The following is a 56,493-nucleotide window of genomic DNA, read 5'->3' on the forward strand; positions in this document are numbered from 1 at the left end:
CTGCAGGCGCCAGTGTGGAACTTCGTCCTGCCGGTTACGCCGGGGGTGCAGCAGGTGCAGATGGGCTGCCTGATGCCCTCATGTGACCGCGTGGGGCGCGCCTGGCCGCTGCTGGCGCTGCGCACCTTTCCGCTCAGCCAGTGGCATCCGGCACAGCTCGCCATATCCGGCGACTGGTTTCAGGACTTAGGCGCCACGCTCTACCAGGCGGTACGGGTGCAGATCGCCGCCGCGCAGCTGGAGCAGCAGATTCAGGCGTTGCCGCCGCTGCTGGTGCCGGAGAAGCAGCGCTCCGACATTATGGAGGTGATTGGTTTCAGCGATCTGCCCTGTACCCTGAGCTGGCGCGAGGCGGCGGACCGGTTCGATCCGCAGCAGCATATCAGCTACTGGTGGACCAATCGCTGCGATGGCTTCGCCCATGCGACCCACAAGCACAGCGGCAACCTGACGGCGCAACTGTTTTCACTACTTTTTAACCCGGCGGCAGGTACACAGCCGGGACGTAACGGCCTCTATCCGCCAATGTTCGAATAACGGCCTTGCGTTTGCCCATCAGACACGGGATGACTCATGCAATTTACCATTGTGCAGTGCAATACGGATGTTCCGGTAAAAACCGTGGCGTTTCAGCCGCCCGGCGGCACTATTGGCCGTAGCCAGGATAACGATCTGGTATTGCCGGATGAATCGCGCGCCATTTCGCGTTTGCAGGCGCTGGTACACCTTTCCGCCGACGGCGAGTGTCGCCTGACCAGCCAGGGCAGCGTAACCTCGGTGGTGCATAACGGCGTCGTGCTGGATCGGGGCATGCAGGTTCGGCTGCAGCATGGCGATGCGCTGCAAATTGGCGAATACCAGATTGCGGTACAGGACCCGGCGCGCGCCGACGCGGCGAAAGATGACCCGCTGGCGCTGTTTGTCAGTGAGATGCAGCTGGAGGAGGATCCGCTGGGCCTCGACGCAGAGCCGGTGGAAAGCGTTGTCTCTGCGTCCCCTGCCGCATCGCGCCACAGCGACGCGCGGCTGGCGATCGAACCGCAAAAAAGCGAGTCGCCGCGTTTGACCGGTGCCGCTTTGCAGGATCAGGAAAAACTGATCGCCGCGCTGCTGGAGGGCATGGGGCTGAGCAACGGCCACGCCACCCCTATTGATGAAGAGCAGATGCGCGTTACGGGACGTATGCTTAGCCTCTTTTCTCAGGGTACGGTCGCGCTGCTGTCGTCGCGCCAGATCCTGAAGCGCGGCGTTAAGGCGGATATGACAATGATCCTGAATGAGGCGAATAACCCCTTTAAGATCCTGCCTTCCGGGAAAACGGTGCTGATGCAGATGTATCAGAGCCAGATGCCCGGCTTTATGCCGCCGGAGCAGGCGGTGCGCGACGCGCTGGTGGATCTGCAGGCGCATCAGCTTGGCATGATCGCCGGTATTCGCGCGATTATCGCCGCCATGCTGCAGTCGTTTAACCCGCAGCGTCTGGAAGAGCAGGCGCGCAGCGAGGGCGTTCTGCCCAGGCTCCCCTTCTCTGTCGCCCGAAAAGCCGCGCTCTGGGATTACTTTACGCGCAATTATCAGCGCACCGCCGGCGAGATTGAAGATGACTTCCATACCCTGTTCGGCGAGGCCTTTCTGCACGCCTACGACGTGGAAGTCAACCAGTACAAAGATTCGCAGACCCGGACGGATGAAGCATGAAGATTGTTTTTGCCAGTCGCTGCCAGCAGGGGCTGCGCGATGAGAACCAGGACCGCACCGGCGCGGAAATTACCGAGGAGAAAGCCTGCTTTGTGGTATGCGACGGCGTGGCGGGCCTGTCCGGCGGCGATCGCGCCGCGCAGCTGGTGCGCGACACCCTGCTGGCCGAGCTGAATGACCAGCCCCGGCTGACGCCGGAGAATACCCACGCGGCGATTGAGCACTGCCGCGCGGCGCTGCGGCAGGCGCAGGCGCAGCAGCCTGGTTTTTCGCAGATGAGCACTACGCTGGCCGCCCTGTTTATTGACCGCCCGCAGCGGCGCGCCTGGTGGGCGCACGCCGGTGACAGCCGGGTTTATCATTTTCGCCACGGCGCGCTGTTCGACGTCACGCGCGATCACAGTCTGGCGCAGCAGCTAAAGGATGCAGGCTATGAAAATACCGGCATTAACAGTAATTTACTTTATAATGCGCTCGGCGCGGATCCAGCACGTCCGGTTACCTTTTCCGCCGAGCTGGCGCTGGAGGATGGCGACGCCTTTCTGGTCTGCACTGACGGATTCTGGCTTAACCTGACGACCAGGGAGATGGAGCAGGCATTGCGTATGGTAAATGCCTGCGAAGAGTGGCTGGCCCTGATGGAAAAAGCGGTCAGCCGCAGCGTGAAGAAGGATAATCTCAGCGCGCTCTCTGTGTGGATCGGCGAACCTCAGGACGCCACGTTGCTTTATTCTGCGGCGGATTCGGCACGCTTTCTGCCGCCCCGCGACTGATACCAGGGATCATTATGAAATTATGGTTGTCCGGCATTGCGACCTTGCTTATCGCCTTCAGCGCGCAGGCCGAAGATTATCGCGTGGTTTATTCCCCCAGCCTGGCGCTGGAGGTCTTTATTGATGGCGTAAAAAGCAAAGCGCCCGATGACTGGTGCAAAGAGTCGCTGCCGCTGCGCATCGTGTCGGGTAAAAGCACCGACTCTGCTGTGCTGACGACGTTTTTACCGCGTGTCGGCACGCTGCTGGCGAACCAGTGCGGCACGCTGGACGAACTGCCCTGGCAAATGACTAACAAAGAGGGCGGCGTACTGGCCAGCGGCAGCGCCAGCAAACTGCAAAACTGGCGGCCCATTGTGATGGCTGACGCCACCGCCAGCGCCAGCGCCGCTAACGCCGCGCCGCTCGATCTGTCACGTCCGGCCAATACCGCGCCGCTGCAGCATTTCGATCTGCCTGGCGGCTGCCGCTTCCGCACCTCATGGGACGCCGATGGACAGTCGCTGTTTATTCCCGACAGCGCGAAAGCGCAGTGCCCACAGGACGGCTGGCTGGAAGGCAAAAGCGAGATAATCTTAGCGGATAAGGGGAAAAACAGGCCTCTGCCGGTCACCTTTTATCAGGGCTACCCTGTTGCGAATCTGGCGATTTCCGGCAACTCGCTGCAAATCGTGGCCGTCAATAAAGAGCGCATGATCGTCACGCGCGCCGATGCGGCGGACAGCTGGCTGGTGCTGCCTTTCGACGAGGCGAGCCACGTCTGGCGCTTTAACGGCGCGCTACTGGTCAAAATGGATAAGAATACGGCGCAGCAGGACCCTGACGCCGTGAAATCGCGGGTGGAAACGTTGCGCGGTCTTTGGGGACCGCAGTTTATGCCACAGCAAAAAGTGAATGTGTTACTGATCGACACCCTGCACGCCGATCTGGTTGATCCGGCGATAGGTGCGTGGCGTAACATCAATTAATTACAGCGCAGCCTGCCTGCCAGGCGGTGTTCAGAGAGTTCACTATGTCGGCAAATGATAATCAAAAAGCGGTGCCCAACGCGCTCCCTGCGGGATACCGTTTTAACGAGTTTGAAATCAAGGAAGTGATTGGCGGCGGCGGTTTTGGCATCGTTTACCGCGCGTGGGATCATCAGCTCGAACGCACCATCGCTATTAAAGAGTATATGCCGGTATCGCTGGCGGTACGCGCAGAGGATATGTCGCTTGAGCTACGCGGCGAGCGCTATCAGAAGCTTTTTAATGCCGGTCTGACCAGCTTTATTCAGGAGGCGCGTCTGCTGGCGCGCTTTAACCATCCCGGCCTGCTGCACGTGCTGCGCTTCTGGGAACAGAACGGCACCGCCTATATGGGCACGCTCTACTACAGCGGCATGACGCTGAAAGAGTGGCAGCTTACCAGCCCGGATGCGGTGAACGAAGCCTGGATCCGTCGCCTGCTGCCGCCGCTGTTCGGCGCCATCAGCACGATTCATCAGGCGGGCTATCTGCATCGTGATATTTCGCTGGATAATATTCAGATTCAGGAAAACCAGCTGCCGGTTCTGCTCGACTTCGGCTCGGCGCGCAAAGAGATCGGCAATCTGTCAGACGAAACCGAGATTATGCTGAAGCCGGGCTTCGCGCCGATTGAGCAGTACAGCGAAGAGGGTGAAAACGAACAAGGCCCCTGGACAGATATTTACGCGCTCGGCGCGGTGCTGCACAGCCTGATCACCAGCAATCCGCCGCCGGTCAGCGTGGTGCGCTGCATCGAGGATAACTACCAGCCGCTGGTTGAACGTAAGCCAGCGGGCTATTCGCTGCCGCTGCTGCACGCGGTGGACTGCGCGCTGGCGATGAAGCCCGCCGATCGCCCGCAGTCGATTGACGCTTTTGCGGCGCTGATTGACCTGCCCGTCAGCGACGTGGAGGCGGTGGTTAATAGTCTGCAGCCTGCGCCGGAGCCGCTGCCTGCGCCAGCCCCGGCGCCCGTTGTTGAGGAAGAGGAGATCGTTACGCCTGCGCCGGTGGTGATGGCGGTGAATCACGGTTCGGCCAGCGTTGAGCCGGTGACGCCGCGCAACGTGCGTCGTTTGTCGCCGGGTCTGGTGGCGCTGGCGGCGGTCGCGCTGCTGGCGGTGATCGTGGTAACCTGGCTAACTAACAGACGCGACGCGACGCCGGAAAACGCAGCGCCGGCCGTTGCTGCTAACTCGGGCGTCAATAATTCGCCGCCGGCAGCAGCCACGCCCGCCGCGCTGGCGACGGTCTATCTTAAACTGGAACGCGGCGCCAACGTGGTGCTGAACGGTCAGCCAGTTGAGGTGAAAACCGGCAACAACGGTTTCGCCGCGCTTAATCTGGCGGCAGGTCAGTATCGTATTGAAGTGCACTCAGGAACCAGCATGCGCGCGCAGTCGCTGGTGATTGATAAGCCAGGCACCTGGCTGCTGAATCCGGGGAACTGATGCGCTTTCGCGGCGTGGATCGGCACGCCGCGAGCCGCTACCCCTGCGCGCAGTGCATTCCCGCCTGTAGCGCGCGCACCTGATGCGCCAGACGGCTTAAGCTCTCCTCCTCCATGCCGCGCTTCGCCAGTTCCTGCTCCAGCGAAAAGAGATATTGCGCGTTGCTGCCCAGCGGGCCGCTTGCCGCCGCGATCAGCGGCGCGACAGCCTCCGGGCAGGAGTCAGATTCATAGAGTGGATGGCGCGGGTCCATGATAAAGGCCAGCGCGGTCACGCTGCGGCCATCCTCCAGCATCAGCTCACACCAGGTCGGCAGATAGCAGCCGGTGATCATCTCGCGCTTCCACAGCAGCTCCAGCTCTTCATGCAGGCGCGTCTCCGGCAGGCGAAACGCCAGCCCGCTGGTTGATCCGCCCTCTTTCAGCGCCAGCATGCGGCCGGGATGGGACGAGGTGCCGCGTCCGGCAATCAGGCGCAGGCAGAAGGCGCGGTGCCAGCCTTCCAGCGTGCCGGATGCAACCTCGTCCGCTTCAAAAATGGGGTTCCACATCAGCGAGCCATAGCCGAAGATCCAGACCGGGCTCTGGTCGGGACGACAGGCCAGCGTGGCTGCCAGCGATGCGGCGCGCTGCTCGCAGCTCCAGAGCAGGGACTCTTCAATATCGCCGAATGACGTTTTGCAGTCTGCTTTTAATAAAAATTCTCGGGTTAACAATGCGACCTCCTGACTTCTCTTACATCCTGTCGAACATGCTCCCTGGTTAAATCGACATACGGGCGACGCGGTGAGCGGCAACGTTAGCTGACATTATGCATTTTCCGCAACGCTTTCAAGGCCAGGAATAAGCAACAAATTTAAAGTAATTTAAGAAAAAGGCCAGTATCACTGGCCTTTTCGTGGAGGGTTACTTTTTCGGGTGCCACTTATCGTCATCGCCCTTTTCGTACTCCTTTTTCACCGCCGACCAGGCAACTTTGTGAGCGACCTCTTCCTGCGACTCATCGCCGCGGCGCTCATCCTTGTCTTTGTACTGATCCCAGGCGCTGTTAAAAGCCTTCTGATAGATCTCCTGCGCGTGCGGGGGCAGTACATGTTTAACGTTGTCCGGCAGCGCTTCATGGTTCTTATACGGCATTGCATCTCCTCCATTCAGGGCCTTATCTAAGCCTGGCGTATGCGCAAAAAATTTCAACCCTGGCTTTCATTGCGGTACCACGCACAAGTAGAATAAAGCCGCTAAAAATCGTGGTTATCCTGTCAAAAAACCGCAAATAAAGCAGTTGAGCTTGCTTTACTCAAACAGTTAACCAAATGAAATTTAATAGCTAATTTATCTTTACCGCATCTTTTACCGCAGTTGAAGATTATTTTACTGAAAGTAAAAAGTGGTAAATTTTCCACATAGCAAACGGTGAAAAGTTACACTCTCTGACGACATAAAAGTTCTACTCTTTTTGTGAAGCCCCGTTTGGGTTTCGCCGAAGCTTTTCCCTTAAGAGGATGGTGAATGACTACCTATGAAAAAACACGTCACAAAGAGTTCTCGCTGATACTTCCCCTCGCCGCCCTTGGCGTCCTGTTCTTCACCGGCGGAGCAAACGGCCTGCCCGTGGTTATCGGCATCAACCTGCTGGCGCTGGTCGCGATCCTCAGCAGCGCGTTTAGCGTGGTGCGCCATGCCGACGTGCTGGCGCACCGGCTGGGTGAACCTTACGGCTCGCTGATCCTGAGTCTGTCGGTGGTTATCCTTGAGGTCAGCCTGATCTCCGCGCTGATGGCGACCGGCGACGCCGCGCCAGCCCTGATGCGCGACACGCTCTACTCCATCATTATGATCGTCACTGGCGGGCTGGTCGGGTTCTCGCTGCTGCTGGGCGGGCGTAAGTTCGCCACTCAGTATGTGAATCTCGCCGGGGTAAAGCAGTATCTGATCGCCATCTTTCCGCTGGCGATACTGGTGCTGGTATTTCCCAACGCGCTGCCGGGCGGCAACTTCACTACCACCCAGGCGCTGCTGATTGCGGCGATTTCGGCAGCGATGTATGGCGTTTTCCTGCTGATCCAGACGCGCACGCATCAGAGCCTGTTTGTCTACGAGCATGAGGACGACAGCGACGATGGCGACCCCCATCACGGCAAGCCTTCTGCGCACAGCAGCGTCTGGCATACCGTCTGGCTGATCGTGCATCTGATTGCGGTTATCAGCGTCACCAAGATGAACGCCACGACGCTGGAGCAACTGCTGTCGGAGTTTAATGCGCCTGCGCAGTTCACCGGCTTTCTGGTCGCGCTGCTGATCCTGTCGCCGGAAGGACTGGGCGCGCTGAAGGCGGTGCTGATGAATCAGGTACAACGTGCCATGAATCTCTTCTTCGGCTCCGTACTGGCGACCATTTCTCTGACCGTACCGGCGGTAACAATTATCGCCACGCTGACCGGCCAGCAGCTGGTGTTTGGCCTTGAGCCGCCGCAGATGGTCATGATGTCGGCGGTGCTGATCCTGTGCCAGATCTCTTTTTCCACCGGACGCACCAATGTGCTGAACGGCGCCGCGCACCTGGCCTTATTCGCGGGCTATCTCCTTACCATCATGCTTTAGCAACCCGCCGCGCCCAGGCAGCAAAGCGACGAAAAAAAAGAGCGATCTCTCGCTCTTTTTTATTTTGCCCGGTGAAGCGCAGCTTATTTGCTGGTATCCAGCTCCGGGAAGCTCTTCACCAGATCGTCAATCGCCTTCATCTGCACCAGGAACGGCTCAAGCTTATCCAGCGGCAGCGCGGACGGGCCGTCGCATTTTGCGTGATCCGGATCCGGATGCGCTTCGATAAACAGACCGGCAATACCGACCGCCATACCGGCACGCGCCAGCTCGCCCACCTGAGCGCGACGGCCGCCAGAGGCAGCGCCGAACGGATCGCGCGTCTGCAGCGCATGGGTCACGTCAAAAATCACCGGGCTGTTATTGGTGACTTTCTTCATGACGTTAAAGCCAAGCATGTCGACAACCAGATTGTCATAGCCAAAGTTGCTGCCGCGATCGCACAGAATAACTTTATCGTTGCCGCCTTCCGCGAACTTATCCACGATATTGCCCATCTGACCCGGGCTGACGAACTGCGGCTTCTTCACGTTGATGACCGCGCCGGTTTTCGCCATCGCTTCAACCAGGTCGGTCTGACGCGCCAGAAACGCCGGCAGCTGGATCACATCCACCACGTCGGCCACCGGCTGCGCCTGCGCTGGCTCGTGCACGTCGGTAATGATCTTCACGCCAAACGCCTGCTTCAGCTCCTGGAAAATCTTCATGCCCTCTTCGAGGCCTGGACCGCGATAGGATTTGATGGAAGAGCGGTTCGCCTTGTCAAAAGAGGCCTTGAACACGTACGGAATGCCGAGCTTGTCGGTGACCTTAACGTAGTGTTCGCAAATACGCATGGCGAGATCGCGCGATTCCAGCACGTTCATGCCGCCAAACAGCACAAATGGCAGATCGTTAGCGACCTTGATATCACCAATAGTGACGACTTTCTGAGTCATGCCCTTTCCTTAACTGTGTGGTGCGCTTAGTGCAGCGTCACCTGTTTCTGTTCAATTGCGTGAATTTGCACTTTGATCATTTCGCTGACCGGGTCTTCAGGACAGTGCTCAACGAAATAAGTTAAATCGTTTAACGCAATATGCTCGCATTCCAGCTGAGCATAGATCAAACCGCGATCGCGAATCTCATAGGGATCGTCTGGATCGATCTGCAACAGCACCTGGCTCACGCCCAGCGCCAGCTCCATCTGCTTCTCCTCCATCAGCGCCGCTTTCATGGTGTCGAGCATCTTGCGCATCACGCTAATGGTCTTCGCCTCTTCCAGATCGTCGTCGTAGAGCTTCGCCGTGGGGCTGATATTGCCTTTCAGCCAGACTTCCAGCGTATGGGTATCCAGCGTCTCGCCGTTGAAGGGATTGATCAGCCACATATCGCCGTCAATCCAGTCTGCGCGCAAAATAAGCTGAGTGGGGAAAATAACCGGCATCAGCGGAATCTCCAGCGCCTGCGCGATATGCAGCAGGATCACACCCAGCGAGACCGCCGTTCCCTGGCGCGTCTTCAGCACTTTATCCAGCCACAGCGCGTCGGAAAGGTTATAGATGCCGCTGGCGCCGCCGAAGCCCCACTGTCGATAGAAAAGCTCCAGCAGCTTCTCCAGCTGCATATCGGCGTCCTGCTCGCTGCTTACATAGCGGCGGGCTTCCGCCACCAGCGCGGCCAGCTGCTCCTGTACGGAGGAGGCAGGAAAATCGGCGCGAATCGCTCGGGTCGCGCCAATCACCGCTTCACACAGCGGCGTCTGGCTAAAATCTAATTGTTCTGCGGAGGTCATACTATCCCCAATAATGGCATTTTGGTCACCGCCAGCTTAATCACTGTCACCAGCGCGACCAGCGCGACCAGGAAAGCGATCCAGCGCGTGCGGCTGGTGCGCGGGCGACGGCTTAATGCCACGGAACCTAAGGCGATGTAGATAATAACGCCTAAAAGCTTCTCCGTCAGCCAGCTTCCTTGCGGCGAGAAGGGGTAAAAGTGTGTAATGACCACCAGCAGCACGCCGGTAAGCAGTAAAAAGGTATCGTTAACGTGTGGCGTAATGCGCACCCAGCGGCGCTGTAGCAGCGCCGAACCGCTGCGCAGCCAGTAAAAACGCACGATAAAAAGCGCAATGCTGATAAATACTGTCAGCAGATGCAGTTGTTTAATCAGAGGATAGTAAGCGGCCATGGTACGTCCTTTTTAAGATGGAATATGACCGAGCGTGACGCGCGGATTGCCGCCGTAGTCATTCACGGTCTCGACCTGAAGAAAACCTTGCTGCTGCATCAGCGCGCGCACCGCCGCATCCTGCTGCCAGCCATGCTCCAGCAGCAGCCAGCCGCCAGGCGCAAGCCACTGCGGCGCCTGCGCGATCAGCAGGCGCAGATCCGCCAGCCCGGCTTCATCGGCCACCAGCGCGCTGCGCGGTTCAAAACGCACGTCGCCCTGCGAGAGATGACGATCGCACGCGTCGATATAGGGAGGATTGCTGACGATAAGGTCAAACCGCGCGGCGGACAGCGCGTCGAACCAGTGGCTCAGCATGAATTCAGCGTTGGCTATCGCCAGCCGCTCGGCGTTGCTTTGCGCCAGCGTTACGGCCGCCTCAATGCGATCGACGCCCAGCACCTGACAGTCAGGACGTTCGCTCGCCAGCGCCAGCGCGATTGCGCCAGTGCCGGTGCCGAGGTCGAGGATGCGCGACGGCGCGGCAGGCAGACGCGCCAGCGCCTGTTCTACCAGCACCTCGGTATCGGGACGCGGGATTAGGGTTGCGTCGGAGACGCGCAGCGGCAGCGACCAGAACTCGCGCTCGCCGACCAGATGCGCCACCGGCTCGCCCCGCACGCGCCGCGCCAGCAGCGCGTCGAGGCGCGCCAGCTGCTCTGGCAGCAGCGCGGTCTCATCAAACGCCACCAGCCAGCTGCGCGACTTACCAGTGACGAAACCGAGCAGGATCTCCGCGTCGCGCTTCGGGCTGTCGCCGCCCTGCAGAGCGGCGACAGCCTGTTTCATCCAGCTTTTAAAATCCATTACTCCTGACCAGCCAGCGCGGCCAGCTGATCGGCCTGATGCTCCTGCACGATCGGCTCAATCAGGTTATCCAGCTTGCCTTCCATGGTCTCGTCGAGGCGGTAAATGGTCAGGTTGATACGGTGATCGGTGACGCGCCCCTGCGGGAAATTGTAGGTGCGGATACGATCGGAACGGTCGCCGCTGCCCAGCAGGTTGCGGCGCGTGCTCGCCTCCGCCTCGTGGCGCTTCGCCATCTCCGCGGCGTGAATGCGCGCGCCCAGCACCGCCAGCGCTTTGGCTTTGTTTTTGTGCTGGGAACGCTCATCCTGACACTCCACCACGATGCCGGTCGGCAAGTGGGTGATACGGATAGCGGAGTCGGTGGTGTTAACGTGCTGACCGCCCGCGCCCGATGAGCGGAAGGTATCGATTTTCAGATCGGACGGATTGATATCCGGCAGCTCCGCTTCCGGCACTTCCGGCATCACCGCAACGGTGCAGGCGGAAGTATGGATACGTCCCTGAGATTCGGTTTCCGGCACGCGCTGCACGCGGTGACCGCCCGATTCGAACTTCAGACGGCCATAGGCACCTTCGCCAGTCACGCGCGCGATTACCTCTTTATAACCGCCGTGTTCGCCCTCGTTGGCGCTGACGATCTCCACGCGCCAGCGGCGGGCTTCGGCGTAGCGGCTGTACATGCGGAATAGATCGCCGGCGAAGATCGCCGCCTCGTCGCCGCCGGTGCCGGCGCGCACTTCGATAAAGCAGGCGCGTTCGTCATCAGGGTCTTTCGGCAGCAGCAGGACCTGCAGCTGCTGCTCCAGCCGCTCGCTCTCTTCGCGCGCCTGCTGCAGCTCTTCCTGCGCCATATCGCGCATTTCCGCATCATCCAGCATCATCTGGGCGGTTTCGATATCTTCCTGCGTCTGCTGCCACGCGCGGAAACATTGGGTAACGTCGGTTAGCTGGGCATATTCACGCGAAAGCGCGCGGAAGCGGTCTTGATCGGCGATTACGCTGGCATCGCCCAGCATCGCTTCCACTTCTTCGTGGCGCTCCTGCAGCGCTTCCAGTTTGGCAACAATAGAGGTTTTCATGTCGTGATGGGATTCTCGTCACAGAGGGCAACAGCCCGGGAGTCTACTCGAGACCGAGGCTGTCGCGAAGCAATTGCAGGCGTTCAGTGTCGCCGTCGCGGGCGGCCTGCTGCAGAGATTTGGTTGGTGCGTGAATTAAACGGTTGGTCAGCTTATGCGCCAGCTCCTGCAACACTTTTTGCGGATCTGCGCCCTGTTGCAGCGCGGCCAGCGCGCGAGATTCAAGATCGGCGCGCACGCTTTCCGCCTGAGAGCGGTATTCGCGAATTGTCTCTACCGCGCTCTGCGCGCGCAGCCAGGACATAAATTCGCCGCTCTCCTGCACCACGATGCTTTCGGCCTGGACGGCGGCGGCTTTGCGCTGCGCCATATTTTGCTCGATGATCGCCTGCAGATCGTCAACGCTGTAGAGATAGGCGTTAGGCAGCTTGCCTACTTCCGGCTCGACGTCGCGCGGCACAGCGATATCCACCAGCAGCATCGGTTTGTTGCGGCGCGCTTTCAGCGCACGCTCCATCATCCCTTTGCCGATAATCGGCAGCGGGCTGGCGGTGGAGGAGATAACGATATCGGCATCGACCAGGCGCGCATCGATCTCAGCCAGGTCGATGACTTCTGCGCCTACCTCTTCCGCCAGGCGCTCGGCGCGCTCGCGCGTGCGGTTGGCGATAATCAGCTTCTGCACTTTATGCTCGCGCAGATGGCGCGCCACCAGCTCGATGGTTTCACCTGCGCCAACCAGTAGCACATTCACCGTCGATAGAGATTCAAAGATCTGGCGCGCCAGGGTACAGGCGGCGAACGCAACCGACACCGCGCTGGCGCCGATTTCCGTCTCGGTGCGCACCCGTTTGGCGACCGAGAAGGTTTTCTGAAACATGCGTTCCAGTTCGCTGCTCAGCGCATGGCCGCGCTGCGAATCGGCGAAGGCTTTTTTCACCTGGCCGAGGATTTGCGGTTCGCCCAGCACCAGCGAGTCAAGGCCGCTCGCTACGCGCATTAGATGGCTTACCGCCGCATTGTCCTGATGCCAGTAAAGACTTTGACGCACGTCCTCTTCATTGAGATGGTGATAATCACACAGCCAGCGCACCAGGCGCTCCTGCAGATCCGCCTGCTGTTCTACGCTAAGGTAGAGTTCAGTGCGGTTACAGGTAGAGAGAACGACGCCGCTCTGCACCATTGGCTGGGAAAGCAGGCTGTCGAGCGCCTGTTCCAGCACGTCCGGCCCGAACGCGACGCGTTCGCGCAGCGCGACAGGTGCAGTTTTATGATTGATTCCGAGAGCGAGCAGCGTCATGGCGATAAAAGTTGGGTTGTCCCAATAATGTCAGGGTTTTGTGAGGCGCATTCTACAAGATGCGGCAGATCATGAAAAGCCATACAAAGGCTATGACTGTAATAAGATTAAACTGATCGTGCGCAATTTTCCTCTAATCGGCATTGACGGTTTATAAGCGGATCGCTAGCGTTATCTGTTACGAATTAAAAACGTGTCCGAGGAGATGACCACGTGATGACCTTTTCACCACGCACTATGTTGCGCCTTTTGCCGCTGGCGAGCGCCCTGCTCACCGCCTGTGCCGTTCATCAACCGCAGGGGCCAGGTCCGAGCACCACCGCGCCGCAGTGGCAGCAACATCAGCAGGACGTGGCGAAAGTCACGCACTATCAGACGCGCGGCGCCTTCGCCTATCTTTCTGACAAGCAGAAAGTCTACGCGCGCTTTAACTGGCAGCAGACCGCTCCGGACCGCTATCGCCTGCTGCTGACCAATCCGCTCGGCAGCACCGAGCTGCAGCTTGACGCCCAGGGCGACACCGTGCAGCTGGTGGACAACAAAGGCAAGCGCTATGTCAGCAACGACGCGGAGAAGATGATCGCCCAGCTCACCGGCATGGATATTCCGCTCGCCAACCTGCGCCAGTGGATGATGGGCCTGCCCGGCGACGCCAGCGACTATCAGCTAAACAGCAGCTACCAGCTGAAGAGCCTGAACTACAGCAGCAACGGCCAGAAGTGGCAGGTCACTATTCAGGATTACGACAGCAAAACGACCCCGGCGCTGCCGGCGAACCTGGAGCTGCGCGAAGGCGACCAGCGCATCAAGCTGCGTATGGATAGCTGGACCTTGCAATGATCACCTCCTGGCCCGCTCCGGCAAAGCTTAACCTGTTTCTCTATATCACAGGCCGTCGCGCGGACGGCTACCACAATCTGCAAACCCTGTTTCAGTTTCTCGACTACGGCGATACGCTGCATATCACGCCCGACAGCAGCGGCCGCGTGACGCTGACCACGCCGGTTGACGGCGTTGCCCATGATGACAACCTCATCATTCGTGCCGCAGCGGCGCTGCGCCAGGCGGCGCAGGCCGGGAACAGACTGCCTGCCGACGCCGGCGCGCAGATAGCCATTGAAAAACGCCTGCCGATGGGCGGCGGACTGGGCGGCGGCTCGTCAAATGCCGCGACGGTGCTGGTGGCGCTTAATTATCTGTGGGATACCGGCCTCTCTTTTGAGGCGCTGGCGGAGCTTGGCGTTCAGCTTGGCGCGGACGTGCCGGTGTTTGTCAGAGGTTTCGCCGCCTTTGCGCAGGGCGTCGGCGAACAGCTTCAGCCTGCCGATCCGGCGGAGAAATGGTATCTGGTGGCGCATCCGGGCGTGAGCATTCCAACCCCATTAGTGTTTAACGATCCGCAGCTTACGCGAGACTCGCCAGTGCGTTCGCTGGCGGCGCTTTTATCTACACCCTTCCACAATGATTGTGAGGCAGTAGTAAGAAAACGTTTTCGCGAGGTTGATGAGCTTGTTTCCTGGCTGCTAGAATACGCGCCGTCGCGCCTGACTGGCACTGGCGCCTGCGTGTTTGCCGAATTTGACACGGAGTCCGCCGCTCGTCAGGTGCTGGAACTCGCCCCGAAATGGGTATGCGGATTTGTTGCGCGAGGCGTTAACGTCTCGCCTCTGCATCGCACCCTTTCCGGGCTGTAAGCGCATGTGTGACAGTGTCACCCTGTTCCAGACGCTGCACTCTGTGCATTAACACACCCGTATGAACATGCGCTGCGGTATGCGCCGGTTACCGTAACGCCGTTCATTCTCTGGACGCAAAGCCTGAGGTTCTTCTCGTGCCTGATATGAAGCTATTTGCTGGTAACGCCACCCCGGAACTAGCACAACGTATTGCCAACCGCCTTTACACTAGCCTCGGAGACGCCGCAGTGGGCCGTTTCAGCGATGGCGAAGTGAGTGTACAAATTAATGAAAATGTACGCGGTGGTGATATTTTCATCATCCAGTCCACCTGTGCTCCCACCAATGATAATCTGATGGAACTGGTTGTGATGGTCGACGCGCTGCGTCGAGCTTCTGCTGGTCGTATTACCGCGGTTATTCCTTACTTCGGCTATGCCCGTCAGGACCGCCGCGTGCGTTCCGCGCGCGTGCCAATCACCGCTAAAGTGGTCGCGGATTTCCTTTCCAGCGTTGGCGTCGATCGCGTTCTGACGGTCGATCTTCACGCCGAGCAAATCCAGGGCTTCTTTGACGTCCCGGTTGATAACGTTTTCGGCAGCCCTATTCTGCTGGAAGACATGCTGCAAATTGGTCTGGAAAACCCGATTGTGGTTTCTCCGGACATCGGTGGCGTCGTACGTGCTCGTGCGATCGCTAAACTCCTCAACGATACCGATATGGCTATCATCGATAAACGTCGTCCGCGCGCTAACGTTTCTCAGGTAATGCACATCATCGGCGACGTGGCAGGCCGCGACTGCGTGCTGGTCGACGATATGATCGACACCGGCGGCACGCTGTGCAAAGCGGCGGAAGCGCTGAAAGAGCGCGGCGCGAAACGCGTTTTCGCTTACGCAACGCACCCCATCTTCTCCGGCAACGCGGTTGAGAATCTGCGTAAATCGGTCATCGACCAGGTTATCGTCTGCGACACCATCCCTCTTTCTGAAGAGATGAAGTCGCTGCCGAACGTGCGTACCCTGACCCTTTCCGGCATGCTGGCTGAAGCGATCCGTCGTATCAGCAACGAAGAGTCTATCTCGGCGATGTTCGAGCATTAATTCTTTGCTAAATAAAAAACCGGGCCACGCGCCCGGTTTTTTTATGTGCGGTGCCAACCGTTAATGATGCGGCGTGCGGCGACAGCGCTCGTCATAGTGGCGGTGCCAGAAATAGCGGTCTTCGATCTTTTCTCGCCCGCTGACGCGCGCACCTGCCAGCCATAACAGCGCGCCAATAAAGATGCCCAGAATAGCGGCCTGCGCCAGCAGAGCGGGCATCTGGATGCTCGGCAGCTGGTTAAGCACTGAGAAAAAGATGCTGGAAACCATCACGATCAGCCCCACAATCATCATGGCGTTTCCTGCTTTTCGACAATGTTGATGTTTCATAACTCACCTCTGTCCATATGAACAAGCAATTAAAACCGCACGTAATGTTAACCTGCCATAAGTTTAGGCAATGACTGGCCCTGAATTTGCGTCCAGGATCACACAACGCTCACAAACATTGACGAAGCTTTACGCGCAGCAGCTTGATTTCAAAATAAATTAGTTAATCACGCTGCGTAACCAACTATCCCGACGAAGTTTGTTCTCTTTCCTGCCGCGAAGTACACTAACGCCTTTTCCATACCTGAGCAGGATAATCATCGTGAGCAGCATTAAACTGATTGTGGGCCTGGCCAATCCCGGCGCAGAGTACGCCGCGACGCGGCATAACGCGGGCGCCTGGTATCTCGATTTACTGGCGGAGCGCCATAATCAGTCGTTAAAGGAAGAGGCGAAATTTTTCGGCTATACCGCACGCATTAGCCTGGCGGGTGAAGATGTGCGTCTGCTGGTGCCGACAACCTTTATGAACCTCAGCGGCAAAGCCGTGGCGGCAATGGCGACCTTTTTCCGCATCACGCCGGAAGAGATTCTGGTGGCGCACGATGAGCTGGATCTGCCGCCTGGCGTGGCGAAATTCAAGCAGGGCGGCGGGCATGGCGGCCATAATGGCCTGAAAGACATCATCAGCAAACTCGGCAACAACAATAATTTTCATCGCCTGCGTATCGGCATCGGCCATCCAGGCGATCGCAATAAGGTGACCGGCTTTGTGCTGGGCAGGCCACCCGCCAGCGAGCAGAAGCTGATCGACGATGCTATTGATGAAGCGGCGCGCTGCACTGAAGTGTGGCTGAAAGAGGATCGTCTGAAGGCGATGAACCGGCTGCACGCGTTCAAGGCGAGCTAAACGCCCTGCCCGCGCGATTTCTGTGTATAATGCGCCAACTTTTTTTCGTTTCCGGCAATGCCTGCAAGCAGGCGTTGCACCTCAAGTTAGAAGGGTAATCAACCATGGGATTCAAATGCGGTATCGTGGGCCTGCCGAACGTCGGTAAATCCACCCTGTTCAACGCGCTGACTAAAGCGGGCATCGAAGCGGCTAACTTCCCCTTCTGCACCATTGAGCCCAACACCGGCGTAGTACCGATGCCGGATCCGCGCCTTGATCAGCTGGCGGAGATCGTCAAACCGCAGCGCCTGGTGCCGACCACCATGGAGTTCGTTGATATCGCGGGCCTGGTAAAAGGCGCGTCGAAAGGCGAAGGCCTGGGCAACCAGTTCCTGACCAATATCCGCGAAACCGAAGCGATCGGCCACGTGGTGCGCTGCTTCGAAAATGAAAACATCATTCACGTCGCGGGCAAAGTGAACCCGGCGGAAGATATCGACGTCATCAATACCGAACTGGCGCTCTCTGACCTTGAGACCTGCGAGCGCGCCATTCAGCGCGTGCAGAAGAAAGCCAAAGGCGGCGATAAAGATGCGAAAGTCGAGCTGGCTGCGCTGGAGAAGTGTCTGCCGCACCTGGAAAACGCCGGGATGCTGCGCGCGCTGAAGCTTGATGCCGACGAGAAAGCGGCAATCCGTTATCTCAGCTTCCTGACGCTGAAGCCGACCATGTATATCGCTAACGTCAACGAAGATGGTTTTGAGAACAACCCTTACCTGGATCAGGTACGCGCGATCGCCGAAGCGGAAGGCTCAGTAGTGGTACCGGTTTGCGCGGCGGTGGAATCAGATATCGCCGAGCTGGACGATGAAGAGCGCGACGAGTTTATGGCCGAGCTGGGCCTGGAAGAGCCGGGCCTGAACCGCGTTATCCGCGCCGGTTATGCGCTGCTGAACCTGCAGACCTACTTTACGGCCGGTGTGAAAGAAGTACGCGCCTGGACGATTCCGGTCGGTGCTACCGCGCCGCAGGCGGCGGGCAAGATCCATACCGATTTCGAAAAGGGCTTTATCCGCGCGCAGACCATCGCGTTTGAAGACTTTATCGCTTATAAAGGCGAACAGGGCGCGAAAGAAGCGGGCAAGATGCGTTCAGAAGGGAAAGAGTACATCGTGAAAGATGGTGATGTGATGAACTTCCTGTTCAACGTCTAAGCCTTTTTAATTTACTGCGGTTATCGCCTCTCCTGCGGCGCGATAACGCCTTAAAATCCACGCCAGCGCGCGTGGATTTTTTTATCTGAAATAAAGATTACTGTTTCGCTCTGGCCGAAGCGGCTACGCGAGCCAGGTTCCCTGCCTTTGCCGACCAGCATGTTTACGACGTGATGGGATCGGCGCGCTGGAATATGCAAGGACAGCCCTGAGCGACCATCCGCAGTTCCTCCCTGCCAGACGATACTTGCTCCGGTGCTATGTCGGGGTAATAAAGCCTCTTTAGTATGCTGTAACTAAGATAGCAGGCTGCGCCAGGTTAAAAACCTGTGGCAAACCAGCCTGCGCTCCCTGCCCGGCCGCTTTACGCGCAGAATAAAAGCCTTTGCAAAGCCGCAGAGAAAGGGATAATACCCCACCGCTTTCCGACAAAGGACCGACGATGCGCGACACACCGCAGGGCAACCTGACCCGCAAAAAACATATGAAGCTGAGCACGCTCGTCACGCTGATGATCGGTGCGGTGGTGACCTTCGTACTGCTGAGCGTGCATCTGCTCTACTTCTTTCAAATCGGCAACGCCACGCAAAAGCAGCTGGAAGACAAGGCATTGGCCGTTGCGCGTACGCTGGCGGACGTACCGGCGATTCAGCAGGCGCTTCTTGGGTCGCCGAACGCCGACATTATCCAGCCCATCGCCCGCGCGGCGCAGCAGCACAATAATCTGCTGTTCGTGGTGGTGACCAATATGCAGGGCATTCGCTACTCCCATCTTAATCCGGCGCTGATCGGCCAGCATTTTATCGGCGACGATATTAACCCTGCGCTGCAGGGCAAAGAGAACGTCTCAGTTAACCGCGGCTCACTGGCGGAGGCGCTGCGCGTCTTTACGCCGGTCTATGACGCGCAGCAGCGGCAGATTGGCGTGGTCTCGATAGGCATCTCTCTGGAGGCGGTCAGCGTTCAGATCAACCAGAGCCGCTGGAGCATTATCTGGACCATTCTGATTGGCGCGCTGGCGGGCACGCTGGGCACACTGGCGCTGGTAAAAACCCTGAAGCGCATACTCTTTGGTCTGGAACCCTGGGAGATCTCGTCGCTGTTTGAACAGCGTCAGGCGATTCTGCACTCGGTCAAAGAGGGGGTTATCGCGGTAGACGCGCATGCGGAGGTATCGCTAATCAACGAGGCGGCGCAGAAGCTGCTGACGGATAACAGCGCCGGCAGCATGGATGACGCCAGTGTTATCCATGCTCAGCTGCAGGAGACGCTGCGCACCGGCCGCGCACGACGCGACGAGGAGCTGAATCTCAACGGCCATGTGCTGTTGAGCAATACCGTACCGGTCTACAGCCAGCAGCGGCTGATCGGCGCGGTCTGTACCTTCAGGGATAAAACCGAAATCACACAGCTTCTGCAGCGCCTGAGCGGCATGGTAAACTACGTTGACGCGCTGCGTGAGCGCTCGCATGAATTTATGAATAAGCTGCACGTCATTCTTGGCCTGCTGCACATGAAAAACTATGCGCAGGTCGAAGCCTATATTTTAAAGACGGCGAACAACTACCAGACCGAGATCGGTTCGCTGCTCGACAAAATTAAGTCGCCGGTGATCGCCGGTTTCCTGCTGAGTAAAATCAACCGCGCGTCGGACAGCGGCCATCGTCTGACGCTGAGCGACGCCAGCTTTTTGCCGGATATCGGCAACGAGCAGCAGATCGCCGTGTTGATTACCGTACTTGGCAACCTTATCGAGAACGCGCTCGACGCGCTCGGCGAGGAAAACAACGGTGATATTCACGTGATGCTGCACTATCAGAACGGCTGGCTGGCCTGTGAAGTCAGCGATGACGGGCCGGGCATCGCGACCGATCAGCTGGATGCTATCTTTGACAAAGGCTTCTCGACGAAAGGCGAAGATCGCGGCGTCGGGCTTTATCTGCTGAAGCAGCAGACGGAAAGCCTTGGCGGCAGCGTCAGCGTTGAGTCGGAACCCGGCGTGTTCACCCAATTTTTTGTACAACTTCCCTGGGATGGAGGCAACAAAACCGCATGATCAATGTGTTAGTGGTCGATGATGATGCTATGGTCGCTGAGCTGAATCGCGTTTACGTCGGGCAGGTGCCGGGCTTTCACTGCGTCGGAACGGCGTCGACGCTGCAGCAGGCGAAAGAGATGATCCTTCACAGCGAGCCCGCCGTGGATCTGGTGCTGCTCGATATCTATCTGCAGCATGAGAACGGCCTGGATCTGCTGCCGGAGCTGCGTGAGGCGAAACAGCCTGTCGAGGTGATCATTATTTCATCCGCCGCTGACGCCGCCACCATCAAAACCTCGCTGCACTACGGCGTGGTGGATTACCTGATTAAGCCGTTCCAGTTCCCGCGTTTTGAAGAAGCCCTGACCAACTGGCGGCAAAAGAAATCGCTGATGGATAACCACCTTTACTACCAGCAGGCGGAAGTCGATCAGCTGATCCACGGCAATCCCCCCACCAGCAACGACAGCAAACGGCTGCCGAAAGGGCTGACGCCGCAGACGCTGCGCACCCTGTGTCAGTGGATCGACGCCCATCCCGGCAGCGAATTCTCGACCGACGAACTGGCGGCGGAGGTCAATATCTCACGCGTCTCCTGCCGCAAATACCTTATCTGGCTGGCGCAGATCAATATTCTCTTTACCAGCATCCACTACGGCGCGACCGGCCGTCCGGTCTATCGCTACCGCCTGCAGCCGGAATATCACTCGCTGCTCAGGCAGTACTGTCAGTAACCAGCCGGTAGCTGTGGTCGTGCAGGCGAAACCTGAACTGGCGCGACGAGGAGCAGATCACCTCATGGTCGCGGGTAAGGAATATCGCCTCGATATGGGGCGTATCGCGCAGCGCCAGCAGGCTCTTCTCCACGCCCAGCCCATAGAGCAGCGTGGTATAGATATCGCCGTCAAGCGAGCGGTCGGAGATCACCGTAACGCTCAGCAGCTCGTTGTCGAGCGGATAGCCGCTGCGCGCATCAAGAATATGGTGATAGCAGCGCCCGTCTTGCTCGAAGTAGCGCTCGTAGATCCCGGAAGTCACCACTGACTTACCCGCCACTTCAATAACGCCAGTCAGCTCCCCGGCGTTGCCAAATGGCGTTTTCAGCCCCACAGACCAGCCGCGGGTCTGCGGCGGCGCGCCGAGCGTCTGCACGTTGCCACCCAGATTGATAAGGGCCCTTTCCACCCCCTGCTGGCGCAGAAAGCTGCGCACCCGATCGGCGATATAGCCTTTGGCGATAGCGCCCAGATCGATCTCCATGCCTGGCTGACGCAGGAACACGCTGAGCCGGCTGGGATCCAGCTCGACCTGGCGCGGATCGGTTAACGCCATCCGCTGTTCCAGCTCAGCGCGTGGCGGCACGCTGTTGCCCTGAAAGCCGATCTTCCAGCGCTTGACCAGCGGGCCGATAGTGAAATTAAACAGGCTTTCCGGCAGCAGGCTGACCTGATGCGCGCACTGGATCAGCTCAAACACCTCGCGGCTGACGCTTATCGCCTCTTTGCCTGCCGCATGGTTGACCGCCATCACCTCTGACTGGGCGCGGTTGACCGTGAGAATATTTTCATAATGGCGGATCAGGCGGAAAACCTGGGCGGCGAGGCTGGCATTATCGTCAAAGAGTTTAAGCAGAATGGGCGAGCCCATTAGCACTGCGGAATAGGCGTAAACGCCTTCGTCGGCTGACATACTCGCCTCGGTTGTCAAAGTGAACCTGCGGCTGGCGAGGCCGCAGCGAGCAATCCTTCCACGCCCGCTGCGCCACGCCGGGTACGGCTACCAGCAGCAGACTAGCTGCGCGCCAGGGCCGCCGCGTTACGTCCGGCAAGGATACCAAAGATAATGATATCCGCCACGGCATTGCCGCCGATGCGGTTGGCACCGTGGATGCCGCCGACCACTTCGCCCGCCGCCCAGGCGCCGCGGATCGGCTGTTTATTGCTGTCGAGCACCGCGGTATCGGTATTAATGGTCACGCCGCCCATGGTGTGATGCACCCCTGGCGCCACGCGAATAGCGTAGAAAGGCCCCTGATTGAGAGGATGACGCAGCGCCGTGGTGCGGCCGAAATCCTCATCTTTCTGGTCCACGACAAACTGGTTGTAGCGCGCCAGCGTCTCTTCCAGCGTGGTGTGCTCCATATTGAGTTTCACCGCCAGCTCGCCCACGGTGGGCGCGCTGATAACAAAGCCCTTGGCGATATACTCATCCGCCGCTTTGTTGTTCGCCCGCACCTGCTCGTCGAAAACCACCCAGGCGCTCTTCTCAGGCAGCGCAATAATCTGCGCGGAAACTTTGTCGCGCGTCTCCATCTCGTTAAAGAAGCGTTTGCCCTCCTGCGACACCAGGATCGCGCCGCCGCCGCGAATCGACTCGGAGATAAGATAAGAGGTAGTCTGCTCGACGGTAGGATGGATCTGGATTTCGCCCATATCCACGGTATCCGCGCCCAGCTTCTGCAGCATAGCGATACCGCTGCCGGTCGCGCCTTTATGGTTAGTCGTGACGAAACCATCCAGCTCTGGGCGGTATTTCACGACCATCTCGCGGTTGGCGCTAAAGCCGCCGGTGGCGACGATAACGCTTTTCGCATAGAGGATGCGGCTGTCGTAATACTCATCCACCACCTTCACGCCGGTGACCGCGCCGTTCTCAGTGAGAATTTCCGCGACCGAGGTATCGAGCAGCACTTCAATGTTGCGCTTGTTGATGTTTTTTACCAGGCCGCTGATCAGGTAGCCGCCAACCGCCGAGCGATCCGCAGGACGGTGCGTACGGTCGATGCTCATCCCGCCGGTGATGGTGATATCGTTCAGCTCGATGCCGTGGTCGGCCAGCCAGTCGATCGCCTCCGGCGCCAGCTCGACGAACTCGCGCAGCAGCACCGGATTGTTTTTGTTCTGGCCGCCTTTCAGCGTCTCCTGATAAAAAAGCTCTTTGCTGTCCTTGATGCCTTTCATCGCCTGGAAACGGGTTTCCGCCGCGTTCATGCCCACCGAGGCTTTGATGGTGTTGCCGCCGATGGTCGGCATTTTCTCGATAATCACCACGCGTGCGCCTTCGTCATGCGCCTGGATGGCCGCCGCCAGGCCTGCGCCGCCGCTACCGATGACCACAACGTCGTAGTTTTGCGGCGCGGCGGGGTTGCCGCCCTCTTCAATCACATACTCTTTGCTAGAGGTAGAGAGCGCGCGCGATACCGCTTTTTTCAGCGCCTCGCTCTGGGTAGTCGCGCCGGTAATGGCATCGACGTGCGGGCTGTTGGCAACCAGAATCCGGTTACGCAGGCTTTCAAAGGTTTCGGTGAAATCGACGTCCAGCGTATCGTCCGGCACCATTGAGATGTCGGTGATACGGTCGGTATCCAGCGTGACGTTGATTTTCAGCTTCAGCGCTTCCGCCTCCACTTTTTCCTGATAAACGCCCGCCTTATATTTGCGGCCCGGCGCGCTGACTTCGCGGATCAACGCGTCCACCAGCGAGAAGCGCCACAGCGGTTCCGGGATCATCAGGGCTTCGCGCTGGGTGCTGTCGATATAGAGGTCAAGGTGCTCATTATTCAGGATGCGATCCGCCCAGTCCGGGTAGGCAATACAGGCTTTACCGATCGCCACCAGGTCGTAGCCATGCTCCAGCGCCTTCTCCGCATCCGCTTTATTCACCACGCCGCCCACGCCAATCACCGGCACCTTCGCCAGCCGCTCAGAGCGCTGCGCAATAAATTTATCGATCAGCGGCGTGGGATCCTGGGTGTCGACGATGGAGGGACGCAGCAGCTGACCAACCGAGAAGTGCACATAGTCAAGCCCGCGCTCCGCCAGTTTCTCCAGCAGATAGAGCGTATCGGCGAAGCGGATGCCGGGCACTTCGATCTCTTCCGGCGAGAAGCGATAGCCGATAATAAAGGTGTTGTGTGCGATGCGCTCCGCCATCTTATGGGCGATATCCAGCACCGCCAGCGGGAAACGGGCGCGATTTTCGCGGCTGCCGCCCCACTTGTCGTCGCGCTGGTTGGAGTTCGGGGAATAGAACTGCTGAATCAGGTAGGTGTTGGCACCGTGGAGTTCGACGCCATCGAAGCCTGCTTTGATGGCGCGGTTCACCGCGTCACCGAATTTCGTGATCATTACCTCGACTTCATCAGCGTTCAGCGCCTGCGGCGTGGTTGCGCCTTCGCGCGGCGCGGCGATAGCGCTGGGGCCGACCGGCGTTTTGCCGCCGATCAGCTCAGGTTCGACCATACGGCCGCCGTGGTAGATCTGTAAGATGGCCGTTGAGCCCTGGGATTTGATCGCGTCGGCGATGCGGGCGAGGCCAGCGATTTTATTGTCGTTGTCGATGGCGATCGCGCCAGGAAAGGCGGGGCCTTTCGCGTCGATAAAGCAGCACTCGACGATAACCGTACCAAGCGTACCGGCGCGCGCGCGATAGTACTCCACCAGCTCGCTGGTTACGGTGCCGTCGTAAAAACCTGTACAGGTGGTCATCGGCGCCATGACCAGACGATTTTTTAATACCGCGCCGTTGGGCAAAGTCAGCGGATTTAAAAGCGGGGTGCGAGTATTCATTTAGATTAACTCCGGAAATTAAAAGCTGAAAATTCTTGCGGACGAGGCTTGCTGGCAATTATTAAAAGGTCCGACTTCATGCCCCTAATATACCAGTTACTTTAGATACAAAAGAAATGAATATAGTTATAAAACTTTTAAAGCAGCGGAGTTATTTATTTTGCAAACCTTAATATTTTAGTTATAGTAATGTTAGCGAAAGCGCTGGAAAAATCAAATTATTGTTAAGACTAAAAAACAATACAGTTTTTTCAATAACATATTGAAGGCATAATTTACAGAAAAAGGCGCTGTTATCGCTTCTTTTTGATAATAATTTTTCTTAAAAGGGCAATATGCGTTTTAAAGAAAGCGAGCCCATAAAAAGCCAAACTCACTCTTTGATCCAGATCAAAATTTACTATTTCGGCAGGCGCATCATATAGTCATAGCGCAAAGGTTTATTTAATAAAGTTGTCATCTGAAGACGTTATTCAATAAGGTTTTGCTGCAAGCGTTCTGCGCGCGTTAATTATCAAAAGCGCATCAGCAAAGCCGAGATTCTCTTTTTTATAACTTGCAGACCCTTACTATGAACATGAAAAAACCGCTGAACGAAGCCGCGCAACCTGCGCCCGTCCCGCCGCCGGGACAACATAAACGCTGGCTTATGCTGGCTCTTCCCATCGTGGTCGCCGTACTGCTGCTGCTGGTGCCGACGCCAGCGGGCCTTGAGCCTTACGCCTGGCACTTTTTCGCCATCTTTGTCGGCGTGATTGTCGGCCTGATCTTCGAGCCGCTGCCAGGCGCGGTAATCGGTCTGACCGGCGTGGTGATTATCGCCCTCTTCAGCCAGTATGTGCTGTTTAGTCCTGCCGAGCTGGCGAAGCCCGGCTTTAAGGTTGCCACAGAGTCCTTTAAATGGGGCGTCAGCGGTTTCGGCAACTCCACCGTCTGGCTGATTTTTGGCGCCTTTATGTTCGCCGCCGGCTACGATAAAACCCAGTTCGGACGCCGGCTGGCGCTGATCCTGGTGAAGTATCTCGGCCGCCGCAGCCTGACGCTCGGTTACGCCATTACCTTCGCCGATCTGCTGCTGGCGCCCTTTACGCCCTCAAACACCGCGCGCAGCGGCGGTACCATCTACCCGATTATCGCCAACCTGCCGCCGCTCTACGGTTCTAAACCCAACGACCCGAGCGCGCGCCGCATCGGCTCCTATCTGATGTGGGTCGCCATCACCGCCGCCTGTATCACCAGCTCGATGTTCCTGTCGGCGCTGGCGCCGAACCTGCTGGCGCTGGCGCTGGTGAAAAGCGTCATTGGCTTCGATATCTCCTGGGGCATGTGGTTTATCGCTTTCCTGCCGCTCGGCGTACTGCTGATCCTGACGATGCCGCTGCTCGCCTACTGGCTCTACCCGCCGGAAGTGAAAGTTAACGATGAAGTGCCGCGCTGGGCCACCGCCGAGCTGCAAAAGCTGGGCAAGCTGTCGCGCAATGAGATTCTGCTGCTGATCTTTGTGGTGTGCGCGCTGCTGATGTGGATTTTCGCCACCGCCTGGATTGAGCCGGCAATGGCTGCCCTGCTGGTTATCGTGCTGATGCTCTGGACCGGCGTGCTGAACTGGAGCGATATCACCAGCAACAAAGCGGCGTGGAACACCTTCGCCTGGTTCGCCACTCTGGTGGCGCTGGCGGATGGTCTGGCGCGTGTCGGCTTTATCGCCTGGCTGGGCAAAGAGGGCGGCATGCTGCTGCAGGGTTACGATCCGCAGGTCTCCGCCGTGGTGCTGCTGATCGCCTTTTATCTGCTGCACTACCTGTTCGCCAGCACCACCGCGCATACCACCGCGCTGCTGCCTGCGATGCTGACTATCGCCGCGGCGATTCCGGGCATCAACATGCCGGTGTTCTGCCTGATGCTCTGTACCTCGCTCGGCGTAATGGGAATTATCACCCCTTACGGCACCGGCCCCAGCCCGATTTACTACGGCAGCGGCTATCTGCCCACGAAAGACTACTGGCGTCTGGGCACCATTTTCGGCCTGCTGTTCCTGGTGCTGCTGATGCTGATCGCCTATCCGTGGATGGTCATGATGTTCTAAAGCAGGCGACGAGACAGGTTAATAAAGTGTAAAATCTTTTTCCTTCTGCTTACGTCAGCCGCGTCCCGCGCGGCTGACGAAATAACAACCAACAATAGTTGCGGCTGTTCGCCTCGCGCTGCGCGAGCCGACAAGTCCGTGTTAAGTGAGCCGAGATGTCGAATAAACCTTTCTACTATCAAGAACCCTTTCCGCTGTCCCATGATGACACCCAGTACTATCTGCTGACCCGCGAGCACGTTTCCGTCGCCAGCTTCGAAGGCGAAGAGGTGTTGAAGGTCGATCCGAAAGCGCTGACCCTGCTGGCACAGCAGGCGTTTCATGATGCCTCCTTTATGCTGCGTCCGGCGCACCAGCAGCAGGTCGCCTCTATTCTGGCGGACAGTGAAGCGAGCGAGAACGATAAATATGTTGCCCTGCAGTTTCTGCGCAACTCGGAAATCGCCGCTAAAGGCGTGCTGCCGACCTGCCAGGATACCGGCACCGCGATCATTATGGGTAAAAAAGGCCAGCGCGTCTGGACCGGCGGCGGCGATGAAGCCGCGCTGTCGCAGGGCGTCTATAACACCTTTATCGAAGATAACCTGCGCTACTCGCAGAACGCCGCGCTCGATATGTACAACGAGGTGAATACCGGCACCAACCTGCCAGCGCAGATCGACCTCTACAGCACCGACGGCGATGAGTATAAATTCCTCTGCATCGCCAAGGGCGGCGGCTCCGCCAATAAAACCTATCTCTATCAGGAGACTAAGGCGCTGCTCAGTCCCGGCAAGCTGAAGAACTATCTGGTAGACAAGATGATGTCGCTCGGCACCGCTGCCTGCCCGCCCTACCATATCGCGTTTGTGATTGGCGGCACCTCGGCGGAGAGCACGCTGAAAACCGTGAAGCTCGCCTCGACGCACTATTACGATAGCCTGCCGACCAGCGGCAACGAGCATGGCCAGGCGTTTCGCGATCTGGCGCTGGAGCAGGAATTGCTGGAAGCGGCGCAGCAGCTTGGCCTGGGCGCGCAGTTTGGCGGCAAATATTTCGCGCACGATATTCGGGTGATCCGCCTTCCACGCCACGGCGCCTCTTGTCCGGTGGGGATGGGCGTCTCCTGCTCGGCGGACCGCAATATCAAAGCGAAGATTAACCGCGACGGCATCTGGATTGAGAAGCTGGAAGATAACCCGGCGCAGTATATTCCTGAAGCGCTGCGCCAGCAGGGCGAAGGCGGCGTGGTCAGCGTCGATCTTAACCGTCCGATGAAAGAGATCCTGGCGCAGCTGTCGGCCTATCCGGTTTCTACGCGTCTGTCGCTGAGCGGCACCATTATCGTGGCGCGCGATATCGCGCACGCGAAGCTGAAAGAGCGCATCGACAGCGGCGAAGGGCTGCCGCAGTACGTGAAAGATCACCCGATCTACTACGCCGGTCCGGCGAAGACGCCAGCGGGCTACGCCTCTGGCTCGCTTGGCCCGACCACGGCTGGCCGCATGGATTCCTATGTCGATCTGCTACAGTCACACGGCGGCAGCATGATTATGCTGGCGAAAGGCAACCGCAGCCAGCAGGTGACCGATGCCTGCCATAAACACGGCGGTTTCTATCTCGGCAGTATCGGTGGCCCGGCTGCCGTACTGGCGCAGCAGAGCATCAAGAAGCTGGAGTGCGTGGAGTATGCCGAACTGGGCATGGAGGCGATCTGGAAAATAGAGGTCGAGAACTTCCCGGCGTTTATCCTGGTAGATGATAAAGGCAACGACTTCTTTAAGCAGATTCAGGACAGCACCTGCGCGCGCTGCGTGAAATAAAAAACCAATGCCCTGTAGAGGGCATTATTTGTTGCTCACGCGACTGGCAGGGGGCAATGGCAAAAGAGGCTTTACGCATCCCTGCTCGCCCGGCCCGCGACATCTCTGTCGCGGCCGCTTTACTTCCCAAATCCTGCCAGCCGCCTGTTAAGCTTTCGCGCCGCCTGCAAAAACCGGCTTCAGGCGCATGATGTTCATATAACGCGGCGGCTGGTTACCAGAAACGCGGCACTTCAGACGTCTCGCCCGCCAGTCGCCGATCGGCGTTGTCGCCATCGCGCATACCAGCCGCCTGACGGTCCGGCAGGTTAACGGCAATAATGCTGTACTCCAGCCCGTCCAGCACTTCGTCATGTTCATTCAGCACGTTATAGATCTCGTTCATCAACATTCCTTATTCGGTTCGGCCTCAGGCCTGTCAGGAAGCACTCTCCTGACCTTGCCACAGCAATCTTACGCGGTTATGACAGTTAACAATGGGTCGAAAAAACGCTAAATGCACTGAGATAAATATGAAATAAAAACGGCGCGTTGCCCAGAGAGCAACGCGCCGCAGACGGTAAATCAGAAGAAACCGAGCGGCTGTACGCTGTAGCTCACCAGCAGGTTTTTGGTCTGCTGATAGTGATCCAGCATCATCTTGTGAGTTTCGCGCCCGATACCCGATTTTTTATAGCCGCCAAAGGCGGCGTGTGCCGGATAGAGGTGGTAACAGTTGGTCCAGACGCGTCCCGCCTTAATAGCGCGGCCGACGCGATAAGCGCGGTTGATATCGCGCGTCCAGACGCCCGCGCCCAGCCCGTAAATCGAGTCGTTGGCGATGGCGATCGCTTCCGCCTCATCCTTAAAGGTCGTGATGCCCACCACCGGCCCGAAGATCTCCTCCTGGAAAACGCGCATACTGTTGTTGCCCTTCAGCAGCGTAGGCTGAATGTAATAGCCGCTGGCGAGATGCCCTTCCAGCTTCTCGACGCCGCCGCCGGTCAGCACTTCTGCGCCCTCCTGACGGGCAATTTCCAGATAAGAGAGGATCTTGTCGAACTGCTGCTGCGACGCCTGCGCGCCGACCATGGTTTCGCTGTCCATCGGATCGCCGCGCTTAATGGTTTTGATGCGTTTCATCACCGCCGCCATAAAGGGCTCATAGATCGACTCCTGCACCAGCGCGCGCGATGGACAGGTACAGACTTCGCCCTGGTTGAGGAAGCCGAGCACCACGCCTTCGGCAGCCTTCTCTATAAAGCTCTCCTCCGCCTGCATGATGTCTTCAAAGAAAATATTCGGCGACTTGCCGCCCAGCTCGACGGTAGAGGGGATCAAATTTTTCGCCGCCAGTTCGAGAATATGGCCGCCGGTTGCCGTAGAGCCGGTAAAGGCAACTTTGGCGATGTCGGGATGAGAGGCCAGCGCCTCGCCCGCCTCTTTGCCGTAGCCATGCACCACGTTCAGCACGCCGGGCGGCAGCAGGTCCTTAATCAGTTCAACAAACAGCGTAATGCTCAGCGGCGTCTGCTCGGCTGGCTTCAGCACCACGCAGTTGCCCGCGCCCAGCGCTGGCGCCAGCTTCCATGCCGCCATCAGCAGCGGGAAGTTCCAAGGGATAATCTGCGCCACCACGCCCAGCGGCTCATGGAAATGATAGGCGGCGGTAAACTCGTCAATCTCAGCGGCCGTCCCCTCCTGCGCCCGCACGCAGCCGGCAAAATAGCGGAAATGATCCACCGCCAGCGGCATATCGGCAGCCAGCGTTTCACGCACCGGCTTACCGTTATCCCAGGTCTCATTCACCGCCATATATTCGAGGTTTTGTTCCAGCCGGTCAGCGATCCTGAGCAGCGCCAGCGAACGCTGCTGCGGCGACGTTTTACCCCAGGCTTCGGCTGCGGCCTGCGCCGCGGCGACGGCATTATCCACGTCTGCCTTGTCCGAGCGCGGGAATTCCCCTGCCACCGAACCGTTGACCGGCGACGTATTGGTGAAGTAGTTGCCGTTCACCGGCGGCACGAATTCGCCGTTGATAAAGTTGCCGTAGGTTTTCTGGAGGTGAATCAGAGAACCCTGTTCTCCGGGAGAGGCGTAACGCATGGTGAATCTCCTTACAGGTCAGGAATTGAAACAACAATGAAACTTGCCGTTAACAATGAATGAACAAACCTAGCCTGTCAGATGTTGCTGTCGGAAACTGTGACCGCCGCAAAGGAAAAGCGCACCGCTCAGGCGCACAGATAATTCTGAGAACAGGTCAGAGCGCGGAAAAAAAGCGAAACTTCGGGCCGTATCAGGGTCAACAAAGGAGATTAATAACAGGAGAGTGACATGCTGGCTTCGGCTTTTACCCTTATGCGCGCAAAAGCAGACTTTATTCATCAGTTTATTCGCCACCCGCGCAAGATGGGCAGCATTACGCCCTCATCGGCAGCGCTCTGCCGCGCCATGAGCGACAGCGTCTGCTGGGACAGCGCCCTGCGCGTCGCTGAACTCGGCGCAGGCGACGGCGTGCTGACGCGTCACCTGCTGGCGCGCATGCAGCCGCAGGCGGAACTGGAGGTGTTTGAGATTAGCGCGCCGCTGGCGGATAAGCTGCGCGCGCTGGAGGATAGCCGTATGCAGGTTCGCCACTGTTCAGCGGAGTATCTGAGCGGGGAGTATGATGCGATCTTTTCCGGCCTGCCGCTGCTGTCGCTTCCGCCCGCGCTGCGCGACAACATTTTACGGGCGGTGTGTAATGCGCTCGGACCGGGCGGCCTCTTCATACAGTTTCAGTATACCTCGATGACTCAGCCCGATCTGTCACGCTACTTTACCTGGCAGCGCCAGCGGGTGCTGAAAAACGTGCCGCCCGCCTGGGTTTACCGCTGCAGACGCGGTTACGCTCCCTTCGCCTGACCCGCCTGCGGACGCGTCTGTTGCCAGAACGCCACCAGCAGCTGTCGCGCCCAGTCAGTGCCCTCAATATCCGCGCCGCTGTCGCTGGCCTCCTGCGGCAGACAGGCGCGCATTATGCGGCGCGAAAATTCAGGGTGAAACTGCACCGACAGCGCCTGCGGCGAATAGCGCAGGATCTGACAGCCATCTTTGTCCGATTTCGCCAGCACCTGCGCCTGCGGCGGCGGCGCAATTACCGTCTGGCGGTGCGACAGCCAGGCGCTGAACCGGCCCGGAAACGCCGCAAGCAGTGCGTCGCGCTGCGCCGCCGCTTCACAGGTCAGCGGCAGCAGACCGCGCTCCCAGCCGTTGGGGTTATCCGCCACCTTGCCGCCCAGCGCGTAGGCCATCAGCTGATGGCCGTAGCAGACGCCCAGCAGCGGCAGCTCAGCCTCTATCGCCGCCCGCACCCACGCCGCGCTGCGCTCGCTCCAGTCGGCGTGATCGGTGACCATCGCCCAGGAGCCGCTGAGGATCGCGCCGCTGATCTGATCGAACTGCGGCAGGGACTCCCCCAGATGAGGACGCACAATCACATAATCGTCGGGCAGCAGGCCAAGCGCCTCGATAAACCAGCGCGGCTGTTCGCCGATACGCGCCGCAACCTCGGCAGGGGGAACTTCTAACTGAATCAGGGCAAGGGGCAAAGCAGAAGTGGATGTCATACCGAACCGGATCCTTTACAGATAAACGTCTCGGTGAACCAGTCTGACAGCAAAGCGGCAGCTTGTCTTATGATTTTCCCGCACCTGTCATAACATAAAAATATTTACTGGCACCTGTCAGCGCCTCTCCGCTTCGTGCCATCATTAAGAGGTGGCGAAAAAATAACAGCGAAGGACAGGATTGTGGCATTGCGGCATTTTTTTCTGGTGTTGATGGTGGTTTCCATCTGGGCATTCAACAATGTGGCGGTAAAGTGGGGGCTGCTGGAGCTGCCGCCGCTGTTCCTTACCTGGATGCGCTTTGTGGTGGTGGCGATTGTGCTTATCCCCTTCTGTCGCATCACGCGACAGCAGCTGCCCTGGCTGCTCGCGCTCGCCTTTACCTTCGGCTTTATGCACTTTTCGCTGCTGTTTGTCGGCATGCGCTATACCGACGCCGGTACCGGCGCGATTGTGGTGCAGCTCGGCACGCCTATCGCCATGCTGCTGGCGATGGTGGTGCTGAAGGAGCGGCTGAAAGCAATCCAGCTGATCGGCATCGCCATCTCCCTGAGCGGCGTCGCGGTGCTCTCCGGCAGCCCGACCATACCCGCCTGGTGGGTGCTGGTTATTCTGCTTTGCAGCGCTACCGGCTGGGCGGTCAGCAATCTTATCGTCAAAAAATCGCCGCCGATTAAGCCCCTTACCATGACCGGCTGGATCGCTTTTCTGGCGGTGCCCATCGTTGGGCTGTCGAGTTTTGTTATGGAGTCGCATCAGTTCTACGCGCTGAGTCAGGCGGGATGGCGCGGCTGGTTCGGCATTCTCTACAGCGCCATCGCCTCTTCGATAGTCGCCTATACCCTGTGGTATGGCCTGCTGAAGAAGTACAACGTCAATCTGATTATGCCCTACTCGCTGCTGACCCCGGTGCTGTCGGTACTGATGGGCATTGTGGTGCTGGGCGACAGCCTTAACAGCTTTAAAATCATCGGCGCCTCGCTGGTGGTCTGCGGTACGGCGATAGCGGTCATTAACGTGCGCAGCCTGCGGATGCATGCGCGCTTCCCGCGCCTGCGCCGCCGCTGAAAAAGCGGTGCTATGCTCTGAATACCGTCTGTTTCTGGAGAACCATTATGGATTATCAGCTCGCCGCGTCACTGTGGCAGCAGCTGCGGCAAGGATTGCGTGGCTCTGATGACGTAACCGCCGCACCCACTTTTCTCGATACTGCCACCTTCTCATCCGCCTTCGCCGTCAGTGAACTGGCCGCCGCCAGTATCGGACTGGCGACGCAGGCGACGGCGGATTTTATCGGCAGTGACCAGCCGGTCAGCGTGAACGTGCGCCTCGCCTCGCGCTGGTTTCAGAGCAGCTTTGTTCCCCGCAACCGCCCTGCGCCCGCCCTCTAGGACGCTTTTGCCGGTGATTATCGCAGCGCCGACGGCTGGATCCGCCTGCATACCAATGCGCCACATCACCGCGCGGCGATGACGCGCGTGCTGGGAGAGCAGTCCGGCCGCGACGCGCTGGCGCACCAGGTGGCGCGCTGGCAGGCTGGCACGCTGGAGCAGGCGATTGTCGATGCGGGCGGCTGCGCCGCGCAGATGCGCAGCGAACAGCAGTGGCAACAGCATCCACAAGGTCAGGCGGTGGGCGAAGAGCCGCTGATCGACTGGCAACGCGCCGTCGCCGCCCCGGCGCGTCGCTGGCCAGTGCCTGCCGCCCGACCGCTGCTCGGCGTGCGCGTTTTAGATCTGACGCGCGTTATCGCCGGGCCGGTCGCGACGCGTTTTCTTGCCAGCCTGGGCGCGGAGGTACTGCGTATCGATCCGCCCGGCTGGCACGAGCCGACGCTGGATGAAGAGATTACCTGCGGCAAACGGCGCGCCGTGGTCGATTTTAAAACGGCGTCGGGCCGCGAGACGCTGCGCGAGCTGCTGGAACAGGCCGATCTGCTGGTGCATGGCTATCGCGCCGACGCGCTGGAGCAGCTGGGGTTTGACGCTGAAACGCGCGCGAAGCTGTCGCCAGGCCTGGTCGATATCGGCCTTAATGCCTGGGGCTGGCGCGGGCCATGGCGCAACCGCCGCGGCTTCGACAGTCTGGTGCAGATGGCGTGCGGCATCGCCGATAGCGGCATGCGCTGGTCAGGACGGGAGACGCCAACGCCGCTGCCGGTTCAGGCGCTGGATCACGCAACGGGCTATCTGATGGCCGCCGCGGCGCTGGAGGGTTTGCGCCAGCGGCGCGCAAGCGGCTATGGCGTTCAGGCGCGACTGTCGCTGGCGCGCACCGCCCTGCTGTTACAGCAGCATCCCAGCCGGGAAGAGAGTCCCTCAGCGGGCATCCTTGCGCATCAGCACGATACGCTGCCGATGGTGGAGCTTACGCCATGGGGAGTGGGTGAACGTCTGCGCGCCGCCGCGCGTCTGCCCGGCACGCCGCAGCTCTGCGCGACGCCGGGCTGTGCGCCGGGCAGGCATCCGGCGCGCTGGTAAAACCGGACTGAGTTATTCCTGTTCTTCGCCGTCGTCTCCGGCGGCTTCATTAAGCTCATCCCACATCGCCTGAATAGCCTCGCGGCTCAGCGCCGCCAGCGTGCGGTAGAAAGGCGTGGTGGCGTGCGCCTCGACCTTGCCGAGAAACGCGCCGCACCAGGGCAGCAGATAGCTATCGAACAGGGCAAACTGCGCCTCGCTCTCATCTTCAGCGGACTGATCTTCCAGCCAGGAGGCCGCCAGCATCAGCACGCCGAAATGGTCAGCTGGCGCGTCGCTGAGCGGCATACCGCGCGAGGCGAGAAAAGCGCGCACTTCTGGCTCTGGCTTGCCCTCCGGCCACTGAGAGGCGTAAGGCGGGACGCTACAGTCGGGGCCGACAAACAGCGCATTGTAATCCGCCGCCAGCGCCTGGGGATCGCTGTTTTGCTGCAGACGCTGCAGCAGCTCATCCTGCTCCAGCGGCCATTGCGCGCCAAGTTTGCCCTCGCGCAGCAGCGTAAACAGCGGAACCAGCAGCGGATCCTGCGGCTGACGGTTAAACAGAGAGCCGATTACGCGGCAGAGAATGGAAAACTCGTTCATGCACTATTCCAGAGGTAAAAGGGTTAGAAATCCGCCAGTTCGGCAATCTGCTTGCCGGTGCGCTGCTCAAGGAAATCGAGCAGGCGGCGCGGCGTGACATTTAACACGCGATCTTCAGGAAAATCCACTTCGCGCGTGATGCGCAGACAGTGCTCAAAATTCCCCAGCGTAAAGGCGGTATGGGAATCGGAACCAAAGGCGAGCTTGCCGCCCGCGTCGCGCACCGCTTCGGCGATGGCGCGGCAGTTTGGCTCGCTGCCGGGGCGCGAGGTGGTAAACGAGGAGTTATTGATCTCCAGCGCCACGTTGTAGTGCGCCGCCGCCTCGGCGATGGCGCGGATATCCACCGGAAATTTCGGGTTGCCGAAAGTAATTTGTGAACACATAATACTTACCTATTAAACCCTATGTCAATCAAGTAATTAAAGCACATGCAGGTTAGTAATTAACCATAAGGCATAATGCAGATCTTTACCAACTTCATAGTATGTACACCTTCAAACCGCGTAAGAAAATTACATTAGATAATTAGAAAAATGATCTTGCAATGATTAGGCATTGATCATACTATCTAATCATCCCAAGCGGGATATGTTCTTTAAAATTTGGGGGCATAATGGTTGAAGTAGTTTGGTCTAAGCGTGCATTGAAGCACTTGACTAAGATCGATAGCCGCTACCGGAAAGCCATTAACGAGAAGACTCAGCAGTTAGTAACCTTCCCTCTTGTGACTTTAGACATAAAGAAGTTACAGGATACAGATAACCAGTACAGGTTACGTGTTGGTGACTACAGGATAATCTTTGAGTTGATAGATGGTGAACCGGTAGTACTAAGGATCGAAGAAGTGACACGCAGAACATCGAAGACTTACTGATACAAGGCGGGGCAACCCGCCGATTATGCTCCATGACATTAACCGCGACTCCAAGACACCCGGATAAACTATGTCAAAACAGTACATTTATGATGAAGCAGGTAAGCCACAATTTGTGGTACTTCCTGTAGCAGAGTACGAAAAACTTCTCTCAGACGCTGAAGGCGAATGGGAGAGTATACCTATTGAAGCAGGCCCAGATGATGACGAAACTGTACCTGGTGAAGTCGTGAACATCATGGTTGAACAGGACGTAAGCTTACAAGCCGCCTGGCGTATCCATCGTGGTTTGAGTCAGTACGATGTAGCGGAAAAATTAGGTACTACTCAGAGTGCTATCTCTCAGTTAGAACGTGCAGAGAGTAAGCCACAGAAGAAGACTCGTGAACGTCTGGCAAAGCTCTATGATTGCCGTCCAGAACAGTTAGTACTCTAAAGCAAAAGGCCACCTGAATTGGTGGCCTTTTGTTTATTTGAGATCATATGTTGAGCTATCGCCTGAACCATCACTATAAACTTCTTTAAGATTAAGTTTTTTACCGTTGATACTATAGGTAATAACTTCATCGGCTGGATCGTTACGCCATCTGCCTGTGCTTTCAGGATTATCAGATGCCCACATTACTCGATCTCCTTCAAGTCGGCACTTGATAGCCCAGCGTGTGTCATCTGACGGTCGGTTGTAATGAACATAAGCGATACCGTCAGCATCAACTTTATCCAGCTTCATGATTTTATAATCACGTCCAAAAGTCATTGCAGCGGTAGCTTTACAAATTTGCCCTAATTGCGGATTAGCATTAACTTTCGCAGCCTGTGCTTCTGGGATAGGGCCGCTTTTGCCGGACAACTGAACATAAGCAGTAAGACCAGCAATCGCGATAAACAGTACATGACGTGTTTTCACAAGGAATCCTTTTCTGAAAAATAGACAGAAGTTATATCGGCATTACTTGTGTTTTCTTTAGTTATAAGAGTGTTTGTACTCTATTGAGAGGAACACTTTTAAAGAGATAACCTTGCACTCCCCAAATGCCGCTTTCACGGAGTATGGGCAATTCCTCAATGAACTCTACCCCTTCGACTACTACACGATCACAGTACTTCTTGATGTTATCAATGAGGGTACAGAAGGTAGGTTTTTCTATCTCTTGCCTATAAAATTTTCTGTCCAATTTTACGACTTCATAAACCTGCGTAGTGACAGCTTGCATGTTTGCACGCCCTGCCCCTAAATCATCAAGCCAAAGTATATTGAGATTTTCTACAAGGCTTCTGATTACAGAATTATTCATTCCATCATTTAACCCTTCAAAATCTTCAGAGATTTCTAATCGCACAAATGGCAGTTGCATAACAATGTTCTTCAGCCACGGATCATTCAGTAAGAGGTCAGCAAGATCAAAATCAATGTTCACGGTGCAGTACTGGTTGTTATGCCTAAACCAGTGTGAATACTCTTCAATCGTGAGTAATTGATCAATCAGTAGCTGCCTTTTTGCCTCCACTGACAAACTCTTAATGTAGTACTTAGGGTTAATGACTTGGTACAGGCCAGGCTGTTCAAACTTTGTCAGTACTTCAACCCCTAAAAGTTTTCCATCTGTTGTGTGAATAGGCTGTGCCCAAAAACTATGTTCCATTTTCGTTCCTTCGCTTTTGAATGTTGTGCGAAGAATTATTGATCGTTTTTACCTATTGGTACAGATCATTTTGAAATGTTTTAGATATCATAAAAGCACCTATTAATTCATAGGTTATTGATAGATATCACATTGCACTTTCTACTTGTCGAATGTAGTTAATCCAGCAATACTACTGTATGCACATACAGTAATAAAATTTTAGGGGGGCATAATGGCTATTATTGAAATGGCGGGAAAAACGATCGTTTACTGTCAGAAAGGAGATATGTTCACGTACTATAAACCTGCGTTACACAGTAGTTATGGTTTGTTTGAAAGCTACACTACTCCTGGCTTCTACTGGATCGTGTTCATCTATCCATATCATGTTGAATTTATAATAAACACGCCGATGTACATAGATGATGCGTTCAGAATCGCACAGGAACACGGTACAACTAACTATTCAGTTCGTGAAACGCGTAGTATTATGTTTGAAGATTTCGACAACTTGCCTTTATAAAGGAAGAGTAGATGGCATGGTATGAAGTAACCGGAACAGTATCAGATATGGTTATGGCGGCGGCTGCTGTTTATGCAGCATCTAAAGCAGATGATTTTTTCCGAGCGAAAAAAAATGAAGCTGCACTGAAAGCTGCAATTACTTTGTATGATGATGTAATGCCAAAACTTTATGAAAAAAATAGAAAACTAATTTTTAAATTCAGTAAACTTGAATGGTATGCAACATATATAAAAAATAAAACCAAGCCCTCTCAAGATTTAAATGAAAACAATAGTGAAATCTTTTCATCCATTGCTGAAATACAGAATTACTGTGATCTTATGTTTGATTGCCACAGAAACATAGTAAGCTCAAGAATAGGTTTTAAGCTCAAAGAAAGAAAAGATTTCACTTTAATAGTCGGGAGAACAAGTTTGCTTTTAGCAAAACTCACATCGCTAAAACACATTCATGATGACATAAATACTTTTGACAAATACGCAGAAGAAGAAGTGCCTTACATTAGGAACACTTCAAGAGAAGAGTTAATCAATGATTTTTTTGAGAAAATCTACCAAGTAAAAGAATCACATGACCATTTACATGAAGTAATCAAAGTATATGGAAGCCCTTCAATGACAGCGGATGAACACTTTAGAAAGAAAAGATTTTTCGAAAAGTAGTAAGGGTTGTCGCCCATAGAGGTTTGCAGAACACTCTTCCATTTAGGTTAGGGCGACAATGAATGATATGGCAAATTGACTATTTTTTAAAGCTCAATACAAGACGGGAGCCTTATGTTTAGTGAATCCTTTCAACAGTTCTTAATCGAAGCATCCTTAGCAAGTTCATCGATTCGTGGGGGATTAACAGCCCTCAACAGATGCACCATTACAGATAAAGGTACTTTCTATAGTGCATTCTTTCCATTGTCTGTTGGGCTTGAAAGATTTTTTAAGATTATCTACATTTTGCAGTATATGGTAAACAACAACCTCAATAAGCCAGAATTTAAAGAAATTAGAGCGTTAGGTCACGACATAAGATCGTTGCATAAAGCTGCCGCTGATATTGGTAAAAATCATACAGAAAACACATCACTATTTGATCTTAATGATTTGCAGTCCGATATAATTAACATGCTGTCTGATTTTGGTGATCAGTCAAGATATTATGTTTTAAATACAATTACAAAAGCAAAAAAGAAGACCAACGATCCATTACAAATGTGGAACGACATAATTGACTCTGGTTTTTGGCTTCATTTTTCTGAAAGTAAAAGAAAGAAAGTAGTCGATAATGCAATAAGCATCGTAGATAGGTCAGGAGAGTTTACCTATTCTCAGTATTTCAGCTTAGATGGTTTTATCATGTCAGAAATTGATTTTATCGTTTTGGACTGGAAAATAAAAAATGTTTCGCCTTGTATAGTTGCTGAAATCATTGCCCTTTTACAACCCTATTACACCTTGTTATGTAAACTCAGAGAGAGCATTTTCATTATTGATCAATCCAAGGGAAGCCGGGAACAACCAGTGCCTTACTTTGAAGAATTATTCCCATACCTCTTAGAATCCCCGACAAGAGCAAAAAAACGCAAAAATTGGCTCCAATGAAAAAGGGATACCGTATGGTATCCCCTCTTTTACTTCCCAAATTTGTGTATATAGCTTTGAATCTCTTCTTTATCCGTCATAGTACCGGCAAGTAGTTCACTTTCCATTAAACGCCTTGTGTACAGCCCGTAGCATAGCTTGTTAGGCTTACCATGAAGGTACTGAGAGCAATCATAATAGTACTTACTATTTCTGTGTTCCCAACGTCCTTTATAGTAATCTGGCTTCTTCTGAGAGACGTAACGCCATTGCAGTACAGCCTTACTTGCCTGTGCATAGTTTCCTTCTGCAAGTTTCTTTTTCACTGTACTGTTATTCGCTGCGTTTATACCTGCGTTATAGGCGAAATCCAAAAAACCTACAGTTGTTGAAACTGGCATTACTGGCAGATTGTTCAGTACTATTGTGTACTTATAAAGCGTCTTATCAAGCAGTACATCACACTCTTTTTTTGTATACTCTTTCTGTATGGCTTCTGTCATTTGTGGAACATAGCCATAACAAAGAGTCGTAATACCAACAGGATCTTTATACGGTGAGTAACTACCGTTAGGATTCATCGATGGTAATCCTTCAAAGGTTACTACGCTTGTTCCAAACAGAAGTATTACCCCTGCACTTATTCCCTTAATTGTGCTTTTTATATCCATCCATAGACTCCGTTTTTAATATCTTGAAGTCAGTTATATCAGTACAATCATGAATCTTTCCATCCACTACTACACATTGAATATAACTAATTCCTTTCGGCTCTGTTTGTTTACTATTGTGTACAAAGAACAGGACAGAACCGATAACGATAATAAGTGCGATAACAATCTTTTTCATATAAACCTCTCATAAAATTAAAAATCAGGAAGGGAAGTTATTTTCCTTTCCTGATATTATTTAATGAATTAGTGCAAAAAAGAGGTTCAAATGAAATGAGTTCATTGTTCTTTTTTATCTTTATAGTACTTTTTGATCTTCTTATACCAGCCATATGAGAACTGTATGAACTTAACTAAATTCATCACGAACAAAAGTACTGCACCAATAGCGAGAATGATTGTCACCCATCCACCTAATGTAACTCCCATGAAAGCTAAGTTAGAAATTTGAGTACTTGTTATTGCTGCTGCAATACCCTGATGTGTTAGTTGATCAGTAATACATGAACCGTATACTGTTATTGCTGTAATTACTTCTTTATCTGGTAGCATCCCTGCCCCCTGGTTAAAGGGGTAATAATTACCCCTGTAGTTTGTTATTATTATCCACTGAATCAAGATATGCGTTAACCCCGTCACTTAGCTTTGAACTATATGCCGCGTCGTCTAATCCCCTCCATCTTTGGACAAGTTTGTTATAATCGCCGCCATTTTCTGAATCTAAAATTTCAATGATCTTTTTGGCAATTGAGTTATATGTTTTTCTGAACTGTGGAGTACTACCCATAACGCCTTTCTTACCGTACCCAAAAGTAGGATCATCAGGACGTGCAGCCATAACCTTAGCTTGATCGATAAAGTTATTAGCGTACTCAAGTTCTTCACTGGTGAAGTACTGCGGGTAACGGGAAACCATATCCTGCATCAAACTACCGGTAATCTGAGCTGGGCCATAGGCAGTACTTGTACCACCTACAGTACTATCCGGTTGGCCTGTACGTATCCACGGATCTTTAAGCCCGCCAGTTTCAGCATGAACAATACCGTTATACAACGCCTCGTTACGTAGACTGATTTCAGTTTGAGTACTTTTCTGTGTTTCCGCTTGAGGTACTTCTACAGGCTGAGGTACTTGAACAGGTTCAGATACTGATTGAGGCTGGCTTACAGGTTTTTTAGACTGAGTATCAATTGTACTTGCCCCACGTCCTAATGCCTCCGTTGCGGTCATACTGTTGTCTATCACCTTCTGAATCATAGGTACGTTTTTACGTGCAAGAGCCTCCATATCCTTTTGAGATAAAGAGTTCCAGTACTGTACAGCTTGGTTGTATGTATCAATATCAGCCTGGCTTGCATTACTACCTGGTGCTGTAGTTTGAGATACACGTTGTGCCTGTAGCCGTTGCATCTCTTTCTCAGCAAGTACATCAGTCATGTTCTTGCCCTTACTACTTTTCAGATAGCTTTTGAGTGCTAACGATTCTTGTACTTTTGCAGCGTTATCAGGCTTAGTTAACCAGTCAATGTACTGGCTCGCCTTGCGGTTAGTACCGCGTAAGCCATCAACTACACCGTCAGTAATCGCTTTTCTGGCTCCTACTCCTACCAGGTGTCCAGCAACATATCCGACAGGGCCATGTAGGACTCCGCCGAGTACGCCTGACGCCCAACCGATACCGCCGCCTAAATTCCCATACCAGAATGGGCTACCAGGATCTTTAGGTTTAGCTCGGAGCTTTGTAATATCAGCAGCATCAATTAATGCACTGTTAATAGATTGCTGAACAGGAGCATAAGGAATTTTACTACCAGCACTAATCAGTTCATCTGAAGCAGCACTTTGTACATCGGAGTTACGTAGAAGTTTGGCAAGAGTACCAAAGTTCATTTCGCCTGATTTTTCAGCTTCCTCTAATGCACGGTTACGAACTGCGGTACTCAAGCCCTGCCCTAATTTAACTGCGTTATTGCTTACTGCTGGACTGTCTTTAGTGGCAATACGTCCAAGTACTGAATCCTTGACATTATTAGTGTTGAACTCACCAGATGTTCGATTGAACAGTTTGTTTTCAGCAGCCTGTTCATTAGGATCATTGGCAATTTTACTTAGTACTGATTTCTTACCAATAGCATTTACGCCATCACCATAAAACTCATCAGCTTCACGATATAGGCTACCGGCAGTAGGGTTAATACTACTGATCGTTGCATCCGCTTCCTGTTTCAATCCAGATAGTACTTCACGGATAGCATCTCTGCTTGTGTACTCGCCCTGACGAAATGCAACTTCTGCTTTATTAGTTAGAGTTCGCTTCCACTTATCCAAATCTTGAATATTATGTAGATCGGCTTTGTTGAAGTTCTCAAGCGTTCTACGTACTTCAGGAGTAAGGTTCACATCCCCCATTCTTTCATTTTCATCCAAATGGTACTGAGCTACTTTCTTAGTAGTAGGCATCTTCAGTTGACTAACCTGAGCTTGATCCAGTAATTGCTGTGCTTCATTCGCCCGTGCTGTGTAGAGCTTTGACGCCTCTTTATGAAAATCATTACCTAACGCAACGCCTGCATTTTGAAGCGTATCTGGTGAAACATTCACATCATCAATAGCACCTTTAATGGCATCACCACTATCTGTAGCTGCATTACGTTGTGACCAGATTGAATCATCCTTGTTGAGTGCCCTACGTTCAGCATTGATGTAACGACTACCTGTATCGTTGAACACCTGAGAAGGTACAAGTAATGAGTTACCTGCATCATCAGTAGTTGCAGCAGTAAACGCTTTCTGTGCTTCAGCACGTGCAGTAGGATCGGTAATGTTGCTCTGAGTGATGTTCTGTACTGTATCTGGATTAGTTTTATCGCCGTATCTGCGTAACATGGCTGCGTCTTTAGTGATACCAAGTGCAGGTATATCTAACCCTAAATCAGCCAGTTTATTACCGATACCAGAACCTAATGCAGTTACGCCTTTCACAAGATAAGGTGCTGCTGCACCACCTGCTGCCCCAAATCCAGCACTTGTAGCCAGTTCACGGCCATTAAAAGCATCGCCAACAGTTTTATCACTTGCCGCTGCATCTGCTGCCTGACCAGCTAAAGTACCTCCAGCGGTTAATGCAGCCCCGATCCCCAAACGTGCCAGCAGCGATGTACCACCGGTTACTGGTAATGTTGCCGCCAGCGTTGAGTACTCTGCGAGATCTTTTGCATCTTTCCCCATTGCCAAACTACCCGCCAGATCAACTTCATCCATTGGGTACTGTTCAGGGTTTTGAGCCTTCAGTGCCTGAGCTTGTGGTAAGTACTCTTCAATTTGTTTTTTACGCTCCTGGAAAAGTTCTTCTTCATCTGGATTACGATTTTTACTTTTTAAATCTTTGTACTGCCCTGCGTAATCGAATGATGTAGCTCCATCCCAAATAGCACCGTTTCTGTCTGTGAATTTTTGTAGTACAGAACGATTATCAGCACCTGTTGGTGAACCTAATGAACCATCTTCTGCGGCCTGATGTAGTGCATTTTGAGCATTAGTTAACTGAGCATCGATAGTACTGGCAATATCAGAGGTAGGTAATGCATTTGCAGTAAAATCATTATAGACAGTACTTACATCATCACCATTCTGTTCAACCTGTGGACGAATTACTTTATTAAAATAATCTTCAGCAATTGCACGTTGTGTTTCAGGTGTCTCGTTTAGAAAATCCTGACTGTTTTTTATTTCTGACCATGACTTAGCCATATATTCACCTTATTATTAAAATTATTTTTAGGCGGCTATTAACCGCCTTTTCAGGATGATTAATAGCCGTACTTGGAACCGAAATTAGTACTTGAAGAACTGGATTTAGCAGGTGCAGTACTCACAGGTTGACCACGCTTAGTTGCGTTAAACTGTGTTGTATATGCCTGAATCTTTTCCAGTGAGTTCTGTAGTGCTTGAGGAGAGGTTTTATCAAGTCGAGGCATTGCAGAAAAGTACATTCGTGCCTCTCTTTCAGTATTGATTCCCGAGGCTCCTAATGCTTTAGCATTAGCAACACCACCAGTTAACATATTACCGTCAATACGTTGTGCTGCTTTGTATGCTTCACGTTCTGCATCAGAGCCACGTAATGAACTGTTCCAGTCGGCTAAAGTATCCGAACGCCCTGCTACCTGACCGGTAAATGTATCAACGTTACCTGCTTTGATAGCATCCTGAAGTTCTCTAATGTCACCGCTCATCTGTGTTTCTGATGCACTTGGTAAACCGCTTACTTCTTTAGCATCCAGTTGCTTCTGCATTTCTGGGCCTGCTGGCTTGTAACCTGTGAACTGCCCTTTGCTATTGAAGTTTGGTACTTGCCATACACCGGTACTGTCTTTCTTAGGTGCGTATTCAGTACTGTCAGGCGTAACATTACCTTGTGCCAGACGTTGTAAACGTGCGGCGGTTTGTTCTGTTACTCGTTGATCAGCTATAGAACGCTGGTTATCGATACGCTGAGTACCTAACTGTACCTGTGCCTGCTGCCACGGGGTTAGTTCTTGTTGTTTGAGTACTGAGGCATCACCAGTACTTTGATACTGCTGTACGCTGTCTGGTGTGTACTGGCGATACAATGAATCACGGTATGCAGCTTTATCATTCCATGCCTGTTCTGCTTGTCTGTCTTCAAGCTGCTGCTGCCTTGCCAGCTTCTGCTGCTGGGTTCTGCTGATCTCTTGTCTACGCTCATCCATCGTCTGAGCGTAGGCATTCATGCCACGTTCAAAACCACCCTGATCACCTGCCAGTGAAGAACCAAATGCTGAGGCAGATTGTAGGAACGCTGGATTGCTGAATAGGTTTGCAAGGTTATCGAGAAAACCGCCAGAGCTATTAGTACTTTGAGGCTGTTCATCTGTTGAAGTACTTTGAGGTAAAACACTTGGTGCATTTAAATCGTAATCATTATTAACTGAGTTACCAATATTATTGAAAACGCTTAGTGCTTGCTGTTGATCCTCTGGAGTACTTTCAGGATTTTGACGTAGCCAATTATCAAATAATGAAGCCATATTTTATTATCTCCGAAATGGGTTTGTACTGAACTGATTTGTTCCCAAGGCTTGGTTTAATAATTGCTGTGCCTGAGAATATGCAGTACTGGAAGGTGGCTGATAATTAAAACTGCCACTCTTTGTATGTAATGTTATTTGTGGTGCTTGTTGTTGCTGGTTCTGGTTTTGGCTTTGCTGAAGCCTGCTTATACCTTGCTGGATAAGCTGCGGATCAATACCAGAACTACCAGATGAACCAAGGCCAGCACTAAAATCTGGTGCAATACCTGATCCTGCCCCTCCAAGTACAGTACTTTGGGTAGGTGCGTAGCTAAGTGCTGAAGTTCCTGCACCGCTGGCTATACCCTGTGAACCTGTACCTGCCAGTACTGAGCTGGAAGAAGGTGCATAAGCAAGGGAACTGCCAGCAGCAGAAAACGGAGTTGCAGATACTGAACCTGCACCGATACCACTCGCTCCCGCTGCACCTGAGAATGGCGTAGCAGATACGCCAGCACCAAAACCTGTCATACCTGATCCTGCTGAACCTAATCCAGCAGCACTACCAGTACCGGCTCCCGTTGATACAGCACCACCTGCCGCCGTTCCAGCAGCCCCACCATAAGCACCGGCTGCCGCCCATCCGCCAAATATAGAAGCCACTACAGCCGCTGCTGTTTCTTGGGGGTGATCACCTACCCAACCTTTTATCCCAAAGCCTTTTTGAAATAGATCCTGATCTTTATGCTCATTATGAGTATACAAATCAGTAAGTTCGTCCCAACCCTTAGACGGATCGGTAACTAAGTCCTTACTGATTTTTACTGGATGAGATACAAGATCCCCTACCCGTTTACCAATTTCCCCTAAGAAGTTTCCCATGTGTAGTGTCCCTCTTAAAGTTTGCTGTAATCGACGATTAGGAATCCAGTGTTAGGATCTGTACTAACAGCTTCAGGTTTCTTCTTAAGTACTTCCTGTGCAATAACACCTCGTGCTGGCTGATTACCGGCAAGTTCTTTCCCGCGTTTAGTCCATTCCCATTCATAGACGTTGTGACCTGCTTCAGTACCTACTTTCCTGATATTTTTCTTCAGGCGTTTATCAGAGAAACCCTGATAAATTTGTGAAGCAGCCGCACCGCCTGATAGCAATGAGTTGAACAGTGAAGAACCGCCAGGTTGAGTACTGGAACCTGATGTAGTACCGCCTAAGCCAGCAATAGAACCAGATACAGGTAGGTAGTACTGAGAAATGAGGTTAGCCAGATAGTCACGATTACCCGTAGCATCAGTCTGTTGTTGCTGTTGAATGAGTGCAGATAGCTGAGAACTTTGTAACTGTGGAGACAGGCCATTTAGTACTGAAGTAGCGTAATTACTACCCTGTGAGTACAACTGATTACCAGTACTGGCAGTACCTGCAAGCCCTGCTAACTGCATGTTAGAATTATTGCTTAGGGTATTAGCTGCGGTATTGATAGCGTTGTTGTATGCGTTGCCGGTTATGGTATTCGCGTTATCAGCTTTCATCTGTGCAGCATCACGTGCAGCGATAGCCTGAGCTACCCCAGCACGAGAAGAACCCGCGTTACCGCCTGCAACCGCATTACGATCAATGCCGGTAAAGGTTTGTTCATTGAGTGTGTTATCAATCTGACGGTTAGCAGCATCAATCTGGTTTTGAACTAAGCCATTGTTATAGAGACTTGATGCAGCATTAGCTATATCTCCAGTACTGTAACCGAGTCCACCATTTGCGGCATTCTGATAGCCAGATAGTGCAGACTGTGCAGCACTGTTACCCTGTCCAAGCAGACTGTTAGTAGTGTTGGTTGCATCAGAACTTACGCCGTTCAAACCTTGCATGTACTGAGAATAAATTGAAGACAGATCACCAGTAGGTGAAATGTATCCTGTTTTCTGAGCCTGGTTATACCAATCACTAACATCACCTAAAATATCTTTGAGGTTACTTTGTGCTGGTTTCCAGGGTTCAGATGATGATTTTTGTGTTGTAGTTTGAGAACCAGATTTGAATAATCCCATCTTTATTCCTCCTTGAATTATTTTTTAAGGTACAGATAAGTCATCCCTATATCTTTACCATCTTTTTTATATTGTGTAAGACTCCAGTTTATTTCTTTAAAACCCATTCGCTTGAGTACTTTCACAACATACTTTGTATGATCAGGTACTGACGTAACAATTGTATCAAATGAAGAGATCTCAAAGATAAACGTAGCAAAGGCTTTAAGAAATTGAGTACTGTACCGACGCATATAGGGGATTATGAATGCATGTACTTCACATGTTTTAATACCACAAATAGTACCTAAATCATCTACTGTAAAAATACCACCAAACTCACCACCAATACTGATTTGAAATAATCCTTTATGTTCATTAAGGTGAACCATGATATCTTCCTCAGTACAATCATCATGTACTAAGTTATCGAATATTCCTGTCTGGTAAAAAAGTTGAGAAACATCCCTAAAACTATCAACATTAAGTACTTCAATTAGCCCTTTCATATCCGCTGAGGATGTTGGCTTGTTATTATTATTTTTCCCCATAAACATTCCTTGTTTTATGTTAGTGTGAATTTCCTCCAGACCCCATCTACAAATATATAGAGTCCTGCACCTAAACCACGGGGATTCCATGTAACCCCGTCTGCATATCGAATCTGTAATTCAACATCTTTAGTTGGTGCATCATATGTTTTTTCTGTAGCTATATGCTCGCCTACGCTTGTGAAGCCTTCCTGAATACGGCGTAGTTCTCGTTCAACATCGAACAGAGAACCAATAGTAGGTGCTGGTACGTACACGCTTTTCTTATTTGCCATTACCTTTTCCCTCGTGGCGTTACATCTATTCCATAGCTGGTTAGTGTCCAGTACTCTTTACTGAATGCTTCAAAGCGGATAGAGATATACCTTCCTGATACCCTGAAATCTGCCTTTCTATCTACGCCTACCTCAAACTCTACTGATTCACTCCAGGCTGGAGCATCATAAGGGTTCTCTGCAACGCCTACTGAAATGAAGACAGTACCAGTACCGGAGATCTGCGGATAAATGCCCTTCACCATTTTGTGGCTTGTTGCTTCTAAGCCGTAATCGTCAAAATCGATGTTTTGTTTGATAGCGATGGAAGGTAAGTTAACCGAGCCGCTTGAACCTTCGTCTACAGCCCACCAATCCAGTTCTTTAGTATTCACAAACAATGAACCTCTTACGAAGTCCTGCCCAACGCCATTGAATGTTGTTGGATCATCGTCCATTAACATTGCCTGTAAATCGATTAGACGATCATTGTCAGTAGGAAGGATGCCGTAACTGATAGTGGTTACGTTAGGAAGTTCACGGTATGTCCATGTATTGCTGTTAAGTGAGTAGATAGCGGCACGATCCAGTGCTGCCCCTTTTGATGATGGGTACAGTACCCATACCTCTTGCTTCGCTGGATATGCTTGTACTTTAACGTTCGCCGTTTCCCCTGCTGACATTGTTTCGAACAGATCGCGTTTAATCTTGTTCTCAATGATGGACTCCCATGTACTGCCGTTGTGGATCACTATATCGGACGTTGTAACTAAGAAGTGACCGCCTTTCACCTGAGCAACACATTCTGGAGCCAGTATTGAAAGATTATCGAAGATCTTACGGAACGTGAAAATGTCATTGCCGCCCACGTAAGTTACAAGGAAGACTTCTTGTGAGGTGTACAGGATGAAGTACTCACCCATTGGTAAACCGTCGATAAGCTTACCTCGTGCTTCTGAGAGGTCATTGAACCCTGCTGAGCCTGTAGTACTGGTAGCGTCCCATGATGGCGGTGCTTCGTTTGGTAGTGCTATATCTGACCAACGGATACGCTGTGTGTAATCAACACCATCTTCTAACATGCCGATTGCAATTAAGAAGTTCTTAAAAGCACGTAACTTACTGGTACGCCAGTTAACAGTACTGCCATTTTCAACGCCCCATGCTGTGAGATCTTCGAACCGGTTAGATGTAGGTTTGAACATTTGCGGTACGTTAGAATCGTTTGTAAAAATAATCACGTTGGATAGTTCAGTACAAAACCATTCATCGGCAGTCAAATATGCGTCTGTGTTACGTGAAACATCAATATTCGCAACACCTGTTGCTCGATAAATTTTATCGTGAGTACTGTAAAAAATGTTGCCGTTCTTTGGGTATATTTTATTAACCTGATCAGTTGAAGGAATCATTACTGATTCACGTGTTCCTGACTTACTTAATCCGCCATTTTCAAAAGAACAATTACGTACTTCTGTCCACGCGTTTGCTGGAGTTTCAAATGGGGGTACATCCGTTATCACCCCATATTGTGATAGTCCTTTTATGACTACTTGTGTCATTTATTATTCTCCTAATAGAAACGGGGATGGTGTATCCCCGTTCTTCTCCATAAGTGGGCGATTTTAATTAACCTGTACGTACCCAAATGTATACTGCTACGAAAGGCTGCATAATATTGTGTGCGGCATTACCACCACGCCAGTCTGTGTATCTGGTGTTGTAGTTAATTTCGTTAGAACCCTGGCCTACGTGGTTAGAACCGCCGCCTGTATTACCACCATATGCAGCAATACCGCCTGTGGCATGTTGGTGACTTGGCATCTCTGCTTCAGTCAGTACGTGCTGGTACTCACCGCCTGCTGAACCTGCCCCATAGTTACGAACTTCACCGCGTGAGTCTGATGTTTGTCCTACACCGATCAGTACTCGACCTTGTGAGTATGCAGCCCATGTACCTTCACCAAAAAAATCACGAGGATTGTTACCACGCGAGTAGTTCATGTAGATCGAACCTACCGGATACATCATGTTTGTGACGTTGGTACGCATCTGTGCCCAACCGCCAGCCCCAGCATCCAGCCCTGACATTAAGTTCTGTAGTGCTACGTTCCTGTTCCCTATGTCACCGAGGTTATTAACTTTGAGTAAGTACCGGCCATCGTTGTAAGAACGCGGCTGTACAGCAGTACTGTTTTCAGAAGCCTGTACATTAATGAGCGGGCTATTCTGCATATCCCATGCAGTACCATTACGCTTCAAATATGTTTTGAGATTATTAAGCTCATCTGAGGTAATGGTTGTTTGTTTATTGATGTTGGGAAATGATTGCTTCATAGTCTTTTTTATTTCACGCAAGAAATCATCGACCATTGAAACAGTATCTACGGAACCTACAGGGTTGTTAGTATTCATCTCCGAGATATAGTTACTATTATCTAAAGGCATCTTTTAATGCTCCTTGTTATTATTTTTGAGATCCGTCTCTTGAAAGTACTGGCATTAACTTGCCAGTACTTACATTTTTATTTTCTTATTGTTTTGTACATATCCTGCTTCGGTTTCATCTGCTTATAGAGTAAATACATACCCAAACCTCTCAGGATTTCACCACTCCAGAAGCCAAAGAACATCCCATTGTTCTCTACACCATTACCGGTATCAAGGCGTACAGCAGGACTCCATGAGCCATTCATGATATGCCCAGGTATTCCCGTATTGATGAATTTACGCTCCAGCTCCCCTACCACGTCTTCGATGAACTCAGGCAGTACTGATAGCGTCGATCCTGCAAGTACTGCAAAGCATGAACCAGCTAACCATAAACCTGACATATGCCCTGTGAAGTCCGTGGTGTCGAATACGCTGCTACCGTCAGTGTTCCAGTCCGTAGGCGTACATCCATGCTCTTTAAACTTCTGAGCTAACCATGTAGCCCAATTCTCTACGTACTGCTGCAATTTAGCCGGTACTGGTTTGTTCTGGATCACCAGCTCGTACCATGCACGTGCAGCACTACAATAAGCCCTGGGCTGATAGCCCGCCCACGCATGACCATCCCCCCAATGGAAGAATGTCCAGGTATCAGGTTTACCGTACTTCAAGTTGTCCCAACGATTCCAGATGTACGCACTCATACCAGGCCCTAACTCCCCAAAGTTGTTGTAATAACTTTGTTGAGATGACCATAAAAAATCGATCATATTATTCAGGTGAGTAGTCCATTCATTGGGTACTCGATCATGGGTATAGATGAACGGATGCATGTACCCCGGATATGGACTACCCCGCCATCCATCGAACTGAATATTGTCTGGAACAGAAATATTGCTGAACGGTATAACACCAGGCGTGAATGCTAAATTATTAGACTTGTAGTCGAGAATAGTACAATCACCCAATTTGGCAGTATGTGCAGTATCACCAGAAATCGTCACGCTGTACTTCATGGTGTAGCCATCATCCAGTGAGAACGTTGGCGGTACATCATTCAGGCAATACCAGTAGAAGTGAGTTTCAGCATTCTCTACTGGTGTAACAGAGAATTCTTCCAGTACTGAATATACCGGCGTGGACGGCCTGACTTCAGTATCAGCATGGTTAGGCTGATAGTCTCTTAGTACTAACTGGCTTGAGAAGAGGTTTTGAGTAACGTAAGTACTGGTAGGCTGTAATGTCCACTTCCAACGCCAACCATTATCATCTTGAATCCCGATCTCTACCTGTCTGGTAGCTTTGTACGTAATGCTGTTCAGTACTGATGTACCTGCATCCAGTAACCAGAAACCGATACCCATACCTGCACTGTCTGATGTGAATACCGTATGGTTCACTGTACCCTGACGTGATCCAAGAATGTTGTAGTCCGTCATCATCGAAGTACTTACATCTGGCTCACCATACGTATAGACGCTACGCATATCAGCCATGAAATATTCTTTGCCGTTAAGGTCAGTTACTGGTGTGAGAGAGCTAAGAGGAACATCATACGTCTGTACAGCAGTACTGGTACTCTGTGGTAAGTCGTACTGGTACTCACGTGCTGATGGATCTTTGTCTGTCTTCTGCTGTGAGAGTATCAACCTGATACGGGCACGTAACGGATTACCAGCACTGTCTACCCCACCATATTGAGTACGTACTTTGGAGTCCTTCGAAATCCTGAACCATACTGCCTGTTGTTCTAAAGTACTTTGTGCCTCTGCACTTTGATCGATAACTATGTACCCTTCTGAATCACGGCTGTAAGTAGCTTCTTGATCGCTTGGATAGAAGTAGTCATACGATATACCATCAGTAAAAGGCGATTTGTCGTTAGTACTTTTACGGAAGAAGCGATCATACAAATCGATTTCTGAATATGATTTACAGGTTTCTAAAGAACATTGCCATGCACGGTAATACACATCCTCGCCAGTAATTTTCCATAACAAATATGCTGCATCCGCAAACCATTGTTCTGCATCGGCTGCGTTTCCGAAATTACCTTTAGTTACTGCCACGTTGACCGGTCTATTATGCCAAGCAGAGTTAGTAGGCATTAAATAACCACCAAACTCTACAGGTACTTTACCTGTGAAGTTGGTCTTATAATCACCAGTGATAGAAGTATCTTTCAACTGCATAGTACCCTTCTCATCTTCTGAGTGTCCGGTACTTAAAACATTGCCATCCCAATCAATTTTTTTACCTTCCCAATTGATGATCCAGTCAATGTCATACTGCTGACCGTCATTACTCCAGTCAGTACTACCATCTGCTTTCAATGCCTGTACTGAAGCGTTGATAGCATCCCATGCAAGTTCACCGACAAAGGCAAAAGTAGCTTTATCAAGGTACTCACCGAAGTAAGGTGAACCATGAGGTACTTTGGTTAGACCGTTTGTATATGGAAGTACTACACGTTTGAATCCAGAGTGTGTTGGTGATTCCCAATCGATAGGGTAATTTGCAAGTGTTGGTTCCTTACCGTTGATGATCCAGTTACAGATATACATTCGTGGAACGTCTGGTACTGGTTCCTGATAGAAGTGGTCTATATATGCCTGAAAAGTCTTCTTAGCCATATCAAGCTGCCATTCATCCCGAGTAGCCATGTATGCATAGCAATGACCAATAATCTGTAATGACTGTCCCTCTGTGGTGGCGTCTCCGTTTGGCATTGCTTCTTGCATACTTGCTGCAATAAAATGACGGTTATTACTTAAGACCATTTGTTCATTGAAAACATAATGCTGCTTTGTTGGATCAATGGTTTCGCCCGTATTTCTTTCAAGAAAGTACCTGTGCCCTCTTAAAAGTTGCAGTACATTACCAGAGGAATCTTTATCATTATCCCATATGCTATGTATCATATAACCCTCTTTATTAATTCATGTTAAACCATCCACCATTAAAGAATCCTAACCATGTATTACCACCGTCATAGCTGGCGAGTGTAAGTACATCCATTATGTTTGCATCTAATGATAGTTGTGGTTTTCTGTCTTGTGACCATTTCACATTTGAAGGCCAATTAATGGCACGATCACCAAAAACATCTTGCAGTACTAACAATGTAATCTGACGAAATGCAGACTCACCGCCATAAGGTGCAAAGGTGAGATTAGTACTGGCACGGTCTAACGTAATGTGGAAAACAGATGCAGTACTTGCGTCAATTTTGATCGAGTCTGCACCGGCCAACGTTTGTAATTTGTAGTTCGAAGCAATTGGAAATGGGTTTGCTTCGGTATAGTAGCGGTACTTAATACCAGTACTGGTTTTAGCGAAGATTACGCCATCCTCCTGTAGTCCTAATATAGCCTTAGAGTTACCGTGCATGATCTCTAAATCTGTTGTGAGATTGTTCATACGTAACTCAGAACCATTACCCCCAAATGCCAACCCAACACCCTCGTTAGGTGTGGCGGCGTTGAAAGAGAACAGTCCTGTGATGGTCTGTGCCGTATTCTTTACTGCTACGTCTGGTTTACTGGTAATGTCATTCCAGCCTGGCGACCATGTTACAGAACGGGCACCAACCATATCTGCCGTGTAGTCACCCTTCTGTGGGTACACAGCCCCATGACGCTCATTGAATAGAGCCACGCCAGATACAGCACCTGCTGCCAGTTCCATGTAATGCTTAGCCTGATCTGCATCGGCTGCGGCTGATGACTGTGAGTTAGTAGCACTGGTGGCTGCCAGTTCTGCACGTTTGGCGTTTTCCTCACTGCTACTGATCCATTGCGGATCGTCAGTAGCGAGAGAATCAAATATCCCTGCCATATAATTTCTCCTTGTTAGTAGTACCGCGTGATGTTGTCTGAGTTAGCCCACGTCACTAAAGTACTACCCTGATACGATTCCCTTAGTAGTTGCTCCTGTAGTCCAGCTAACGAGGTTTCAGCCATGTTCCGCCAGTACTGAGCCTGGTCTGGCTGACCGTCAAAGATGTATGCTTGCTCCAGTGCTACCCATAGTAGAAAGTCTGGTACGGCAATCAGATACAGGTTGCTGGAATTACTTACATCAAGCTTTTCTGGTGCGATGTAATACACCACTTCAAAAGCAGTATCAGTACTGACAGCTTTATCCAGCTTGTACATGTTGGATACTGAGGCAAAGGCTATTGGCTGGTTTGAATAGTTCTGTACGTCATAGATCTTTTCATAAGATTGACGATACAGAATCTGATTGTTAGAACGGTTACGGATTGACTTTAATTCCAGTAAGTTTTTAGGTGCGGTCAAATAGTCATAGCCTGCACTCACTGTGAACACATCCACCTTTTCAGCAGCAGGATGACGTAAACGGCGATCTAATTCAGTTTCGGCAAAGTACACCCACGCTGGAATTTTACTAATGAAATACGCTTCCTTAGTATCAACGTATTTTTGTACATCCGTGTACAGGTCAGATACGTTTTGGTATTGAGCCATTTTATATCCTTATAAAATAAAAAAGGTAAGGCACAGACAAAATTTGTCATTATGCCCTACCCTTGAGGATTGGTTAATTAAGTACTAAGTACTCAATTCAATTAGATTTTAACGTTAGTGATTAGGCCACTTGATTTGAATGATTTATTCTTTAAGCCTACTTCGGTAACAAGTTGACGTGCTTCATAGTCACCAGTTTTAGCGAGTTCACTTAGGCTATATGGGCGTAGGGATTCTACAGACCACATAGAAGAATCGAATACCATAATGTCACCAACACCAGTAGTTGCATCGTACTTAGCCCAACGGTTGTTGATAATCTTCACACTACCAACTGAAGAGGTGTAATCCTTAATGTCGTTCACGAGTTCAGTACCGTTAGCAATGTCACGGATACGACCTTCTTTAGCAGAAAGAATCGCAACAATTGCAGCACGAATACGTGGGTGACACATGATGTAGTCAGGAGTACCGCCAGCTTCGAAGATACGTACAAGTACTTCATTCAGGTCATCTTCAGTTACAGCTACTCCAGCTTTATCGATGATGTTTGCTGAATCAACTTGTGCCTGGAAACCTGCGGTCATACGGCCTACAGTACTGGTTTCACCAGTTTTAACCTGACCAGTACCAACGAATGCGAATTCCATATCGCGTTTTAGTTCTTTGGCACGTAGCTCAACTTGGTTAGCAAGCTTTTGTTTGTTGCCAGCGATGGAGTTAACCATTGAAGTACCAGATAGGCGTACTGTCTTGGTAAAGATCTGAGTGTAGTTATTACGCTCGATTAGTAGGTTGTCTACGTGGTCTTTAGCGTCTGCACCTTCTTTAGCTGCATTAGCACCAACTTTTGCTAATTCTTCTTCAGCCCAATAGAAAAGTACATTATCTACAGTACCTTTACCGATCAGGGTCATGAATGGGGTATCTTCTGGAGAGATGTTACTTACTACGTCTGAAAGACTCTTATGTTGTGCAGTCATTGCACTTGTATTTTGAAATGCCATTTAATTTATGCTCCCTGCATTAATTATTATTATAGAATTTTCATCAAGAGATCCTGAGTAATGGCAGACTGTGATTTACCTTTTGCTTTCTTCTGTTCTTTAAGACCTTTCTCGATTTGACGAGACTTACTTTCTTTTTGGTTTGTCTTTTTAACAGGGGCACTCAAATGTGATTTAGACTCAATCTCTTTTTT

At 52.6% G+C, this 56,493-nt stretch carries 54 protein-coding genes and 3 pseudogenes (2 of these 57 cut by a window edge); 24 read left to right on the top strand and 33 right to left on the bottom strand.

The window, feature by feature from the left end; translation table 11 throughout:
* The 5 genes in view from tagF to MHZ89_RS01645 are tightly spaced (at most 44 nt apart) and all read left to right on the top strand, a layout consistent with a single transcriptional unit that may run on beyond the window.
* Positions 1–537: the 3' portion of a type VI secretion system-associated protein TagF gene (gene tagF, locus MHZ89_RS01625; protein ID WP_311781589.1), read on the top strand. 162 nt of this gene lie to the left of the window's left edge; the window shows 537 of its 699 coding nt (coding positions 163–699); its start codon lies beyond the left edge, outside the window; its stop codon occupies positions 535–537.
* Between the two features lie 36 nt (positions 538–573).
* Entirely contained in the window at positions 574–1,698 is a 1,125-nt protein-coding gene (gene tagH, locus MHZ89_RS01630; RefSeq protein ID WP_311781590.1) for a type VI secretion system-associated FHA domain protein TagH, read from the top strand.
* Positions 1,695–2,471 (top strand): serine/threonine-protein phosphatase, encoded by a 777-nt coding sequence (locus tag MHZ89_RS01635; RefSeq protein ID WP_311781591.1) that lies wholly within the window; start codon positions 1,695–1,697, stop codon positions 2,469–2,471. Before tagH ends, MHZ89_RS01635 begins: the two co-directional genes overlap by 4 nt.
* A 14-nt stretch (positions 2,472–2,485) precedes the next feature.
* Positions 2,486–3,439, top strand: a complete 954-nt coding sequence (locus MHZ89_RS01640) for a hypothetical protein (RefSeq protein WP_311781592.1) — start codon at positions 2,486–2,488, stop codon at positions 3,437–3,439.
* A 44-nt stretch (positions 3,440–3,483) separates the two neighbouring features.
* The gene (locus MHZ89_RS01645) at positions 3,484–4,929 is read left to right on the top strand and encodes a serine/threonine-protein kinase (protein ID WP_311781593.1); all 1,446 of its coding nucleotides are present in this window, start codon (positions 3,484–3,486) and stop codon (positions 4,927–4,929) included.
* Between the two features lie 37 nt (positions 4,930–4,966).
* On the opposite strand, the gene MHZ89_RS01650 is transcribed toward MHZ89_RS01645, so the two are convergent.
* Both MHZ89_RS01650 and chaB read right to left on the bottom strand, forming a co-directional pair.
* Positions 4,967–5,644 carry a gamma-glutamylcyclotransferase gene (locus MHZ89_RS01650; RefSeq protein WP_311781594.1) on the bottom strand — a complete coding sequence of 226 codons (678 nt, stop codon included), beginning with the start codon at positions 5,642–5,644 and terminating at the stop codon, positions 4,967–4,969.
* A gap of 190 nt (positions 5,645–5,834) precedes the next feature.
* Complete coding sequence (chaB, locus tag MHZ89_RS01655) at positions 5,835–6,065, bottom strand: putative cation transport regulator ChaB (protein WP_311781595.1); 231 nt, start codon at positions 6,063–6,065, stop codon at positions 5,835–5,837.
* A gap of 372 nt (positions 6,066–6,437) precedes the next feature.
* Between chaB and chaA the strand changes: the two genes are divergently transcribed.
* Positions 6,438–7,529 carry a sodium-potassium/proton antiporter ChaA gene (gene chaA, locus MHZ89_RS01660; protein WP_311781596.1) on the top strand — a complete coding sequence of 364 codons (1,092 nt, stop codon included), beginning with the start codon at positions 6,438–6,440 and terminating at the stop codon, positions 7,527–7,529.
* 83 nt (positions 7,530–7,612) lie between these two features.
* Here chaA and kdsA read toward each other — a convergent pair whose 3' ends face one another.
* Genes kdsA through hemA form a run of 6 tightly spaced genes read right to left on the bottom strand, consistent with a single transcriptional unit; the run spans position 7,613 to position 12,926 of the window.
* Positions 7,613–8,467: a 3-deoxy-8-phosphooctulonate synthase gene (gene kdsA / locus MHZ89_RS01665; protein ID WP_311781597.1), complete on the bottom strand. Its 855-nt coding sequence runs from the start codon at positions 8,465–8,467 to the stop codon at positions 7,613–7,615.
* 26 nt (positions 8,468–8,493) lie between these two features.
* The gene (sirB1, locus tag MHZ89_RS01670) at positions 8,494–9,303 is read right to left on the bottom strand and encodes an invasion regulator SirB1 (RefSeq protein WP_311781598.1); all 810 of its coding nucleotides are present in this window, start codon (positions 9,301–9,303) and stop codon (positions 8,494–8,496) included.
* Entirely contained in the window at positions 9,300–9,698 is a 399-nt protein-coding gene (locus MHZ89_RS01675; protein WP_120452279.1) for a SirB2 family protein, read from the bottom strand. The genes sirB1 and MHZ89_RS01675 overlap by 4 nt, the downstream gene beginning before the upstream one ends.
* A 12-nt stretch (positions 9,699–9,710) precedes the next feature.
* Complete coding sequence (gene prmC / locus MHZ89_RS01680) at positions 9,711–10,544, bottom strand: peptide chain release factor N(5)-glutamine methyltransferase (protein ID WP_311781599.1); 834 nt, start codon at positions 10,542–10,544, stop codon at positions 9,711–9,713.
* The gene (gene prfA, locus MHZ89_RS01685) at positions 10,544–11,626 is read right to left on the bottom strand and encodes a peptide chain release factor 1 (RefSeq protein WP_120452275.1); all 1,083 of its coding nucleotides are present in this window, start codon (positions 11,624–11,626) and stop codon (positions 10,544–10,546) included. Before prfA ends, prmC begins: the two co-directional genes overlap by 1 nt.
* A gap of 43 nt (positions 11,627–11,669) precedes the next feature.
* Positions 11,670–12,926, bottom strand: a complete 1,257-nt coding sequence (gene hemA / locus MHZ89_RS01690; protein WP_311781600.1) for a glutamyl-tRNA reductase — start codon at positions 12,924–12,926, stop codon at positions 11,670–11,672.
* Positions 12,927–13,142: 216 nt separating this feature from the next.
* Here hemA and lolB point away from each other — a divergent pair, with 216 nt between their 5' ends.
* The 3 genes from lolB (at position 13,143) to prs (ending at position 15,705) form a co-directional block, all read left to right on the top strand.
* Entirely contained in the window at positions 13,143–13,766 is a 624-nt protein-coding gene (gene lolB, locus MHZ89_RS01695) for a lipoprotein insertase outer membrane protein LolB (RefSeq protein ID WP_311781601.1), read from the top strand.
* Positions 13,763–14,620, top strand: coding sequence for a 4-(cytidine 5'-diphospho)-2-C-methyl-D-erythritol kinase (ispE, locus tag MHZ89_RS01700; RefSeq protein WP_311781602.1), 858 nt, complete (start codon positions 13,763–13,765; stop codon positions 14,618–14,620). Before lolB ends, ispE begins: the two co-directional genes overlap by 4 nt.
* Positions 14,621–14,757: 137 nt before the next feature.
* Positions 14,758–15,705: a ribose-phosphate diphosphokinase gene (gene prs / locus MHZ89_RS01705; RefSeq protein ID WP_006118899.1), complete on the top strand. Its 948-nt coding sequence runs from the start codon at positions 14,758–14,760 to the stop codon at positions 15,703–15,705.
* Positions 15,706–15,765: 60 nt separating this feature from the next.
* Here prs and ychH read toward each other — a convergent pair whose 3' ends face one another.
* Positions 15,766–16,035 carry a stress-induced protein YchH gene (gene ychH, locus MHZ89_RS01710; RefSeq protein WP_311781603.1) on the bottom strand — a complete coding sequence of 90 codons (270 nt, stop codon included), beginning with the start codon at positions 16,033–16,035 and terminating at the stop codon, positions 15,766–15,768.
* A gap of 262 nt (positions 16,036–16,297) precedes the next feature.
* Between ychH and pth the strand changes: the two genes are divergently transcribed.
* The 5 genes and pseudogenes from pth (at position 16,298) to dcuR (ending at position 20,853) form a co-directional block, all read left to right on the top strand.
* Positions 16,298–16,885: an aminoacyl-tRNA hydrolase gene (gene pth, locus MHZ89_RS01715; RefSeq protein WP_120452265.1), complete on the top strand. Its 588-nt coding sequence runs from the start codon at positions 16,298–16,300 to the stop codon at positions 16,883–16,885.
* 104 nt (positions 16,886–16,989) lie between these two features.
* Positions 16,990–18,081 carry a redox-regulated ATPase YchF gene (gene ychF, locus MHZ89_RS01720; RefSeq protein ID WP_311781604.1) on the top strand — a complete coding sequence of 364 codons (1,092 nt, stop codon included), beginning with the start codon at positions 16,990–16,992 and terminating at the stop codon, positions 18,079–18,081.
* A gap of 89 nt (positions 18,082–18,170) precedes the next feature.
* Positions 18,171–18,293 (top strand): annotated as a pseudogene (locus tag MHZ89_RS01725) (tolA family protein); the annotation flags it as partial.
* 230 nt (positions 18,294–18,523) lie between these two features.
* Complete coding sequence (locus MHZ89_RS01730) at positions 18,524–20,137, top strand: sensor histidine kinase (RefSeq protein WP_271152035.1); 1,614 nt, start codon at positions 18,524–18,526, stop codon at positions 20,135–20,137.
* Entirely contained in the window at positions 20,134–20,853 is a 720-nt protein-coding gene (gene dcuR, locus MHZ89_RS01735; RefSeq protein ID WP_120452253.1) for a two-component system response regulator DcuR, read from the top strand. Before MHZ89_RS01730 ends, dcuR begins: the two co-directional genes overlap by 4 nt.
* On the opposite strand, the gene MHZ89_RS01740 is transcribed toward dcuR, so the two are convergent.
* The gene (locus MHZ89_RS01740) at positions 20,834–21,808 is read right to left on the bottom strand and encodes an FAD:protein FMN transferase (protein ID WP_311781605.1); all 975 of its coding nucleotides are present in this window, start codon (positions 21,806–21,808) and stop codon (positions 20,834–20,836) included. The genes dcuR and MHZ89_RS01740 overlap by 20 nt on opposite strands.
* Positions 21,809–21,909: 101 nt before the next feature.
* Positions 21,910–24,687, bottom strand: coding sequence for a flavocytochrome c (locus tag MHZ89_RS01745; RefSeq protein WP_311781606.1), 2,778 nt, complete (start codon positions 24,685–24,687; stop codon positions 21,910–21,912).
* Positions 24,688–25,264: 577 nt separating this feature from the next.
* Between MHZ89_RS01745 and MHZ89_RS01750 the strand changes: the two genes are divergently transcribed.
* On the top strand, positions 25,265–26,773 hold the full coding sequence (locus MHZ89_RS01750; protein WP_311782240.1) for an anion permease: 1,509 nt from the start codon (positions 25,265–25,267) through the stop codon (positions 26,771–26,773).
* Between the two features lie 155 nt (positions 26,774–26,928).
* Complete coding sequence (fumA, locus tag MHZ89_RS01755; protein WP_311781607.1) at positions 26,929–28,575, top strand: class I fumarate hydratase FumA; 1,647 nt, start codon at positions 26,929–26,931, stop codon at positions 28,573–28,575.
* Positions 28,576–28,789: 214 nt separating this feature from the next.
* Here fumA and MHZ89_RS01760 read toward each other — a convergent pair whose 3' ends face one another.
* Positions 28,790–28,960, bottom strand: coding sequence for a hypothetical protein (locus tag MHZ89_RS01760; RefSeq protein ID WP_311781608.1), 171 nt, complete (start codon positions 28,958–28,960; stop codon positions 28,790–28,792).
* Between the two features lie 179 nt (positions 28,961–29,139).
* On the bottom strand, positions 29,140–30,660 hold the full coding sequence (locus MHZ89_RS01765) for an aldehyde dehydrogenase family protein (protein WP_120452245.1): 1,521 nt from the start codon (positions 30,658–30,660) through the stop codon (positions 29,140–29,142).
* Between the two features lie 231 nt (positions 30,661–30,891).
* On the opposite strand from MHZ89_RS01765, the gene MHZ89_RS01770 reads away from it, so the two are divergent.
* Positions 30,892–31,461, top strand: a complete 570-nt coding sequence (locus MHZ89_RS01770; protein ID WP_311781609.1) for a methyltransferase domain-containing protein — start codon at positions 30,892–30,894, stop codon at positions 31,459–31,461.
* Here the strand turns inward: MHZ89_RS01770 and MHZ89_RS01775 are convergent.
* Positions 31,443–32,165 (bottom strand): glutamine amidotransferase, encoded by a 723-nt coding sequence (locus MHZ89_RS01775; protein WP_311781610.1) that lies wholly within the window; start codon positions 32,163–32,165, stop codon positions 31,443–31,445. The genes MHZ89_RS01770 and MHZ89_RS01775 overlap by 19 nt on opposite strands.
* A 183-nt stretch (positions 32,166–32,348) precedes the next feature.
* Here MHZ89_RS01775 and MHZ89_RS01780 point away from each other — a divergent pair, with 183 nt between their 5' ends.
* Both MHZ89_RS01780 and MHZ89_RS01785 read left to right on the top strand, forming a co-directional pair.
* Positions 32,349–33,233, top strand: a complete 885-nt coding sequence (locus MHZ89_RS01780) for an EamA family transporter (RefSeq protein ID WP_311781611.1) — start codon at positions 32,349–32,351, stop codon at positions 33,231–33,233.
* A 47-nt stretch (positions 33,234–33,280) separates the two neighbouring features.
* Positions 33,281–34,645 (top strand): annotated as a pseudogene (locus tag MHZ89_RS01785) (CoA transferase).
* 12 nt (positions 34,646–34,657) lie between these two features.
* On the opposite strand, the gene MHZ89_RS01790 reads toward MHZ89_RS01785, so the two are convergent.
* Both MHZ89_RS01790 and MHZ89_RS01795 read right to left on the bottom strand, forming a co-directional pair.
* On the bottom strand, positions 34,658–35,230 hold the full coding sequence (locus MHZ89_RS01790) for a molecular chaperone (RefSeq protein WP_269949135.1): 573 nt from the start codon (positions 35,228–35,230) through the stop codon (positions 34,658–34,660).
* A gap of 23 nt (positions 35,231–35,253) precedes the next feature.
* A pseudogene (locus MHZ89_RS01795) lies at positions 35,254–35,595 on the bottom strand (phosphatase); the annotation flags it as partial.
* 251 nt (positions 35,596–35,846) lie between these two features.
* On the opposite strand from MHZ89_RS01795, the gene MHZ89_RS01800 reads away from it, so the two are divergent.
* Both MHZ89_RS01800 and MHZ89_RS01805 read left to right on the top strand, forming a co-directional pair.
* Positions 35,847–36,107: a type II toxin-antitoxin system RelE/ParE family toxin gene (locus MHZ89_RS01800; protein WP_311781612.1), complete on the top strand. Its 261-nt coding sequence runs from the start codon at positions 35,847–35,849 to the stop codon at positions 36,105–36,107.
* A 70-nt stretch (positions 36,108–36,177) separates the two neighbouring features.
* Positions 36,178–36,543, top strand: a complete 366-nt coding sequence (locus MHZ89_RS01805) for a helix-turn-helix transcriptional regulator (protein ID WP_311781613.1) — start codon at positions 36,178–36,180, stop codon at positions 36,541–36,543.
* A gap of 33 nt (positions 36,544–36,576) precedes the next feature.
* Here MHZ89_RS01805 and MHZ89_RS01810 read toward each other — a convergent pair whose 3' ends face one another.
* Together MHZ89_RS01810 and MHZ89_RS01815 are read right to left on the bottom strand one after the other, a co-directional pair.
* Positions 36,577–36,936, bottom strand: coding sequence for a hypothetical protein (locus tag MHZ89_RS01810; RefSeq protein WP_311782241.1), 360 nt, complete (start codon positions 36,934–36,936; stop codon positions 36,577–36,579).
* A 139-nt stretch (positions 36,937–37,075) separates the two neighbouring features.
* On the bottom strand, positions 37,076–37,750 hold the full coding sequence (locus tag MHZ89_RS01815) for an EAL domain-containing protein (protein WP_311781614.1): 675 nt from the start codon (positions 37,748–37,750) through the stop codon (positions 37,076–37,078).
* Positions 37,751–37,964: 214 nt separating this feature from the next.
* On the opposite strand from MHZ89_RS01815, the gene MHZ89_RS01820 reads away from it, so the two are divergent.
* From MHZ89_RS01820 to MHZ89_RS01830, 3 genes are all read left to right on the top strand, one after another.
* A complete protein-coding gene (locus MHZ89_RS01820) occupies positions 37,965–38,255 on the top strand; it encodes a hypothetical protein (RefSeq protein ID WP_311781615.1) in 291 nt (96 codons plus the stop codon).
* Between the two features lie 11 nt (positions 38,256–38,266).
* Positions 38,267–38,920, top strand: a complete 654-nt coding sequence (locus MHZ89_RS01825) for a hypothetical protein (protein WP_311781616.1) — start codon at positions 38,267–38,269, stop codon at positions 38,918–38,920.
* A gap of 114 nt (positions 38,921–39,034) precedes the next feature.
* Positions 39,035–39,853: a hypothetical protein gene (locus tag MHZ89_RS01830; protein WP_311781617.1), complete on the top strand. Its 819-nt coding sequence runs from the start codon at positions 39,035–39,037 to the stop codon at positions 39,851–39,853.
* A 29-nt stretch (positions 39,854–39,882) separates the two neighbouring features.
* Here the strand turns inward: MHZ89_RS01830 and MHZ89_RS01835 are convergent, their stop codons facing one another.
* From MHZ89_RS01835 to MHZ89_RS01905, 15 genes are all read right to left on the bottom strand, one after another.
* Positions 39,883–40,503, bottom strand: coding sequence for a glycoside hydrolase family protein (locus MHZ89_RS01835; protein ID WP_311781618.1), 621 nt, complete (start codon positions 40,501–40,503; stop codon positions 39,883–39,885).
* Between the two features lie 279 nt (positions 40,504–40,782).
* Entirely contained in the window at positions 40,783–41,055 is a 273-nt protein-coding gene (locus MHZ89_RS01840) for a hypothetical protein (protein ID WP_311781619.1), read from the bottom strand.
* Positions 41,056–41,083: 28 nt separating this feature from the next.
* Positions 41,084–44,254 carry a hypothetical protein gene (locus tag MHZ89_RS01845; protein ID WP_311781620.1) on the bottom strand — a complete coding sequence of 1,057 codons (3,171 nt, stop codon included), beginning with the start codon at positions 44,252–44,254 and terminating at the stop codon, positions 41,084–41,086.
* Between the two features lie 59 nt (positions 44,255–44,313).
* On the bottom strand, positions 44,314–45,555 hold the full coding sequence (locus tag MHZ89_RS01850; protein ID WP_311781621.1) for a hypothetical protein: 1,242 nt from the start codon (positions 45,553–45,555) through the stop codon (positions 44,314–44,316).
* Between the two features lie 6 nt (positions 45,556–45,561).
* On the bottom strand, positions 45,562–46,419 hold the full coding sequence (locus MHZ89_RS01855) for a hypothetical protein (protein ID WP_311781622.1): 858 nt from the start codon (positions 46,417–46,419) through the stop codon (positions 45,562–45,564).
* 14 nt (positions 46,420–46,433) lie between these two features.
* Positions 46,434–47,585: a tail fiber domain-containing protein gene (locus tag MHZ89_RS01860; RefSeq protein ID WP_311781623.1), complete on the bottom strand. Its 1,152-nt coding sequence runs from the start codon at positions 47,583–47,585 to the stop codon at positions 46,434–46,436.
* Between the two features lie 17 nt (positions 47,586–47,602).
* Positions 47,603–48,115 carry a DUF2824 family protein gene (locus MHZ89_RS01865; protein ID WP_311781624.1) on the bottom strand — a complete coding sequence of 171 codons (513 nt, stop codon included), beginning with the start codon at positions 48,113–48,115 and terminating at the stop codon, positions 47,603–47,605.
* Positions 48,116–48,129: 14 nt separating this feature from the next.
* Positions 48,130–48,390 carry a hypothetical protein gene (locus MHZ89_RS01870; RefSeq protein ID WP_311781625.1) on the bottom strand — a complete coding sequence of 87 codons (261 nt, stop codon included), beginning with the start codon at positions 48,388–48,390 and terminating at the stop codon, positions 48,130–48,132.
* Entirely contained in the window at positions 48,390–49,931 is a 1,542-nt protein-coding gene (locus MHZ89_RS01875) for a hypothetical protein (RefSeq protein ID WP_311781626.1), read from the bottom strand. The genes MHZ89_RS01870 and MHZ89_RS01875 overlap by 1 nt, the downstream gene beginning before the upstream one ends.
* A 67-nt stretch (positions 49,932–49,998) precedes the next feature.
* Positions 49,999–50,817 (bottom strand): phage baseplate protein, encoded by an 819-nt coding sequence (locus MHZ89_RS01880; protein ID WP_311781627.1) that lies wholly within the window; start codon positions 50,815–50,817, stop codon positions 49,999–50,001.
* 77 nt (positions 50,818–50,894) lie between these two features.
* Complete coding sequence (locus MHZ89_RS01885) at positions 50,895–53,723, bottom strand: phage tail protein (protein ID WP_311781628.1); 2,829 nt, start codon at positions 53,721–53,723, stop codon at positions 50,895–50,897.
* Between the two features lie 13 nt (positions 53,724–53,736).
* Positions 53,737–54,639, bottom strand: a complete 903-nt coding sequence (locus tag MHZ89_RS01890; protein WP_311781629.1) for a hypothetical protein — start codon at positions 54,637–54,639, stop codon at positions 53,737–53,739.
* A 14-nt stretch (positions 54,640–54,653) separates the two neighbouring features.
* Positions 54,654–55,292 carry a hypothetical protein gene (locus MHZ89_RS01895; protein ID WP_311781630.1) on the bottom strand — a complete coding sequence of 213 codons (639 nt, stop codon included), beginning with the start codon at positions 55,290–55,292 and terminating at the stop codon, positions 54,654–54,656.
* A gap of 101 nt (positions 55,293–55,393) precedes the next feature.
* Positions 55,394–56,299: a DUF5309 family protein gene (locus tag MHZ89_RS01900; RefSeq protein ID WP_311781631.1), complete on the bottom strand. Its 906-nt coding sequence runs from the start codon at positions 56,297–56,299 to the stop codon at positions 55,394–55,396.
* Between the two features lie 29 nt (positions 56,300–56,328).
* On the bottom strand, positions 56,329–56,493 hold the 3' end of the coding sequence (locus MHZ89_RS01905; protein ID WP_311781632.1) for a hypothetical protein. Its footprint extends 834 nt past the window's final position; the window shows 165 of its 999 coding nt (coding positions 835–999); the start codon falls outside the window, past its right edge — the gene reads right to left on this strand; its stop codon occupies positions 56,329–56,331.

The organism is Pantoea sp. ACRSB (assembly GCF_022346905.1).
Classification (GTDB): Bacteria; Pseudomonadota; Gammaproteobacteria; order Enterobacterales; family Enterobacteriaceae; genus Pantoea; species Pantoea piersonii.

Excerpts from the sequence above, each read along its gene's own strand:
- MHZ89_RS01775 (WP_311781610.1), bottom strand. The coding sequence starts at position 32,165 with ATGACATCCACTTCTGCTTTGCCCCTTGCCCTGATTCAGTTAGAAGTT.
- MHZ89_RS01890 (WP_311781629.1), bottom strand. The coding sequence starts at position 54,639 with ATGGCAGGGATATTTGATTCTCTCGCTACTGACGATCCGCAATGGATC.
- kdsA (WP_311781597.1), bottom strand. The coding sequence starts at position 8,467 with ATGACTCAGAAAGTCGTCACTATTGGTGATATCAAGGTCGCTAACGAT.
- MHZ89_RS01815 (WP_311781614.1), bottom strand. The coding sequence starts at position 37,750 with ATGGAACATAGTTTTTGGGCACAGCCTATTCACACAACAGATGGAAAA.
- MHZ89_RS01825 (WP_311781616.1), top strand. The coding sequence starts at position 38,267 with ATGGCATGGTATGAAGTAACCGGAACAGTATCAGATATGGTTATGGCG.
- fumA (WP_311781607.1), top strand. The coding sequence starts at position 26,929 with ATGTCGAATAAACCTTTCTACTATCAAGAACCCTTTCCGCTGTCCCAT.
- dcuR (WP_120452253.1), top strand. The coding sequence starts at position 20,134 with ATGATCAATGTGTTAGTGGTCGATGATGATGCTATGGTCGCTGAGCTG.
- prfA (WP_120452275.1), bottom strand. The coding sequence starts at position 11,626 with ATGAAAACCTCTATTGTTGCCAAACTGGAAGCGCTGCAGGAGCGCCAC.
- MHZ89_RS01875 (WP_311781626.1), bottom strand. The coding sequence starts at position 49,931 with ATGACACAAGTAGTCATAAAAGGACTATCACAATATGGGGTGATAACG.
- MHZ89_RS01885 (WP_311781628.1), bottom strand. The coding sequence starts at position 53,723 with ATGATACATAGCATATGGGATAATGATAAAGATTCCTCTGGTAATGTA.
- sirB1 (WP_311781598.1), bottom strand. The coding sequence starts at position 9,303 with ATGACCTCCGCAGAACAATTAGATTTTAGCCAGACGCCGCTGTGTGAA.
- MHZ89_RS01845 (WP_311781620.1), bottom strand. The coding sequence starts at position 44,254 with ATGGCTAAGTCATGGTCAGAAATAAAAAACAGTCAGGATTTTCTAAAC.
- MHZ89_RS01805 (WP_311781613.1), top strand. The coding sequence starts at position 36,178 with ATGTCAAAACAGTACATTTATGATGAAGCAGGTAAGCCACAATTTGTG.
- MHZ89_RS01835 (WP_311781618.1), bottom strand. The coding sequence starts at position 40,503 with ATGGATATAAAAAGCACAATTAAGGGAATAAGTGCAGGGGTAATACTT.
- MHZ89_RS01860 (WP_311781623.1), bottom strand. The coding sequence starts at position 47,585 with ATGGGATTATTCAAATCTGGTTCTCAAACTACAACACAAAAATCATCA.
- MHZ89_RS01855 (WP_311781622.1), bottom strand. The coding sequence starts at position 46,419 with ATGGGAAACTTCTTAGGGGAAATTGGTAAACGGGTAGGGGATCTTGTA.
- MHZ89_RS01645 (WP_311781593.1), top strand. The coding sequence starts at position 3,484 with ATGTCGGCAAATGATAATCAAAAAGCGGTGCCCAACGCGCTCCCTGCG.
- MHZ89_RS01750 (WP_311782240.1), top strand. The coding sequence starts at position 25,265 with ATGAAAAAACCGCTGAACGAAGCCGCGCAACCTGCGCCCGTCCCGCCG.
- hemA (WP_311781600.1), bottom strand. The coding sequence starts at position 12,926 with ATGACGCTGCTCGCTCTCGGAATCAATCATAAAACTGCACCTGTCGCG.
- chaA (WP_311781596.1), top strand. The coding sequence starts at position 6,438 with ATGACTACCTATGAAAAAACACGTCACAAAGAGTTCTCGCTGATACTT.
- ychF (WP_311781604.1), top strand. The coding sequence starts at position 16,990 with ATGGGATTCAAATGCGGTATCGTGGGCCTGCCGAACGTCGGTAAATCC.
- ispE (WP_311781602.1), top strand. The coding sequence starts at position 13,763 with ATGATCACCTCCTGGCCCGCTCCGGCAAAGCTTAACCTGTTTCTCTAT.
- tagH (WP_311781590.1), top strand. The coding sequence starts at position 574 with ATGCAATTTACCATTGTGCAGTGCAATACGGATGTTCCGGTAAAAACC.
- MHZ89_RS01850 (WP_311781621.1), bottom strand. The coding sequence starts at position 45,555 with ATGGCTTCATTATTTGATAATTGGCTACGTCAAAATCCTGAAAGTACT.
- MHZ89_RS01770 (WP_311781609.1), top strand. The coding sequence starts at position 30,892 with ATGCTGGCTTCGGCTTTTACCCTTATGCGCGCAAAAGCAGACTTTATT.
- MHZ89_RS01880 (WP_311781627.1), bottom strand. The coding sequence starts at position 50,817 with ATGCCTTTAGATAATAGTAACTATATCTCGGAGATGAATACTAACAAC.
- MHZ89_RS01745 (WP_311781606.1), bottom strand. The coding sequence starts at position 24,687 with ATGAATACTCGCACCCCGCTTTTAAATCCGCTGACTTTGCCCAACGGC.
- MHZ89_RS01870 (WP_311781625.1), bottom strand. The coding sequence starts at position 48,390 with ATGGCAAATAAGAAAAGCGTGTACGTACCAGCACCTACTATTGGTTCT.
- prmC (WP_311781599.1), bottom strand. The coding sequence starts at position 10,544 with ATGGATTTTAAAAGCTGGATGAAACAGGCTGTCGCCGCTCTGCAGGGC.
- MHZ89_RS01800 (WP_311781612.1), top strand. The coding sequence starts at position 35,847 with ATGGTTGAAGTAGTTTGGTCTAAGCGTGCATTGAAGCACTTGACTAAG.
- chaB (WP_311781595.1), bottom strand. The coding sequence starts at position 6,065 with ATGCCGTATAAGAACCATGAAGCGCTGCCGGACAACGTTAAACATGTA.
- MHZ89_RS01900 (WP_311781631.1), bottom strand. The coding sequence starts at position 56,299 with ATGGCATTTCAAAATACAAGTGCAATGACTGCACAACATAAGAGTCTT.
- MHZ89_RS01830 (WP_311781617.1), top strand. The coding sequence starts at position 39,035 with ATGTTTAGTGAATCCTTTCAACAGTTCTTAATCGAAGCATCCTTAGCA.
- MHZ89_RS01740 (WP_311781605.1), bottom strand. The coding sequence starts at position 21,808 with ATGTCAGCCGACGAAGGCGTTTACGCCTATTCCGCAGTGCTAATGGGC.
- MHZ89_RS01675 (WP_120452279.1), bottom strand. The coding sequence starts at position 9,698 with ATGGCCGCTTACTATCCTCTGATTAAACAACTGCATCTGCTGACAGTA.
- MHZ89_RS01865 (WP_311781624.1), bottom strand. The coding sequence starts at position 48,115 with ATGGGGAAAAATAATAATAACAAGCCAACATCCTCAGCGGATATGAAA.
- MHZ89_RS01765 (WP_120452245.1), bottom strand. The coding sequence starts at position 30,660 with ATGCGTTACGCCTCTCCCGGAGAACAGGGTTCTCTGATTCACCTCCAG.
- MHZ89_RS01730 (WP_271152035.1), top strand. The coding sequence starts at position 18,524 with ATGCGCGACACACCGCAGGGCAACCTGACCCGCAAAAAACATATGAAG.
- MHZ89_RS01640 (WP_311781592.1), top strand. The coding sequence starts at position 2,486 with ATGAAATTATGGTTGTCCGGCATTGCGACCTTGCTTATCGCCTTCAGC.
- MHZ89_RS01895 (WP_311781630.1), bottom strand. The coding sequence starts at position 55,292 with ATGGCTCAATACCAAAACGTATCTGACCTGTACACGGATGTACAAAAA.
- MHZ89_RS01760 (WP_311781608.1), bottom strand. The coding sequence starts at position 28,960 with ATGAACGAGATCTATAACGTGCTGAATGAACATGACGAAGTGCTGGAC.
- MHZ89_RS01820 (WP_311781615.1), top strand. The coding sequence starts at position 37,965 with ATGGCTATTATTGAAATGGCGGGAAAAACGATCGTTTACTGTCAGAAA.
- MHZ89_RS01790 (WP_269949135.1), bottom strand. The coding sequence starts at position 35,230 with ATGAACGAGTTTTCCATTCTCTGCCGCGTAATCGGCTCTCTGTTTAAC.
- MHZ89_RS01635 (WP_311781591.1), top strand. The coding sequence starts at position 1,695 with ATGAAGATTGTTTTTGCCAGTCGCTGCCAGCAGGGGCTGCGCGATGAG.
- lolB (WP_311781601.1), top strand. The coding sequence starts at position 13,143 with ATGACCTTTTCACCACGCACTATGTTGCGCCTTTTGCCGCTGGCGAGC.
- MHZ89_RS01840 (WP_311781619.1), bottom strand. The coding sequence starts at position 41,055 with ATGCTACCAGATAAAGAAGTAATTACAGCAATAACAGTATACGGTTCA.
- ychH (WP_311781603.1), bottom strand. The coding sequence starts at position 16,035 with ATGAAACATCAACATTGTCGAAAAGCAGGAAACGCCATGATGATTGTG.